This window comes from Vibrio sp. 1978 (assembly GCF_033344345.1).
The window spans coordinates 1-57,671 of sequence record NZ_JAWPOP010000009.1; the positions used below are offsets into that span (position 1 = coordinate 1).

The 57,671-nt window shown below is 45.0% G+C and carries 52 protein-coding genes (1 of these 52 running past the window's edge); 20 read left to right on the forward strand and 32 right to left on the reverse strand.

Annotated features, from left to right (window positions below):
- Positions 1-174 precede the first annotated feature (174 nt).
- Both R8N49_RS10745 and R8N49_RS10750 read left to right on the forward strand, forming a co-directional pair.
- Positions 175-459, forward strand: a complete 285-nt coding sequence (locus R8N49_RS10745) for a hypothetical protein (protein WP_318189976.1) — start codon at positions 175-177, stop codon at positions 457-459.
- 75 nt (positions 460-534) lie between these two features.
- The gene (locus R8N49_RS10750) at positions 535-1,218 is read left to right on the forward strand and encodes a topoisomerase I (RefSeq protein ID WP_086046922.1); all 684 of its coding nucleotides are present in this window, start codon (positions 535-537) and stop codon (positions 1,216-1,218) included.
- Between the two features lie 66 nt (positions 1,219-1,284).
- On the opposite strand, the gene R8N49_RS10755 is transcribed toward R8N49_RS10750, so the two are convergent.
- The 14 genes from R8N49_RS10755 to R8N49_RS10820 all read right to left on the reverse strand — a co-directional run bounded on the left by R8N49_RS10755 (position 1,285) and on the right by R8N49_RS10820 (position 15,365).
- Positions 1,285-1,986, reverse strand: coding sequence for an ABC transporter ATP-binding protein (locus R8N49_RS10755; RefSeq protein WP_186584825.1), 702 nt, complete (start codon positions 1,984-1,986; stop codon positions 1,285-1,287).
- Positions 1,987-2,008: 22 nt separating this feature from the next.
- Positions 2,009-3,292, reverse strand: a complete 1,284-nt coding sequence (locus R8N49_RS10760; RefSeq protein WP_186584823.1) for an ABC transporter permease — start codon at positions 3,290-3,292, stop codon at positions 2,009-2,011.
- Between the two features lie 2 nt (positions 3,293-3,294).
- A complete protein-coding gene (locus R8N49_RS10765) occupies positions 3,295-4,509 on the reverse strand; it encodes an ABC transporter permease (RefSeq protein ID WP_186584821.1) in 1,215 nt (404 codons plus the stop codon).
- Positions 4,506-5,777, reverse strand: coding sequence for a TolC family protein (locus R8N49_RS10770; RefSeq protein WP_104979532.1), 1,272 nt, complete (start codon positions 5,775-5,777; stop codon positions 4,506-4,508). Before R8N49_RS10770 ends, R8N49_RS10765 begins: the two co-directional genes overlap by 4 nt.
- Positions 5,770-6,903 (reverse strand): efflux RND transporter periplasmic adaptor subunit, encoded by a 1,134-nt coding sequence (locus R8N49_RS10775; RefSeq protein WP_186584819.1) that lies wholly within the window; start codon positions 6,901-6,903, stop codon positions 5,770-5,772. The genes R8N49_RS10770 and R8N49_RS10775 overlap by 8 nt, the downstream gene beginning before the upstream one ends.
- Before the next feature lie 186 nt (positions 6,904-7,089).
- Positions 7,090-7,692, reverse strand: a complete 603-nt coding sequence (locus tag R8N49_RS10780) for a GNAT family protein (protein WP_309304208.1) — start codon at positions 7,690-7,692, stop codon at positions 7,090-7,092.
- A gap of 3 nt (positions 7,693-7,695) precedes the next feature.
- Positions 7,696-8,121: a GNAT family N-acetyltransferase gene (locus R8N49_RS10785; RefSeq protein ID WP_053349639.1), complete on the reverse strand. Its 426-nt coding sequence runs from the start codon at positions 8,119-8,121 to the stop codon at positions 7,696-7,698.
- A gap of 19 nt (positions 8,122-8,140) precedes the next feature.
- Positions 8,141-8,896, reverse strand: a complete 756-nt coding sequence (locus R8N49_RS10790; protein ID WP_186584818.1) for a class I SAM-dependent methyltransferase — start codon at positions 8,894-8,896, stop codon at positions 8,141-8,143.
- 25 nt (positions 8,897-8,921) lie between these two features.
- The gene (locus tag R8N49_RS10795; protein WP_186584817.1) at positions 8,922-9,554 is read right to left on the reverse strand and encodes a class I SAM-dependent DNA methyltransferase; all 633 of its coding nucleotides are present in this window, start codon (positions 9,552-9,554) and stop codon (positions 8,922-8,924) included.
- 161 nt (positions 9,555-9,715) lie between these two features.
- Positions 9,716-10,231 (reverse strand): protein disulfide oxidoreductase, encoded by a 516-nt coding sequence (locus tag R8N49_RS10800; protein WP_258489691.1) that lies wholly within the window; start codon positions 10,229-10,231, stop codon positions 9,716-9,718.
- On the reverse strand, positions 10,228-12,339 hold the full coding sequence (locus R8N49_RS10805; protein ID WP_258489689.1) for a protein-disulfide reductase DsbD family protein: 2,112 nt from the start codon (positions 12,337-12,339) through the stop codon (positions 10,228-10,230). Before R8N49_RS10805 ends, R8N49_RS10800 begins: the two co-directional genes overlap by 4 nt.
- A gap of 64 nt (positions 12,340-12,403) precedes the next feature.
- Positions 12,404-12,802 carry a hypothetical protein gene (locus R8N49_RS10810; RefSeq protein WP_025767242.1) on the reverse strand — a complete coding sequence of 133 codons (399 nt, stop codon included), beginning with the start codon at positions 12,800-12,802 and terminating at the stop codon, positions 12,404-12,406.
- Between the two features lie 102 nt (positions 12,803-12,904).
- The gene (locus tag R8N49_RS10815; RefSeq protein ID WP_025767241.1) at positions 12,905-13,507 is read right to left on the reverse strand and encodes a response regulator transcription factor; all 603 of its coding nucleotides are present in this window, start codon (positions 13,505-13,507) and stop codon (positions 12,905-12,907) included.
- A 25-nt stretch (positions 13,508-13,532) separates the two neighbouring features.
- Positions 13,533-15,365: a sensor histidine kinase gene (locus tag R8N49_RS10820; RefSeq protein WP_158174055.1), complete on the reverse strand. Its 1,833-nt coding sequence runs from the start codon at positions 15,363-15,365 to the stop codon at positions 13,533-13,535.
- A 178-nt stretch (positions 15,366-15,543) separates the two neighbouring features.
- Between R8N49_RS10820 and dsrO the strand changes: the two genes are divergently transcribed.
- The 10 genes from dsrO (at position 15,544) to R8N49_RS10870 (ending at position 27,625) form a co-directional block, all read left to right on the forward strand.
- Complete coding sequence (gene dsrO, locus R8N49_RS10825) at positions 15,544-16,311, forward strand: sulfate reduction electron transfer complex DsrMKJOP subunit DsrO (RefSeq protein WP_318189977.1); 768 nt, start codon at positions 15,544-15,546, stop codon at positions 16,309-16,311.
- Complete coding sequence (gene nrfD / locus R8N49_RS10830; RefSeq protein WP_258489686.1) at positions 16,308-17,438, forward strand: NrfD/PsrC family molybdoenzyme membrane anchor subunit; 1,131 nt, start codon at positions 16,308-16,310, stop codon at positions 17,436-17,438. The genes dsrO and nrfD overlap by 4 nt, the downstream gene beginning before the upstream one ends.
- A 17-nt stretch (positions 17,439-17,455) precedes the next feature.
- Positions 17,456-20,548, forward strand: coding sequence for a tetrathionate reductase subunit A (locus R8N49_RS10835; protein WP_258489684.1), 3,093 nt, complete (start codon positions 17,456-17,458; stop codon positions 20,546-20,548).
- Positions 20,549-20,825: 277 nt separating this feature from the next.
- A complete protein-coding gene (locus R8N49_RS10840) occupies positions 20,826-21,389 on the forward strand; it encodes a c-type cytochrome (RefSeq protein WP_373921227.1) in 564 nt (187 codons plus the stop codon).
- A gap of 8 nt (positions 21,390-21,397) precedes the next feature.
- On the forward strand, positions 21,398-22,450 hold the full coding sequence (locus tag R8N49_RS10845; RefSeq protein WP_258489683.1) for a c-type cytochrome: 1,053 nt from the start codon (positions 21,398-21,400) through the stop codon (positions 22,448-22,450).
- A gap of 304 nt (positions 22,451-22,754) precedes the next feature.
- Positions 22,755-24,086: a paraquat-inducible protein A gene (locus R8N49_RS10850; protein ID WP_005385807.1), complete on the forward strand. Its 1,332-nt coding sequence runs from the start codon at positions 22,755-22,757 to the stop codon at positions 24,084-24,086.
- Positions 24,079-25,725, forward strand: coding sequence for an intermembrane transport protein PqiB (gene pqiB, locus R8N49_RS10855; protein WP_213876378.1), 1,647 nt, complete (start codon positions 24,079-24,081; stop codon positions 25,723-25,725). Before R8N49_RS10850 ends, pqiB begins: the two co-directional genes overlap by 8 nt.
- Positions 25,725-26,303, forward strand: a complete 579-nt coding sequence (locus R8N49_RS10860; RefSeq protein WP_054574786.1) for a membrane integrity-associated transporter subunit PqiC — start codon at positions 25,725-25,727, stop codon at positions 26,301-26,303. Before pqiB ends, R8N49_RS10860 begins: the two co-directional genes overlap by 1 nt.
- Positions 26,304-26,405: 102 nt before the next feature.
- Complete coding sequence (locus R8N49_RS10865; RefSeq protein WP_031778929.1) at positions 26,406-27,179, forward strand: hypothetical protein; 774 nt, start codon at positions 26,406-26,408, stop codon at positions 27,177-27,179.
- Between the two features lie 206 nt (positions 27,180-27,385).
- Positions 27,386-27,625, forward strand: coding sequence for a hypothetical protein (locus R8N49_RS10870; protein ID WP_213876376.1), 240 nt, complete (start codon positions 27,386-27,388; stop codon positions 27,623-27,625).
- Positions 27,626-27,685: 60 nt separating this feature from the next.
- Here the strand turns inward: R8N49_RS10870 and R8N49_RS10875 are convergent, their stop codons facing one another.
- The 8 genes from R8N49_RS10875 to sohB form a co-directional block, all read right to left on the reverse strand.
- Entirely contained in the window at positions 27,686-29,524 is a 1,839-nt protein-coding gene (locus R8N49_RS10875; protein ID WP_017633867.1) for an extracellular solute-binding protein, read from the reverse strand.
- A 499-nt stretch (positions 29,525-30,023) separates the two neighbouring features.
- Positions 30,024-30,725, reverse strand: a complete 702-nt coding sequence (gene pyrF, locus R8N49_RS10880; protein WP_017821659.1) for an orotidine-5'-phosphate decarboxylase — start codon at positions 30,723-30,725, stop codon at positions 30,024-30,026.
- An 84-nt stretch (positions 30,726-30,809) separates the two neighbouring features.
- On the reverse strand, positions 30,810-31,985 hold the full coding sequence (lapB, locus tag R8N49_RS10885; RefSeq protein WP_186584803.1) for a lipopolysaccharide assembly protein LapB: 1,176 nt from the start codon (positions 31,983-31,985) through the stop codon (positions 30,810-30,812).
- Between the two features lie 18 nt (positions 31,986-32,003).
- Positions 32,004-32,300 (reverse strand): LapA family protein, encoded by a 297-nt coding sequence (locus R8N49_RS10890; protein WP_005376663.1) that lies wholly within the window; start codon positions 32,298-32,300, stop codon positions 32,004-32,006.
- Positions 32,301-32,581: 281 nt separating this feature from the next.
- On the reverse strand, positions 32,582-32,863 hold the full coding sequence (ihfB, locus tag R8N49_RS10895) for an integration host factor subunit beta (protein WP_005385816.1): 282 nt from the start codon (positions 32,861-32,863) through the stop codon (positions 32,582-32,584).
- A 213-nt stretch (positions 32,864-33,076) separates the two neighbouring features.
- On the reverse strand, positions 33,077-34,747 hold the full coding sequence (gene rpsA, locus R8N49_RS10900) for a 30S ribosomal protein S1 (RefSeq protein ID WP_005385817.1): 1,671 nt from the start codon (positions 34,745-34,747) through the stop codon (positions 33,077-33,079).
- 110 nt (positions 34,748-34,857) lie between these two features.
- On the reverse strand, positions 34,858-35,538 hold the full coding sequence (cmk, locus tag R8N49_RS10905; protein WP_021033981.1) for a (d)CMP kinase: 681 nt from the start codon (positions 35,536-35,538) through the stop codon (positions 34,858-34,860).
- A gap of 208 nt (positions 35,539-35,746) precedes the next feature.
- Positions 35,747-36,808, reverse strand: coding sequence for a protease SohB (sohB, locus tag R8N49_RS10910; protein ID WP_186584801.1), 1,062 nt, complete (start codon positions 36,806-36,808; stop codon positions 35,747-35,749).
- 254 nt (positions 36,809-37,062) lie between these two features.
- Here sohB and R8N49_RS10915 point away from each other — a divergent pair, with 254 nt between their 5' ends.
- The 4 genes from R8N49_RS10915 (at position 37,063) to R8N49_RS10930 (ending at position 43,141) form a co-directional block, all read left to right on the forward strand.
- The gene (locus tag R8N49_RS10915) at positions 37,063-37,809 is read left to right on the forward strand and encodes a YciK family oxidoreductase (RefSeq protein ID WP_005372980.1); all 747 of its coding nucleotides are present in this window, start codon (positions 37,063-37,065) and stop codon (positions 37,807-37,809) included.
- A 129-nt stretch (positions 37,810-37,938) separates the two neighbouring features.
- Complete coding sequence (gene imuA / locus R8N49_RS10920; protein ID WP_054577653.1) at positions 37,939-38,631, forward strand: translesion DNA synthesis-associated protein ImuA; 693 nt, start codon at positions 37,939-37,941, stop codon at positions 38,629-38,631.
- A gap of 4 nt (positions 38,632-38,635) precedes the next feature.
- Positions 38,636-40,039 (forward strand): DNA polymerase Y family protein, encoded by a 1,404-nt coding sequence (locus R8N49_RS10925; protein ID WP_318189978.1) that lies wholly within the window; start codon positions 38,636-38,638, stop codon positions 40,037-40,039.
- A 27-nt stretch (positions 40,040-40,066) separates the two neighbouring features.
- Positions 40,067-43,141: an error-prone DNA polymerase gene (locus tag R8N49_RS10930; protein WP_258489677.1), complete on the forward strand. Its 3,075-nt coding sequence runs from the start codon at positions 40,067-40,069 to the stop codon at positions 43,139-43,141.
- A gap of 74 nt (positions 43,142-43,215) precedes the next feature.
- Here R8N49_RS10930 and R8N49_RS10935 read toward each other — a convergent pair whose 3' ends face one another.
- On the reverse strand, positions 43,216-44,169 hold the full coding sequence (locus tag R8N49_RS10935) for a chemotaxis protein CheV (protein ID WP_005372976.1): 954 nt from the start codon (positions 44,167-44,169) through the stop codon (positions 43,216-43,218).
- A 363-nt stretch (positions 44,170-44,532) separates the two neighbouring features.
- Positions 44,533-45,750, reverse strand: a complete 1,218-nt coding sequence (locus R8N49_RS10940; protein ID WP_005385828.1) for an ROK family protein — start codon at positions 45,748-45,750, stop codon at positions 44,533-44,535.
- 407 nt (positions 45,751-46,157) lie between these two features.
- On the opposite strand from R8N49_RS10940, the gene pyk reads away from it, so the two are divergent.
- Positions 46,158-47,600 carry a pyruvate kinase gene (gene pyk, locus R8N49_RS10945; RefSeq protein WP_005372972.1) on the forward strand — a complete coding sequence of 481 codons (1,443 nt, stop codon included), beginning with the start codon at positions 46,158-46,160 and terminating at the stop codon, positions 47,598-47,600.
- 108 nt (positions 47,601-47,708) lie between these two features.
- Here pyk and R8N49_RS10950 read toward each other — a convergent pair whose 3' ends face one another.
- Both R8N49_RS10950 and R8N49_RS10955 read right to left on the reverse strand, forming a co-directional pair.
- The gene (locus tag R8N49_RS10950; RefSeq protein ID WP_005372971.1) at positions 47,709-48,860 is read right to left on the reverse strand and encodes a patatin family protein; all 1,152 of its coding nucleotides are present in this window, start codon (positions 48,858-48,860) and stop codon (positions 47,709-47,711) included.
- Between the two features lie 44 nt (positions 48,861-48,904).
- The gene (locus R8N49_RS10955; protein ID WP_005372970.1) at positions 48,905-48,997 is read right to left on the reverse strand and encodes a YnhF family membrane protein; all 93 of its coding nucleotides are present in this window, start codon (positions 48,995-48,997) and stop codon (positions 48,905-48,907) included.
- A 127-nt stretch (positions 48,998-49,124) separates the two neighbouring features.
- On the opposite strand from R8N49_RS10955, the gene R8N49_RS10960 reads away from it, so the two are divergent.
- From R8N49_RS10960 to R8N49_RS10970, 3 genes are all read left to right on the forward strand, one after another.
- Positions 49,125-49,715: an outer membrane protein gene (locus R8N49_RS10960; RefSeq protein ID WP_047103413.1), complete on the forward strand. Its 591-nt coding sequence runs from the start codon at positions 49,125-49,127 to the stop codon at positions 49,713-49,715.
- A gap of 569 nt (positions 49,716-50,284) precedes the next feature.
- Complete coding sequence (locus tag R8N49_RS10965) at positions 50,285-51,751, forward strand: sodium-dependent transporter (RefSeq protein ID WP_005372966.1); 1,467 nt, start codon at positions 50,285-50,287, stop codon at positions 51,749-51,751.
- On the forward strand, positions 51,748-51,843 hold the full coding sequence (locus R8N49_RS10970) for a MetS family NSS transporter small subunit (protein WP_318189979.1): 96 nt from the start codon (positions 51,748-51,750) through the stop codon (positions 51,841-51,843). The genes R8N49_RS10965 and R8N49_RS10970 overlap by 4 nt, the downstream gene beginning before the upstream one ends.
- Positions 51,844-51,911: 68 nt before the next feature.
- Here the strand turns inward: R8N49_RS10970 and R8N49_RS10975 are convergent, their stop codons facing one another.
- From R8N49_RS10975 to mltG, 6 genes are all read right to left on the reverse strand, one after another.
- Complete coding sequence (locus R8N49_RS10975) at positions 51,912-52,313, reverse strand: hypothetical protein (RefSeq protein ID WP_005372960.1); 402 nt, start codon at positions 52,311-52,313, stop codon at positions 51,912-51,914.
- Positions 52,314-52,525: 212 nt separating this feature from the next.
- A complete protein-coding gene (gene ptsG / locus R8N49_RS10980; RefSeq protein ID WP_005372959.1) occupies positions 52,526-53,956 on the reverse strand; it encodes a PTS glucose transporter subunit IIBC in 1,431 nt (476 codons plus the stop codon).
- 444 nt (positions 53,957-54,400) lie between these two features.
- On the reverse strand, positions 54,401-55,168 hold the full coding sequence (locus tag R8N49_RS10985; RefSeq protein WP_005372957.1) for a TatD family hydrolase: 768 nt from the start codon (positions 55,166-55,168) through the stop codon (positions 54,401-54,403).
- Complete coding sequence (locus R8N49_RS10990; protein ID WP_033905742.1) at positions 55,159-56,121, reverse strand: DNA polymerase III subunit delta'; 963 nt, start codon at positions 56,119-56,121, stop codon at positions 55,159-55,161. Before R8N49_RS10990 ends, R8N49_RS10985 begins: the two co-directional genes overlap by 10 nt.
- Before the next feature lie 24 nt (positions 56,122-56,145).
- A complete protein-coding gene (gene tmk / locus R8N49_RS10995; RefSeq protein WP_005387350.1) occupies positions 56,146-56,778 on the reverse strand; it encodes a dTMP kinase in 633 nt (210 codons plus the stop codon).
- Positions 56,775-57,671, reverse strand: the 3' portion of a protein-coding gene (mltG, locus tag R8N49_RS11000) for an endolytic transglycosylase MltG (protein ID WP_005372950.1). 120 nt of this gene lie beyond the right edge of the window; only the last 897 of its 1,017 coding nucleotides appear in the window; the start codon falls outside the window, past its right edge; the stop codon is at positions 56,775-56,777. The genes tmk and mltG overlap by 4 nt, the downstream gene beginning before the upstream one ends.

Sequence of the window (57,671 nt, forward strand, 5' to 3'; positions counted from 1 at the left end):
TCACTCAAGTTGGATGTGGGATCAAGTTAACTCAGTCACATAACTTTGCTGTCAAGACCTTGCGGGTGAATAGTTACAGCTAACGAAAGCATTAATTGGTTAATTGAAAACAAGACTATCCGCCATAATACGCCAGCTAAAGACTGGTTATTGTATCGTTGGACCAGTTGTGACATGGGTAATTTGATTGATTACAATGAGTTACCTGTCGTTATGCGTTCAGATTTTAAACCACAAGTCGGCGTCGTATATAGAAAAAATGACATTCAAGATGGCCTAGATACATCAGAGGTCAAGCTGGTTGCTGGTTGGCGAAAAACCAATTACTACTTTGGTCGCGACTGGTGTAGCTGGTATACCACACCAGAAAATACCTGGAAGAAAAATCGTGATAGCAGTCAATGGACAGAGACTAGCCGAGCCGTAACTATCTCTTGGAATGACGATCTCTACCACTAACTTATTAGCCTGCGGCCACGGAATAAATAAGTGGCCGCCGTATTTACTAATGAAATAAACGGTAAGACATGACACATGACAAGTAACAAAAAACTCTTGACTGGATCGGCGCTAGCACTTGGTGCAGTACTCGCCATATTTCTGATTAATTCAAATAACAAGAATGCCCAGACCGAACCTGTTGCAAGCCTTGACGAGCAAATCAAGACAGAAGACGCTGCGACAATAAGTGTAACGCCTCCTGAGAGCAATGCTGCTCAAAAGGTGGTTACCACTCCAACACCACAAAGTGGCAATGATGATACTTCCGACGTCATTCCAGCTACACCTTGGATATCTGCCCCATTAAATGAACTGAGCAATGAACTGTACGATTTTATTGAAGCTGAACAGGTAAGTTACATCAGTACGACCGACTATCCATTCGACGAGCAAAAGCAAAAACAATTGCGAACATTAGCTAAGCAAGGGGTTCCTATCTTGTTTGACAATACGGAGTCATCCTATTTGGATAGCTACGGTGTCAGCGAAACCAAAGTCGTATCAGAGTATTTTGGTACGGCGTCTGAAGGTGATGTCATCATCGCTACCGGAGTACAGAATGCAGATGGCAGCATTCATTATCTAGTTTTGCCTTTGAAGAGCAACGATCTCAACGATAACAGTAAATTGATTGAGGACACTAAGCTCGCAATCACTCTACTTAAAGAAAAAAAGCATGACTTGATAAAAGAGAGACAAAACGAACATCGCCAATAAAAAGTAAAGGGAGATAGCCTCTGTATCGCTATTTCCCTTAAAACTCAGTTCTCAATTAAGAAAAGCTCATTTCTCCCTACTTACCGGCACCCTATCCGAAATTACCTTGCCGTCTTTGATGGTGATGATGCGTTTAGTGCGCTCTGCCAGAGCGTTATCGTGCGTCACGATGATTAAGGTTCTACCTTCGGCGTGGAGTTGGTTGAACAGAGCTTCGATCTCAGCACCAGATTTTGAATCGAGCGCGCCGGTTGGCTCGTCAGCTAGGATGATTTGAGGGTCGTTCACTAACGCTCTGGCGATAGCGACTCTCTGCTTTTGACCACCAGAAAGCTGGTTTGGTTTATGGTCTAAACGATCCCCTAGCCCGACTTGCTCTAGCAATTTAGATGCGCGCTGGCGACGTTCTTTGGCTTTGATACCAGAGTAAACCAACGGCAGCGTCACGTTATCAAGCGCCGTCGCATATTCCAATAAGTTAAAGCTTTGGAAGACAAATCCAATCTTTTGGTTACGAATGCCAGCCAGCTCATTCGCACTTAAACTTGCGACGTTTTGGCCGCCAAGTTGGTACTCGCCATCGGTGGGCTTATCTAAACAGCCGAGCATGTTCATCAACGTTGACTTACCCGAACCGGACGGGCCAAGAATCGAAAGAAACTCGCCTTGATTAATGGTTAAGTCAACGCCGTCTAGCGCGCGAACTTCCGCCTCCCCGCTTGAGTAGTATTTACAGATGTTGGTCAGCTCAACAAGCGGCTTCGACATGTTCTCTCCAGAGTTATTGTTGTTATTCACTTTGTAGCGCCTCCAACGGGCTGACTTTTGCGGCTCGGTTTGCAGGTAACCATGCCGAGGCCACACCAATGATCATTAAGGTGAGGATGACAATCGCGACAACGACCCACGACAACTCAGGGACAGGTTTACCCAGTTGTTCATAAAAGGCATTACCCTCTAAAGGAATGGAACTGATGGCAGACACCAGCGCGTACGTCACGCCTAAGCCAAGCGCGCCCCCCATCATCATTGTCAATAAAGACTGCACTAAATAGTGCATGCGAATGGCCGTTGGGGTTGCACCGACTGCCATGCGCACGCCGATATCACGCGTAGATCGCTTTACGGTGGCATACATCACATTGGCAATGCCGACGCCAGCAACAGCTAACGTCACGAAGCCGATAATGCCAAGAAAACTCTGCAAACCTATCAGAAACTGCTGCATACTCTTTTGTTTAAGGAACATATCATCGACTTGGATGACCTGTTCATCACTGACACTTGCCCCGTGCTTACGGGCAATCACTTGCCTGATCGTCTTTGCTAAGGCTTCTCGGTCTACATCGGCTTGTGGTTGCACATTGATGCCACCAATTTCACCGTTGACATGAAATCGCTTCCACGTCGCTAACGGCACAAAGCTGGAATAGTTGATAAGATCCCCCTGTTCTATTTGGGCGCTGTTTTTCTCCAATACGCCCACAACGATGAACTCCTCATTGCCGATTTTTACCTTTTGCCCCACAGGGTTGACTTGCAATGTGACTGTCGCAAACCAACTAAAGTCCTCATTCGGGTTGAATAAGTCGGCTGCCAGTTCATAACCCAGTACAACGACTTTGCGCGTCTCTTTTTGATCGAGTGGGTTTAACCATCGCCCCCCCGCCATCGGCACCAAATTGGTCATGGATTGAAACTCGCTCGTGACCGCTAACGGCTCTTGCCACGAGCTTCTGTCACCAACGGTGATGCGCTCTTTCCACTTCGCCGTTGGCGCAACGCTTTTTACATCGGGTAACGCTCGAACAACCTCTGAATCGTCCATTTTTAGTGTCAGAAACTTACCTTGGTGAAAAGCACCGTGGTCGACGGTGGCCATCCCTCCGGTCAAATAAATCAAGTTGCCATTACCATTTTGTGCGGTTTTCAATACGCCTTGACGAATACCCTCACCTACCGCCAACATAGCAGAGATACAAAGGGTCGCCCACGCTACTGCCAGAATGGTCAAACCCAATCTCAGCTTTTCTGCGGCCATTTCTTGGAAAATTTGTCTCATCGGTAACAACATGACTAAGCCCTCGCACTCAAAGCAATGACTGGCGTGAGACGCGATGCTCGCCTTGCTGGGAAATACGACGCCATCAATGCCAAGATAAGCGTCACAAGTAAAGACCAAGCAATGGAATCTGGCGTGATCACAGGTAAACCAATCCATTCCGGTAATGCCATGCTGCTTAGGACAGACACCACGGCATACGAAAACATCAGACCTAATGCCGTGCCCACAGCTACCAAAATAAGCCCTTCAAGAATAAACTGACTGAGTATGGATTTTTGAGTCGCCCCGATCGCCAAACGCACACCGATTTCACGCGTGCGCTCCGTGACAGATAAAAACATGATGTTGGCAACGCCAAGCGCACCGACCGCCATGGTCATCGCGCCGCTCGCTCCGAGAAAAATCTGAATGCCACGCAAAATTCCACTGATGACCGCCGCACCTTCACTAAAATCGGGTAATTCGACCGCATCTTTATCACTTGGGTCAAAATGAAGCTGCTTGGCGAAAAAGTTCACGATATTTGGTCGAAACGACGGTGCATCCATCCCATCTCTCGGCTTCATCAATACCATCCAAGGTTTCGCATCCCACAAATCGCGGTACGTTGTTTGAGGAATGAAAACCGTGCGGCTATCGCCGAATGAAATGCCAGTGTCCTCACCAACGGTTATCCCAATCACCAAAAACGGAATGCCGTTGACTTTGAGCCTATCCCCGATTTGGATTCCGCCCATTTGCGCAATTTGATCGCCTAACACCGCCACGCGAGTATGGTTGTTCATATCACTTGGTGACAGATTTCTCGAACCAGATTGCAGCTTGCGTTGCATTAAAGGAAAGTAAGACGTGTCAATACCGCTGACCGTACTCGATAAGTTCTGTCCTTTGAGATTGGTGATATTCGCATCCCATTTGGCGTAAACGCTCGACGCCTGTTGCACGAAGCCCGACTGTTTGATCGTGTCGACTTTTTCTTGTGGAATATCAATTTGTCGTCTTGAAGGTAACCCTTGCCACGGTTTACTGGTACTCGACGGAAACACCACTTGCACATTGTTGATCATAAAGGAAAACGACTGGGTCTGATGGCGATAAAAGCCTTCGCCAAGTGCGATTAACACCACCACAGAGATCACGCCCCAAGCAATCGCGATAATGGCCAGCACGCTCTTCATGCGGTGCGCCATCAACGTTTGCCAAGTTTGTTGCAATAGACTGCTCATGAATGAAAAGCTCGAGAGATCAACGCCATGGTATCGTCATCGAGTTTCCCTGCGGTTTGCAGTAAGCCGATTCTCTTACGCCAATAGCTGTACAAGTTGGTTTGCAGACTGTTTTTCGCCTCAAACAAGCTGTTGTGTGCACTGATAACTTCCGACACTTCAAGCAGACCAGCGTCGTAAAGTTTCTCTTTGCTTTGCAACACTCTGGCGCGCGACTCAACCAGCTCGTTCGCTATCAAAACTTGATTCCAGTTGATATCGACCTGAGTAAACTGCTGAATAACTCGTTTCTGAATATCAATTTCCACTCTACGCATATCTTGCTTGGCGCTTAAAATGTTCAACGATGCTTCGTCCACTTTCGCTCGCACTGCACCATTGAGGTCAATCGGCAAACTCAAACTAATCCCAGCGTTAAACTCGCCGTTTGAACGATTGTCACCATCGCTGTAGCCCACACTGCCTTTGACGGTTGGGTAGTATCCACCTTTAGCTGAATCTTTCGCGAACTCGCTCGCTTTCACCATCTGCGCCGCCACCAACAGCTCTGGACTGCTGTCTTTAGCCAGCTTTAGCCATTGCTCCTGAGAGTCCACCAGCATCGGCGGCTGAATCAAAGAATCCGTTCGAATTTGGTCGACACTCTCCGGCATTTGATTGATTAACGCCGCAAGCTCTGCTTTTTTCACTTCGAGATCGGCTTTTGCATTGAGGATACTTGCTTGCTCAGAGACTTGATTCGCTCTCATCTCTTCGACATCAACCGACTTCACTTTGCCTGCTCGATAGCGTTTCTCAATGATGTTGAGAAGTTCTTTCCCCTCCTCCAGCTTGGACTGCGCCAATTTGAGGTCGCCCTGTGCGCTTGCCACATCTAGGTAAGCGGTGAGCAACTTTTGCGCAAGCTCGTTATGCGCTTGAGATAACTCTAACTGTACTTTGAGATAATTGGCATTCGCTTGATCCAGTTCCGACCACAAACTACTATCCCAAATAGTTTGAGTTAAGGTAGCGCCGTAACTGTTCGAATGGCTTGAGGACTCATTCCAATCCGCTGACGCACTGGCACTTAAACCCGGCAATAACGCACTGCGGCTGCTCTGTACGCCAACCTCGCCAAGCTGGACGCCGATTTTCGCTTTTTCGTAATTTGGATCGTTCTGCTTTGCTTGTTGCCAAGCTTGTTCAATAGAAATTGCATAGGTAGGCAAACTGAGCGTGGTAGCCAACAATACAAAGGCGATTGTTGGTCGTTGCAGCTTAACCATGCGCCGCTCCCATCATACTGTTGTCGATAACCTCTTCATCAAGCTCCACGCCGTCAAGCACTTCGACATTGATGCCATCTGACAGACCGAGTTTCACAGGTTGTTTATGAAACCCTTGTTCTGAGCTATCGGGGATCAGAACATTCGGTGCGTCACCATCAAATTGCAGAGCGCGCTCCGGTAGAGTGAGCACGTTTTCAGACTTCTTCAGAATGATTTGAGCCGTCGATGAAAAACCAGAACGAAGCAACACATCTTGTGGGATCTTGAGTTCTCCCACTTCAACCTCAAAACCGTTATCAAAACTTTTTGCCGAAGCATTGCCCTCTGGTGAGTTAAGGTTCTCAGATTGAATCGCCACTTTGGTTAGCACACCAGAAATCGCCACATCAGGATAAGGCGCAACCGTCAACATAACGGGCATTCCCGGAGACAACTGCGCAGCATCATGCTCACTGACGCTACCTTTAAAAATCAGACTGTTCATGTCGGCCAATGAAATCATTTCAGTCGCGGCTTGGCTTGATTGAGTCGAGATGATCGGCTCTCCGACCTCTACTTTCTGGTTGAGTACTGTGCCATCAATTGGCGCGTAGATCGTCGACGTTAAACGCGCATCGCCGATAGACGCCTCACCACTGCGGATGAGTTCGAGATTCTGGCGCTTTTGCAATACGTCCGCTTGCGCAGATTTGACTGCCGAGCGCGCACTTACGTATTCGTCGTAGTTACTTGGAATAATGTCTTGCTTGACCAAGCTTTCTAAGTTGGACAGTTTTTGTTTGGCGGATTCCAGATCGGCTTCGCTACGCATGAGTTCTGCCGATGCATCCGTTAATGCTTGGGGTGTTGGGTTTGGACGCACTTTGATCAGCGGCTGGCCTTGCTTCACCTTTTCACCAACTTTCGCGTAAATTTCACCGACGATACCGTCGATTTGTGACTTGATAGACACAGAGTGTGCAGGGACAATTTTACCAACAGCCACCGCTTGTTTTTCAATCGTGCCTTTTTCCACAATCAATGTAGGCAGCAATTCTGGTTGAGCAGCAGATTGGAGATAGAAATACGTACCACCGCCGAGCAGCGCGATGCTCACAGCGGAGACAAGCCAACGTTTCGTCATTATTTATTCCAACAATTATTGGGTAGTCTAATGACTACTCCTAAAACACAAAGTTGAAGGAATAATATCCTGCTTTAATAGCGGTTTGGTTGTCACAGTTGGTATGGTTTTGTCAGTCGCCTCTGACAATCAAAGACTAAAAAATCTCGACGAATCATTCAGCAAAGACGCTGTCTACGATGGCAACTAACATGCTCTGTAACCGCTCATTTCAACCGCTATCAATTTCATTCTGAACAATGTGCAAAATGGCGCAGTTCCGATATCCTCCAATTGCATATCCATACAGTCTTGCGCCTCACGTCCTAGAGCAGGAAAAACTGCATGCGCTTTTAAAATGCCTTGGCTGATAAAGCCGCATTTCTCCAACACACGGATACTCGCGTGGTTGCCAATATGCGGGGCGGTGCGAATGCGCGTTATACCCAAGCTTTGCAGGTAGACAACGCCAAGTTTGCAGGCTTGGGTTGCATAGCCTTTTCCCCGATAGCGAGCAGAAATACCAAAATGGATTTCACTGCTGTCTTGCTCAGGTATCAGCACCAGACAACCAATAGGAGTTTGAGAAGTGAGTTCTTCAATAGCGAAGACTAATAGATTGGGAGACTTTTGATCATATTGAGCACACCATCTTTCGATGGCTTCAAGGGTTTGATTAACATTTTGGTGGGCTTGGCGATTGAGGAAGCGGCATGCTTGCTCATCGCCTAAATAGTTTTCAAACAGAGGAGCAGCGTCTGTTGTTTTGAGGTATCTGATTGCCACTTGTTGAGATTCAACTCTCATCATGATTTAGCTCTGATAAACATTCGGTTTCCAGATTTGCATGAAGTTTTCTACTGGAGCAATAGGAGTGAACCCAAACTGTTCGTACAACCCATGAGCATCGCGGGTTGCAAGCATCATACGGCGTAAGCCTTGTAGTTCTGGATGAGCAACAATTTCTGATATCAACAACTTACTGATGCCTTTACCACGGTGTACCTCCACAACAAACACATCGGCAAGGTACGCAAACGTGGTACGATCGGTAATTAACCGAGCAAAAGCAACGAGTTGATTTTCATCATCCAAAACCGCGAAACAGAACGAATGGCGCAATGACTTCTCAAAGCGTTCTCTTGGAATACCCTTTCCCCAATAACTGTTTGAAATGAACTGGTAGATAACGTCTAAATCCATGTCATCTAACGACATAGTAATTCGAAATCCTTGCATTGTATCCCTCAACATTGATTTATATTTTCTCAGCCACACAGACAAGCGAGTTGGCATTCGCCTCAAATACTTGCGCTGACCAAGATTGGTACTTCTCTATGATTCTGAATTCCGCTTGTTCAAGGAAACCCTCTATGTCTTCTAGCGGACGATATTTTAAATCAATGCTGGAATGCTCAATCGTTCCACTTTCAAAATGGCGCTCTTTGTTCAAATACATGATGGACGTTTGCAAGTCATACTCGGCCTTCATACCGAAATAATTCACTTCACCATAGGTTGGAGAAACATAGGTTTGCCACAGTGCCATCTCATTATCCAGTTCTAGATTCTCTGGCGTTGGTAACCGCGTATCGAAGACAAATCGCCCACCTTTTTCGAGGTGTCTTGATATTGAGCTCAGTGCACCTGCTAGCATCTCATCACTTAAAAAGGCTTGGAATGCATTCCCTGTCATTATGGCTAGGTCAAACTTCTTACCTAACGAAAACTGGGTTGCGTCGAGATGAAGAAAACGCAAGTTACTCCTGCTTTTGGCTTTGTCCTTTGCATGTTTGAGCATCCCTTCAGAAATATCAATGCCAATGGCTTCGTTGAGTTGCTCAGAGACTGGAATCGTGACAATGCCGGAACCACAACAGACATCCAGTACACTTCGAGCATTGGTTTCTTCGATTAACCTTGTGATAAAAGCAATGTCGTGATGGTAAAGCTGGTCGTATTGAGCATCGTATTCAATGCCAGACCCGAACTCGGTTAAATCTTGTGTTTTCAAAAACAATCCTTGTTTGTTACTTATTTCAGCGGTGTGACTTTTTCAGCTCTAGCATCAAGTATCGACACACATAACCAACACCAGATACGTAACCAATCACATTTTCTAGGGAAACCACTTCCAACCCCGCTTGCTGACAGAGTTGCTCAACTTCACTTTCGGTATATGCCGTATGCACGACCGATCCACTATAAGTATTTCGAGGCAAATCTTGTCCATCCGGATCGTGGTATTGAAAGCTGACAAAACATCGTCCATTCGCAGTTAGCTTATGCGAAATGCACTCCAGAAGTTGTTGAGGCTCTGCTAGAAACTCAGTAAAACCAAGTGCGGTGATAAGGTCGAAGGTTTGTTCAAACAAAGGGGAAAATGGCTCATCGAGATTATGAACCGCGACGCTTTGATAGAGGTTAGTTTGGCGCGCTTTATCAACCATTTTGGACGAGATGTCTAAGCCATGGATGGCGAGTTCTGGATAGTGACTTTTTACGATATGGCCGATACTGCCAGTCGCACAGGCTAGGTCGAGAACCGAGCCTTGCTCGATGGGAAAGGTTTTTAACTTCTCAGAAATCCAACGTGGACCGACGTAGTGACTGTCATCCACCAACTTTTGATAGCGATCCGACACATCATCATACATTTTTGCTACGTTCATCGTTTCCTCCTTGATAACCAGAACGATGCTCGAATGTAGCACGCAATAAGCATCTAGACACTTATTGGTTAACTAGTTCTTTATGGTATGTGACCGACTGGTTGTTTAGGACAACAAAAAAATCCGATACTCAATATTTTGAATATCGGATTTTTATAGCGTTATCGAGCTAACCAAATTCTCGCTAGTATTCCTATCGGAGTGGTAACGCCAGTTGTGACAGAGGAAATTTCACCATTTCTTAAAACATAAATGGTTGGGGTCACGCTAATTTTCCATTCGCGCATAATATCGCTTGAAGGATCGTTTATGTTTTCGAAACGATATTCTTTTGCCCTCATAAACTGCGCCACACGCTCATTTGGCCCTGATGAGCCAGAAACGCCAACTACGGCATAGTCATCACTCAGCCAACTCACGCTTGGGCTTACAAATTTACAAGCGGGACACCACGTCGCCCAAAAATAAACAACGACAGGTTGTTCATGACTTTGCGCGATTGCATCGAAGTATTCATCATCGCTCAATACGGAGCTCAATGGTGGTGACTCCTGTTTAGGAATATCTTTAGTGCGATACCAATCCATCGCGATGGAAATGACGGTGACAATAAGCACCATCTGTACGATTTGAACGAGCCAATATCGGAATGTTCTACGCCGCTTTGTCGAACTCATTGAATAGCTCCCCCACTCGCTTGCTTCACCGCACTTAAAACAACATCATCAGTCAGAATCACAGGTAACGGGATACCTTGTGGCGCTGCCGGGCCATAGACGATGTTAAACGGCACACCGTAACGCCCATGAGCTCGTAAAAAGTCAGTTACCGAGCCGTCCGGATGTGTCCAATCCCCTTTTAACGTCGCTACATTAGGGCTTTGCAGCAATGAGTAGACAGGATCTTGCCAGATCACGCCGATCTTGTTCGCTTTACACGTGACACACCAATCCGCAGTGACATCCACAAACACCACTCGCCCATTATTGACGTAATCTTCAATCGCCGAGTTAGAAAGCTTCTGCCACGCTAAGTCCTCAGGAAGCGGTGTCGCCCATTGGTCGGCAGTGACACTACCAAGTAACAGGCCACCAGCTATCAACACTAATGACGCAGTTCCGGATACAGCAAGCGCTTTCTCACCATACACTTTCTTAACTCTTGCCATCATTACAACAAAAGCAGCCACAGCGATAAGTGCAATCCATAACATCGGTACATGATTTGCCATTAATGAAAGTAGCCAAACGCTGGTTGCCAACATCATTATGCCAAACGCTATTTTAACGACATTCATCCACGAGCCAGGCTTTGGTAGTTTCAGCGCGATATTTGGAAACACAGCGACTAAGAGCCAAGGCAGTGCCATACCCAATGCTAATGCTGTAAAAGTTGCAAATAACGTTAATACGTCGGCACCCAAGGCAAATGCCACGGCCGTTCCTAGAAAAGGCGCGGAGCAAGGCGTCGCAAGCAATGTGGCAAACATACCTTGAACATAGTGACCAACTAGAGAGTTATCACCTTTCGAGGCCAGCCATGTATTGGTACCCGATGATAGACGGATTTCAAACAGCCCCAGCATATTGGCCCCAAACAAAGTGGTGACCAACACCATCAAACCTAAGAACCAAGGGCTTTGAAATTGCACGCCCCAGCCAATGGCATTACCTGTTAGCTTAAGCACCAAAATAAAACCAGCGAGAATCCAGAACGACGTTAATATACCAAGTGACGAGGCAACAAACTGAGCGCGAATTTGACGACGCTCGATACCTTGAGCGGCAACAATACTACTTAGCTTCATCCCCAAAACCGGAAGAACGCAAGGCATGATGTTAAGAATTAAACCGCCGAGCAACGCGAATAGAAAAACACTCGTTAGAGACGTGCTCGGCAACGGTTCAACTATTGCCTCAGCAGTTGCTTGAGTGGTTTCTTCTGCTAGTAAATTGGTGTCTTTGATGGTCACAAACAGCGACTGACCATCTAACTCCACATCGCCCAGCCAAGTATCAACGATATAGCTCGCGGTGACGATGTTTCCTTCTTGATGCATTCCTTCAAGCTTGAAGCTATAGTCTCGCGTTGCTTCATCGACACCATCCACCAGCACTTGTGGTTGTTGCCAACCCTGACTGTTCTTTAGCTTGATTTGTAGTTTCGATTGGTTCGCATCCCAACTCACCTGAGTAACATCAATAAACGGCGATGGCTGCGGCACGTTACTCACTGCTTGAGCGTAACTGAACATCACGCCTTCATCGACTGTTAGATCAGAAGGCAAGAACGTCAATTGAATTTGATAGTCGGTCAGCACACAAATCGTCGTACAAGAAGAAAGTGTCAGTACCGCATCAATCGTGACAGGTCTGGACATGTCTTCGACGTGCAGCGTCATGGGGAACAAAGTATCGCCTTTATACCCAAGAGTCTCGATACCTAACAGTTCGAATTTTTGTGGGTGCGGCCATTGCCAATCCACTTTGGATAAATTTTGTGAATTTTGCCAATCAATAGATGGTGCTACGCCGCCCTCACCAGGTGAACGCCAGTAAGTTTTCCAGTCTCCGGTTAACTTGACATCCAAATAACCTGTAAGTGTTTTGGCTTGCGGATCTTGTTGACCAGTAAGCACAAAGCGCGTTTGCACTGGAGGATGTTGTGGGTTGGTTAGCCAACCTGTATCAGTAGTTTGAGCTGAAATACTCAGAGAGAGCAAACTCAAAGCAAGCGTCATAAAAAACATGAACGCAAACTGAGTCAGTTTAGTAATTTGATTCATAGTGATTCCTAGTTAAAAGACAAAGGTGCTAAATAACTGACGCTAGTGGTCAGAAAGCACGCTTTTATTCTCGGAACACACAGAAAGTCAGATGGACTCGATACTTACGGCCTATCGGTTCCGTCCAATGTTGCGCACCAATATAGGCACTGCACAACCAAATTGCCGAAGCAAAAAGACCGACAAACAGAACAACAATAAATACATCGAGTTGATGTTGAGAAAACTGAATTAACTTTTCAGACAATTCGCACTTGCTAGTTTCTTTAGTATCAATCGACTTGACGCTCGAACGCTCATCAGCAAGTGAAACCGCGGGCGATTCCGCCTCATATTTCATAGAGCATGACGATGCAAAGCCTGAATTTTGCATCAGACACACAACGACCACCCAGCCAATAATCGCCAGTAGCCATTTTGCCCGCTTATGTGGCGTGTGATGTCGTTTAGTCAACAAACTCATAAGAATTCAGATAAAGTAAGAACGAAGAAGATAATACGCGAGTCGTCATAAAGCTCAAGTTGTATCCTCTAAATAGCCTTAAGAGGCTTCACTCGGTAAGCTTTAATCTAGCTTGCCATAAATATATGCCAACTCTGCGACGGTTTTTGCCGAGAACTTCTTCAATAGATTAGCTCGGTGTACTTCAACCGTTCGCATTGCTATGCAAAGTTCGTCAGCAATACGAATGTTGCGCTTTCCTTCAATAATCAAACGTAAAATGTCTTTTTCTCTAGGTGTGAGCGATTCATAAGCCGATTTAGCTGCTGCCATATCGAGGTTTGTGGCAGACTGCGCCTGTCCCTGCAAAATGGCTCGTGCCAGTTCATCGCCTTTGACTGGTTTTTGGAAGAAATTGACCGCCCCAGCTTGCAATGCATCGACCGCCATCGGAACATCACCATGCCCTGTCAGATAAATAACGGCTAGCGGGCTGTTGGCTTGATTTAAAATTTGGTGCACTTGCTGGCCACGAAGGTTGGGCATTCGGCTATCAAGGATCACGCATCCGGCCTGATGAATGTTCACTTTATCGAGAAAAGATTGCCCATCAGCAAAAGTCGTCACGTTGAAGTCATGCTCTTCCAACATAAAAGCGAGCGAGTCACGCACCGATTCATCATCATCGACTACAAAAACAGGTAGCTGCTTTTCACCGCTGCTCATTGAGTGCTCCTATGCCTAGTTCAGATTAGTTTTGATATGGAAACACAAGCTCAACCAAACAACCATGTGGTGCTATCGAGCTGATGACAAACTCGCCACCATGCATTTCCATCACATCGCGACAAATGGCTAACCCCAGCCCAAGCCCTTCTTCTTTGCTACTCACAAACGCTTGAGTCGGATTCTCTTGCTGCAACCCTGTACCATTGTCTAACACTCGAATAGAGAGTTGACTGATTTGGTAATCGCAATGCAGGGCAATTTTACCTTGATAACCTGATGAGTGATATTTCTCTTGGAACAAAGTACACGCATCAATCGCGTTGCTGATCACATTAACTAAAACCTGTTGTACGCCAACTGCATCGACAAGTAATGGACGAATGTTCCCTTCTGTACTGGCCACAATAGAAATGTTTTGCTTCTGCATTCGAAAATGGAGTAACTCAATCGTGTCATCAATGAGTACTTGAAGATCGCACGACGTTTTGTCGACACTGCGCTTACGAATCAACGTTCTTAATCGCTGAATAATTGCATCGGCTCTTTCAACTTGGCCCTGTATTTTCTCAAGTACAGGGACAATATCTTCATGAGGGCGCTTTTTGGCCAAGCGAAGTAAACCGCCTTCACTATAGTTGCGAATGGCTGCCAGTGGCTGATTGAGTTCATGAGCAAGACTAGTGCCGATTTCTCCGACAATCGCGACCCTTTGTGAATGTTCTAACTGTTCACTTTTCTCTTTTAATCGTAACGATGTCTGCTCCAACGCTTGCTTACTCTTGCTAAATCGATACTCAAGCCAAAAGTGGTACGCGTTCAACACAATCACAAACATGAACAGCGCCCATGCCCATTCTTGATGACTACGCAGCCAGCGTAGAGCCTCACTCCACCAAGGTTGTTGCAACGGATGGAGATCCAACGCCTGATAAAGTTTGTCGATGCTCAGCAAGCTGACGGGGGACGTCCAACCTGACGCGCCTGCCGCAATAACCGCAGGGTGTTCAGGTGGCATCGCTAACAATACTTGCGCAATCTGTTTGGCAATCTGAGCTGAGCCGCGCTCTGTTTTGGCAAATGACCAGTTAGGATAAAGCGGTGTGGAAACAGCGCATAACGAGCGCTCGTTCGGCTGTTGATTTAAAACTCGGTAATTACCCGGTTGTAAAAGCCCTTCACTTAACATCTGTTCCAATAAACAAGCGGGGACGACGGCCGCTTCCACATTACCATCACGTAATTGATACAGGTTGGCATCAATAGGAAAACCAAGATAGCGGACATCAGAAAAGAAATCGTTTGGATTAAGCCCCATTTTGACTATTTGATAGCGCATCGTTAGATAACCACCAAACGCTTTTTCTGATACCGCCGCAACGGGACGTCCTGAGACATCTTGCACCGTTTGATAACTTGAATTGGCTCGAACCACCAGCGCCGAACCAATGCCGTAATTCGAGTTTTGTGGTGCTCTGCTGGTTAGCGTTGCCATCCACGACAGCGCGTATTGCCTGCCCAATCGCACTGCCTGACCTGGGTTGGTTAAGATGAAATCTATCTTCTGAAACTTCACCGCTTCGCCCATTTCATCCAAGTTAAGGGGATGAAGGACAAAATGCACATCGGAAATTTGCTGATTGAGCCAATCAATGGTCGGTTGCCATCTCTGCTCAGCATAAAGATGGCCGCGTATCGCTAACACGCCCACTTCGACTTTTTGCTTGACCTGTGGCTGCTCTGCTTTTTGCTCTTGCATTCCTTGCAGATATTCTTGTTCAGAAACAGCGCCCTGAGCCAAAGATGCAAAGGCAACTAAGCAAAGAATCCAAAGCTGAAGCCACAGTGCTTTTTTCATGATGAGTCGAATCGTTCCGTCAAGAGAGTGCGACAAGAATAACAGCTACCTTCCCTAAACCACATTTGTTTTAGATCAAGTTTGATCTGGGTATGTGGAAATCCACAATATAAGCCTCGCAGTGCATTTCTCACAATGGAATCAGTCAATTCAAATACAACAAAAAAGCAGGTGAGTTATGGATTCCACCAAACGTCGCTTTCTCAGCGCGGTCACAGCCGGAGCCGCGTTAATTCCAGTCGCAGGCATTGGCACGGCAACTGCGGGAAACATTATTCGAAATAACCAGTCCGCTGACCGAAAAGGACAAGTCGGGAAGCGTTATGCCATGGTGATAGATTTGCGTAAATGTGTCGGATGCCAGGCTTGCACTGTGGGTTGCAGCATCGAGAACCAAGTGCCTATCGGTCAATTCCGAACCACCGTAAAGCAATACGAAGTTACGTTAGATGATGGCTCTACAGCCACGCGAGAAGCAAAAGCCTTTATGCTACCGCGCCTTTGTAACCACTGCGACAACCCACCTTGCGTGGCAGTGTGTCCGGTTCAAGCAACCTTTCAGCGCGAAGATGGCATTGTCATGGTGGATAACAGTCGCTGCGTAGCGTGTGCGTATTGTGTACAAGCTTGCCCTTACGATGCTCGCTTTATCAATGAAGACACCCTCACCGCAGATAAATGTACCTTCTGTGCTCACCGTCTAGAACAAGGTCTATTGCCTGCCTGCGTGGAAACCTGTGTTGGCGGAGCACGTGTAATTGGTGATTTGAATGATCCATCAAGTGAAGTTCGCCGCTTAATTGCGAAGCACCAAGACGATATCAAAGTGCTAAAGCCCAATGAAGAGACCAAGCCGCATGTGTTTTACATCGGCATGGATGAACTCTTCACCAGCCACATCGACGGGCAGCCAGCTATTTACGACCCACAAGGAGAGCGCGCATGAACATCACCGAAGTGTTAGTCCAACCTCAAGCAATGGCTTGGCTCCCGTGGGCGGTGCAGTACTTCTTTTACATCGGTTCTGCTTACGCTGCCGCTATTTTGTTCCTAATCGCACTGTTATTTGAGCAACACACCAGTCATCGGTTACGCGCCGCGCTGGTGCTAACGATGGCCATCGGCGCTATCGTAGGCCCGTTGGCGTTAACTGGCGACCTTCACCAGCCGGGACGAGCTTGGCATTTTTACGCGCACATCACGCCGTGGTCATGGATGTCTTTAGGGTCGCTTTTCTTGCCTGTTTTCTCAGGCTTAGCGGTAGTGACCGCATGGCTGTATCTCCGCCAGGATCTGATCAACTTACGTAATCAGCCAGGGAAAGTACTGCCTCTAATTTCAAAGCTGTCACTGGGTGACTGGGCGCTCTCTCGTAGAGCCATGCTTATGGTGTCCGCCATCACGGTGCTATCAGGCCTCACCATTGCAGTCTACACAGGCGCTGAAATTGCGGTCGTTAAATCGCACTCGTTATGGCACCAACCAGCGTCACCGATTCTTTGGTTTGTTACTGCTTTTATGGGCGCGGTCGGCTTCGCTCTGCTGATTTGGCTTTTGCTGCCTAGTCAGTCGAAGATACTGACATCTGGCGATACCCATTTACTAAAAAAATCGGTCGTCATCAGCGGTGTATTGACGCTAATACTGCTGCCAGTTTGGGCATCCAACAATTCCGCATTTTCACTCTACTCCAGAGAGCAATGGATACAAAACATCGCTCTGCTCACTTTGGTTATTTTAGGCAGCATCATCTTCGCGTTTATGACAATGAGAGACGCCAAATCATCAACAACGTCTCGCATACATCGTGTCATGGGCTCGTTGTGCCTGTCGTTGATCACGTTGGCAAGTGCATGGCTGATTCGCTGGTTTACCATCATGGAAGTGCAAACCATCGCCAAGTTCGATGCAGGGCTGTATCCATACCAGCTCACTATGGATGGAAATGGCTGGATAGGCATTATCGGCATGCTCGGATTATGGCTTGCACTGGCACTGCTCGGTTCAGAGCTGGTTCAACCAAAACAAAATATCGAAGCAAAAGCCTCATCACTCACCTTAACTGAACGCTAATCAAAGAGGATTTCATCATGGATAACAAACGCCGTCAGTTTTTGAAATCAGGCATTGCAGTGGGTGGGCTTGGCGCATTCGCGGCGGGTTACGCCACCACAACCAAACACATGGTCGAGGGTGCGCTCGAAGGCACTGCGGGAGAAAAAACGCGTGATATTCACCACGGTAACTCGCTTGAACCAGAGTACACGGTCAACAGCAAAGGCAACCTAATCCCTAATCCAAATCAGCGCGTTGCGCCATCGATGTGCTTTGGTTGTTGGTCACTGTGCGGATTGCGTGTACGCATTGATAACCGCAACGACGAGATTTTGCGTATTACTGGCAACCCATATCACCCACTCTCTCATCAGCAACACATTCCGTTCGAAACGCCAGTCAAAGATGCTTATTTAACTTTGGCAGGAGAAGCGGGCCTTGACGGGCGCTCAACAGCATGCGCACGTGGCAATGGGATGCTAGAAATTCGCAACAGCCCGTACCGCATTACTCAGCCACTGAAACGAGTTGGAAAACGCGGCGAAGGAAAATGGATTCCGATCAGCTACGAGCAATTGATAGAAGAAATCGTAGAAGGTGGTGATTTATTTGGTGAAGGCCATGTTGATGGCTTACGCAACATTCGCGATTTAACAACGCCCGTAGATCCTGAAAACCCAGAATATGGACCGAAAGCCAACCAATTGTTAATGACCAACGCCGGTAACGAAGGCCGAGACGACATATTCAAACGCTTCGCGTTCAACAGCTATGGTACACGTAACTTTGGGCATCACGGCTCTTACTGCGGCTACGCATTTCGTGCTGGCAGCGGCGCATTTATGAACGACTTAGATAAGAACGCACACTTAAAGCCAGATTTTGATAATGCGGAATACATCATCTTCATCGGTATGTCGCCTGCGCAAGCGGGTAACCCTTTTAAGCGTCAGGCGCGCCAACTCGCCAATGCGCGAACAGAAGGTAGCTTGGAATACACCATCATCACACCAAGTTTGCCTGCTGGTTCATCGAGCTTGGCTGCCGGTGACAACAACCGCTGGGTACCAATCAAACCAGGCACCGACTCTGCCCTCGTGCTTGGCATGATCCAGTGGATCATCGAAAACCAACGCTACAACAAAACCTTCTTGGCGCAGCCGGGGGCAAACGCGATGAAACGAGCCGGCACCGCGCACTGGTGTAATGCTACGCATCTCGTGATAAGCGATAATCAGCACCCGAGAAACGGCACGTTTTTACGCGCGTCCGACTTGAATCTGCCATTCGAGGGCGAAGCGTTGTCTGACTCCGACCCGTACGTCATCGTGGATGAGCAAAGCGGCGAATTTGGTGTTCATACCCAAGCTGAGGAAGCAGCACTGTTTGTCGATAAAACGGTTTCGCTTGCATCGGGCGAAGTGCGCGTAAAATCGTCTCTACAAAGACTCAAAGAAGAGGCGTTCAAATACAGTCTTGAGTTCTACAGCCAACAATGTGAAATCCCTGTCGAACAAGTTGTTGAACTAGCAAAGCGCTTCACCAGTCACGGAACAAAAGCGGTGGTCGATACCCACGGTGGCAACATGCACACCAATGGGTTCTATAACTCGTTTACCATCATGATGCTCAATGCGTTGATTGGTAACATAAATATGAAAGGCGGCGCGATGACCAAAGCGGGTGGCTACCCAACTTCCGCTGCGGGTCCTCGTTACGACTTCACCAAATTTGCTGGCAAAGTCGGCCCGAAAGGCGTCTTTTTGTCGCGCAGTAAATTCCCCTACCACAAAACCAGCGAATACAAACGTCGCGTTGAGGCAGGTGAATCACCTTACCCAACTCGCGCCCCTTGGTATCCGTTTGCCGCGCCACTGCTGACAGAGCACCTATCTGCGGCTATTGATGGGTATCCATACCGCGTTAAAGCGTGGATCAATCACATGGCGAACCCAATGTATGGTGTACCCGGCTTGAAAGCGCTGCTGGAAGACAAGCTTAAAGATCCAAAGCAGCTCGGTTTGATTGTGTCTGTTGATGCGTTCATTAACGAAACCACCGCATTGTCGGATTATATTGTGCCGGACACGGTCACCTACGAAAGCTGGGGTATGGCAACGCCTTGGCACGACGTTCCGGTGAAAACCATCACCGCTCGCTGGCCGATTGTGGAAGCGCGAACAGAGAAAACCGCCGATGGTCGTTCAATTTGCTTAGAAAACTTTTTGATTGATGTCGCCAAGAAAATGCAACTAGGCGGCTTTGGTGACAACGCGATTCAAGATGCGCAAGGGAATTGGCACGCTCTCCACAGCGCTGAAGATTTCTACTTACGTTCCGCGGCAAACTTGGCTTATGTGAAAGGCGGGGTGCCTGAAGTTTCGGCAGAAGACATTGCGTGGTCCGGCCTAGAGCGTTTAATGCCAGCCATGCAGAAGACGCTGACAGCGGATGAGATGAAACGTGTGGCGTTTATTTTTGCTCGCGGTGGACGTTTTGAAAATGCAACCGAAGCGTATCAAGGTGAGCAAATGAAGCACAAATGGACACGACCTGTCGCGATATGGAATGAACGTGTCGGCAGCGCAAGAAACACCATGACCGGTGATTTCTACACGGGTTGCCCAACATGGCATCCACAAAAACTGGCCGATGGCACACCAATGGAAGACCAGTTCCCAAGCTCAGAATGGCCTTTCAGCCTGACGAACTTTAAATCCAACATTCACAGTGCGGTATCCAATCTATCGCCAAGGTTGAACTCGATTAAAGGCGTAAACCCAGTGTACATCCATCCAATCGATGCCGAGCGCGCAGGCATTAAAACGGGTGATGAGTTTGTTATCGAGACGCCATCTGCAAGCACCAAAGCACTTGCGATGATAGTCAGCGGGATTCGCCCTAGCACACTCGGATTTGAACATGGGTTTGGTCATACCGAGCTAGGACAACGCTCGCACTGGATCGGCGATAAACAACAACCCGTAAAAACGCGCAGCCAAGATGGCGTCAACATTAACGACATTGGCTTAATTGATCCTACCCGAGAAGGTAAAGGTGTATTGTTGGATTGGGTAGTGGGCGCGGCGGCACGTCAGTCCCTGCCGGCCAAAATCCGCAAAGCGTAACGCCGCACGTTAAGACGTCTCTACCACTTAGAGCTGCCGATTTGTGCAGCTCTTCACCACTTTGTTTTTATCGCTTATAGAACAACCAATAAAAACAAATACGGCCATTTACACTTATTAAATATGTGGAAATCCACAATACCTTTCATTATTGACAAGGCCGACAATATCGTCCAAGTGACTACCAAGTAGCACTTAGACATATTAATAAAAATTAAAGTGAGTCAGCATGTCAAAAATTCTTCCAGTGGTGGTGGCCTGTTTGTTAGCAACCACTATGGGCGCAAGCGCCTCGTCTATTCCGGAAAAAGCCAGCGTATGTAGCGGTTGTCACGGCCAAGATGGCATGGGACAGCCAAATATCGCGCCGATGATCGCTGGTTTAAACGCGAATTATCTCAACACTCAAATCGAACTATTCCTTAGTGGCGAACGCCAAAATGTGGTCATGCAAGGCATGGCGAAGGAACTCAGCGATCCCGCAGACCGTAAGGAAGTTATGGAGTACTTTGCTAACCTCCCGAGCTATGGGTTCACGAATCCAGAACAACGCGGCGACCAAGCTGATATTCGTAACCCGTATCGTAAGTTAATTTTCCAAGGCGATTGGGATAGAAACATTCCAGCTTGCGCAACTTGTCATGGAGCCAGCGGTATGGGCGTCGACAAGTTCCCTCGCCTCGCAAGCCAACATGCTGATTACTTAAAAACGCAATTGATGGCATGGAAAAACGGCACTCGCAGTGGCGACCCGCTCAATATGATGGGGACCATCGCAAAAAATCTCACTGACAAAGAGATCGAAAATCTTGCTTACTACTTTGCCTCATTACGTTACTAGGAGCAGTCATGAAACGTTTCTATTCTTTGTTCGCACTGCCTTTCATTTCTACGCTCGTACTAGCTAACGATCCATTACCGGACCGCCAGAAAGAGCTACCTGCGATAGAAAAAGAAAAGCACGGTGAATACTTAAAATCGCGTGATCTCAGCACAATCCCAAACACCGCATTTGGTGAGCAAGTAAAACGCGGTTACTCGCTCTTTGTTAACTCACAACAAATGCGCGGAAAATACGTTGGCAACGAACAAAACTGTGTGAACTGCCATATGGAGGCAGGACGAAAAGCAAACGCTGCGCCACTGTGGGCAGCTTACATGGCATACCCTGCATATCGTAAGAAAAACGATCGCGTAAACAGCTATGCTGACCGTATCCAAGGTTGTTTCGAGTATTCCATGAACGGTAAAGCGCCCGCTTACGATTCGACAGAAATTGTTGCCCTTAGTGCTTACGCCTACTGGTTAGCGATGGGCGGCTTGCTTGACAAACATGGTATGGCGGATGAACCCATTCCAGAACTAGACGCAAAAACGTTGCAAATTGGTGGAAAAGCAAAAGACTTCCCGTTGCCCGAAGCCATCGCACAAGCATTACCAATTGAAAAGCGGGGTAATCTCTCTGGGCGTGGCTACCCAAAAATCGCCGCACCTGAGCAAGAACCATCAATAGAGCGAGGCGCATTGGTCTACGAAAAGAACTGTGAAACTTGCCATCGCGCCGACGGTTCTGGCATCAAAGACACCAACGACCATTCATACATTCCACCACTTTGGGGCGAATATGCGTATAACTGGGGCGCAGGCATGCACCGGATTAACACTGCAGCCTATTTTATTTACGAAAACATGCCGCTTGGGAAAAGTGTGCAGCTGACAGAGCAAGAAGCTTGGGATGTCGCAGCATACGTCAACAGCCATGAGCGTCCACAAGATCCTCGATTCAAAGGCAATGTCACCGCAAACGCGGAGAAATATCACCAGCACCAAAGCTATTACGGCAAAACGCTCAACGGTACGCAAGTCGGCTCCAATGCCTTTAAGAGCGGAACGGTCAAGTAAAGTACAACTAAGCACCTTAAATAAAATGCTCTTTTTCCCTGCTCAGATTATCTGGGCAGGGTTACTTACCCTTAAAAACAAGTAGTTACCCCCTCCAATAAACCAAGCAACATCATATTACTTTCGGCTTCCAACATACTCATCTTCGCCGTAAAATCTTGTACCAAACGCGACTTCGTTTATGTCTTAGATCTCCCATATGCTCTAATGCCAAAAGTAAGAAACTCGTAAACTCCTGAATCAAAACAAGCGTGCCCAGTGAAAAAAGAGTATTCTTAAAGCAAATGAATCTAAAACCTACCCGATGAGTATTCAACCTAATTCCCGTCAGTTAATTTCATGCGAAGAGTGCGGCCTTGTTGTTCGCATTCCCGATATCGAACAGGGGCAAAAAGCACAATGTCCTCGATGTTCGCATTCGCTGACTAAAGTGAATGCCAAGCCTTACCAAAGCGTGATCGCCATATCATCGGCATGTTTGATCATGTTAGTGCTAAGCATTTCTTTCCCTTTTATGTCGTTCAGCGTGCAAGGGTTGTCGCAAGAAATCACCTTGTTGCACGCTGCCAAAATGCTGGCTGAGTTTCAAAATGTGCTTTTGGGTGTGCTGCTACTCGCAACAGTTATCGTTTTGCCTGCAATCTATGTTGGTCTCATTCTCTTTCTTCACCTTGAAGCATTAAAAGCACGTAAACATACCCCCTCTAGAAAGCAGCAACGAATGGCAAAAGTTTTATGCCGTCTTCTGTTTCGAGTCGAACCCTGGTTAATGGTGGATGTCTTTTTGATTGGCGTGTTGGTCAGCTTAATTAAAATCGCTTCCCTCGCAGACATAGGAATGGGCACTTCATTCTGGGCGTTTTGTGTATATACCGTTCTGGTAGTCAAATGCATATCAATGGTCGACAAAAGCTGGCTCTGGGGGCACTTTATTCCAGCTATCGAGCTATCTGATGTAAAAGAGGGTGATACGCACCATAACCACAACCATATTGGTTGTCATACGTGTCACCAGCTCAACCCTATTGAAGCTAAAAAACACCAACACTGCATTCGTTGTAAAAGCCCTATTCACAAATACAACCCCGCAGACAATTTACAAAAAGCTTGGGCGCTTTTGTTTGCTTCAGTCATTTTCTATATCCCTGCGAACCTCTACCCTATGATGTACACCGTAAGCCTTGGACATGCAGAAGGTTCAACTATCATGGAGGGGGTAATATTGCTTTGGCATTTAGGTTCTTACCCTATTGCGATGGTAATTTTCTTTGCTAGCGTATTTATTCCAATGGCGAAAATGCTGGCACTCGCGTGGCTGTATTACAATGCGCAAAAAGCGCGATATCTTCCGCACGAAGAGAGTATTTCACGCTTAAAGATCTACCGCATAACTGAGTTTATTGGTCGTTGGTCCATGATCGATATCTTCGTCGTCGCGATCTTAGTTGCACTGGTTCAGCTGCAAAACTTAATGGCGATTTATCCAGGTCCTGCTGCGCTCTCTTTCGCGGCAGTGGTCATTTTTACTATGCTTTCTGCAATGATATTTGACTCACGTTTGTTGTGGCAATTGCCACAAAACGAAGTGCAGGAGCCGATTTCTGACAACTTAAACGAGAAAGCCAAATATGAGTGATGAGAACAACGTAACCGCTCAAATAAAACCGCAAAAGCAGATTTCTGCGATATGGATTGTCCCGATCCTTGCGCTAGCCATGGGAGCGTGGATGCTGTTCCAATATATCAACAGTACAGGCCCACAAATTACTCTCCAACTGCCAACCGCAGATGGGATTGAGGTTGGCAAAACCGAAATCCGAGCATTGAATGTAAAAGTCGGACTGATTACTGAAGTCACTCTCAGTGAAAATTACGATCACATCATCGCTAAGGCACAAATGAACAAGGATGCAGAACGCATGCTGCGAGATGACACCATGTTTTGGGTGGTGAAGCCTCGTATTGGCCGTGATGGCGTTTCAGGTTTAGAGACCTTGCTCTCTGGCGCTTATATCCAACTTCAGCCGGGTAAATCTAAAATAGAGAAAGAGCGCTTTACGGTCTTAGATGTTCCCCCAGTGGCCTCTCCTGATGCAGAGGGGTTACGCCTTGTGTTAACACACCGCGAGGCTGGTAAGCTAGGCGTTGGTGACCCCGTCATTTATAAAGGCTTTACGGTTGGTCGTGTAGAGAAAACTAGCTTTGATGTTGACACTCGCAAAGCGTTATACCAACTCTTTATTTTCAAGCCTTATGACAGCTTAGTGCGCACTCGTACCAAGTTCTGGCTGAATTCTGGCGTAGATTTACAGCTCAATGCTGAAGGGTTCGAAGTCAAGTTTGGCTCATTAGAGAGCATGCTAACGGGTGGTGTTACCTTCGATACCGTTCCAGGTCTTGAATCCGGTGAACAGCTCACTGAAAATATGGTCAACTTCCGCTTGTACGATGATATTAAACAACTTCGAGAAGGCATGTACGATGATTATATTGAATTCGTTATGCTTTTTGATGAATCGGTACGAGGACTTAAACGTAAGGCACCTGTCGAATATCGAGGCTTGAGAATTGGTACTGTGATGCGTGTACCAATGCGACTTCCAACCCCAGAAGAGAACTTTTCTGCGAAAAAAATCCCTGTATTGGTACGTATCGAGCTCGGCCGTGTTTATGGCGATTTCCAATCCCAATCTTTACCAATGTTAAAAGATAAATTGAAGAGTGAGTTTGCTAAAGGCCTACGTGGTACTTTAAAAACAGGTAACTTATTAACAGGCGCACTGTATGTTGACGCCGACTTCTATCCAAACGACGAGCCTTACGTACCGAGTAAGTTTGCTGATTTAGATGTTTTCCCAACTATGCGTGGTGGTTTTGCGCAGGTTCAGCGCCAAGTGAACGACTTCCTAAATAAGATTAATAACTTACCAATGGAAGAAACACTAGACTCTCTCAATTCAACGTTAAAAACGTCCGAAAAAACGTTAGCTTCAGCAGAACGCGTGGCGGACAGTATTGATAAACTTTTGAATCAAAAAGAGACGCAAGAGATCCCAACAGATATTCGCCAAAGCTTACAGCAATTACAAAAAACACTCGATGGTTATGGGCCCAACTCAACCATGTACAGCGAAATGGAAGCCACGCTAAAAGAATTAGAAAGCGTGATGACAGAGTTTAAACCCGTACTTAAACAGCTAAACGAAAAGCCAAACTCTCTCGTGTTTGGAGAAGATGAAACCAGTGACCCAATACCAGTTAAAGGCAAAAACTAATGAAACGAGTATTCTTTCTGTCTATCGCGCTATTTGTCGGTCTAACGGGTTGCAGTAGCGCTCCGCAAACTAAAGGAGCTATGTACCTTCTACCTAAGGCGGAACCAGTGACTCTGAGCTCTTCTGATATCGCTCAGCGCCCAACTTTAGTTGTTCGTCCAGTGACATTGGCGAGTTATTTGAATGATAATGGCATTGTTTATCGAACCTCTGAGACCCAAGTTATTCAGGCGAAACACAATCAATGGGCGCACAGTATTTCTGAGCAAATCACTCAGAGAGTCGTCGCGGAGCTGCGTCACAAGCAAAGTCATTACTGGCCGGCTGAAATGAATAATCTGTTGGATCAAAGCGGTGAAGCCAAACTCCAGCTTACGTTAAATAAATTTAATGGCAGCTACAAAGGTAATATCGAAATTGAGGGGGAATGGTTACTCATTAATGCCGAAGGTAAGGTAGAAAACAGCGCGCCAATACAAATCTCACAGCCGCTTCAAGATGAGGGCTATGAAGCGCTCGTCAACGCTTTATCCATAGGCTTAGAAAGCCTAACCTCAGACATTGCCAAACAACTCTAAGTCAATGTTAATTACAGGGAAGCAAGTTGCTTCCCTTTTTTATGCAGAGTGTAGCGACTTCTACTAAGCTGAAAGCTGACGAAAAGCCGAAAAGGAAATTGGATGAAACCATGTAACCTGCTATCACTCTCCTCACTCATTCTTGTATTACCTACATCAGTAGCGCTCTCAGCCGAGACACAAGAATCTCGTTGGCGAAATAGCATAGAAGTGTACATGCTAGGACTGAATATCCACGGGGATACCAGTATTGGTCGCTTTTCATCAGAGGTGGATGTCGATCCTAAGTTCATCGTAGACCACCTCGATATTGGGGCGATGTTGCGATTCGAGAGTATTTACCAAAGTAAGTGGGGCTACTACATAGATTATAGTTTCATGAACTTAAGTGGTGATGTTAATAATATCAAGGGCGCTCTGCCTAACGCTCGTTATCGTGCGGACATCGAAATACGGCAAGGTGTTCTAGAAGCAAAGGCATTCCAACGCGAACAATATTCATTCGGTAAACTGGATTATATGTTTGGATTACGTTGGTGGGACAATGACATCACCGGCAAGCTGTATCGTAATGACAACCGGGTACTAGAAGATAGACTGTCATTACAAGAAGATTGGGTCGATTTTTTAGTTGGCTTGCGACTCATTGATGAATTGAGCGAAAACTGGCGATTTCATGCCAGCATCGACGCCGGACTTGGCAACGATACTCACTTCACTTATGCCATTCAAACTGGTGTTCGTTATAGCTTTAATGAATGGTCTGATCTCAACTTAGCTTACAAGTCGACCTGGGTCGATTACAAAAATGAAGAGGTATTTGAATATGATACGGCTTCTCAAGGGCTTTTAGTCGGACTTGGCTTTTACTTTTGATTAGGTTGAACCCTAGCCTATATTCAAGCGTTGTAACTTGTACCAACTCTAGGTACACGTCTAGTGCCACGTTACAGATGCTTAAATAAGGCAAATTGATCTTCATCAGACTATAAATTGCTCTTCGGTGCTACTCTCTGTCACAAAATATAAAACCCCACTCTATGACCTCATATAGGTCTTGTTGATAAGGTTCCCGAGTAGCAATGTCGATTAACATTTCCGATTTAACCACCGCCCTAAATAAGGTGGAGCATATTCATAAAGTGCAGCTTGAAAACGTACATCAGTTCTTCAAAGCAAACGAAGCTTTCTCGTTGCAAACATTCAGCCAGCTGATATCAAGCAACTCGCTTGATGATCGATTTAAAACCATCGATAAAGCGTTCTCTTTGCTTGGTGATGCAAAAACCTACCTTTTAGAAGCGTCTTACCTTATTAAGTAAAAAAGAAAGCCCCGATAAAATTCATTACCGGGGCTATCATTTTCTATCTAAACTACTGATTTACAATTTGTAACGATCATCAATTACCGTTAATTCTGGGAAGGTTTTACCCTCGTCCATCGCTTCTTCTGTCTCTTCTTTTACTTGGTTATCAATCCAGAAATTACCGATATCCATTGGATGAAGCACCCATTCTGTCGCTTTTGTCATGCCGTTTTTAGGAATTTTAACCCAGCGCCAATGAGCAACTCGAGAATAAGGCACCATGTAGCCAGGAACGATGATGTTCGCTTTGCTGACATAGTTTTGGATTTGATGCGACAAGTCGTAACGCTTCTCCTGATCAAACTCAGAGTCATACGCTTCAATTAACTTGTCTAGCTCAGGGCTGCTGTAGTTGGTGTGAGCATTCGTTTGTGGTCGATTTGCATTATCCGAGTGTAGGTATTCCCAATACGCAGGGATCTCACCAGAGCCCATATTCAAAAACGCTAGCTGATGCTTTTTCTCAAGAATGTATTTAAACGCAGATGAGCCATCCACCAAGTTTAACGTGAACTCAAGACCAGCAAGTTTCGCTTGCTCTTTCAGGTATGCAATACGCGGTGTCCAAGAGTTGTATCCGTAGGTGATAGCAAAGCTCAAGCGTTGGCCCTTGTCGTTAACACGAATACCATCTGCGCCCACTTTGTCAAAGCCCGCTTTTTCGAAGTGTTTAACCGCCGCATCAGCATCAAACTTTGGCGGTGTATTGTTAGGATCATCGTATTCGCCATGACCAAAGCCGAGTCCATGCGGTTTACGTGAATAATCTCCACGCATGATGTTTTCAATCATGCCGTCATAGTCAGTGGCTGCCATAACACCTTTACGCACTTCTAGGTTATCCAACATCGGCATCGCTGTGTTCATCCAAAGACCACCTGCTCCTTGCGGTGCTTCGTTAAAGCCCCAGTACTTTTGGATATAGCCTTTTTTGTACACATCACTATTGGTTTTGTCATGCCAAAAGCTTGGTAGCACCATCTCAAAGTAGTCTAAGTTGCCTTTCTCAAAGTGCTTCATGGCAATATCAGGATCGCGAATCACCTTAATGCGAACCTTTTCAACGTTATAACGGTTTTTATAGTAGCGGTTGTTGTATCCCCACCAATCTTCACCGACATGTTTGAATGTCACGCTCTTACCTTTCTTCACTTGATCAATGTAGTAAGGCGCTGCGGTTGGCTCAGATTTAAAGTTAAACTTTCTGACGAAGTTATCAGGCATGCCATCGTTATTTGCGTCCTTTTCTCCTTCAAAGAAGTGTTCAGGACGAGGCTGAAAACCATTACTTGGCATGTTAATCATAACCATAAGTGAGTCATGACTTTGAGCTACAGCAAGATTGACTTTGATCGTGTAGTCATCAATTTTTTCAACACTCACAATACTGTTTGTGAAGAAGTCGTTATACCACGGGTCGATAATGTCTTTTGACGTGTAGTACTTCATCATAAAGACGTAATCATCTGCTGTAATTTTTTCACCATCTGACCACTCGGCCGTTTCGTCGAGTTTAAAGAATACGGTTTTGTTGTCCTCTCCAAATGCCCATGACTTAGCAAGTTGAGGGATCCATTTGCCAGTATTTGGATGACGCTGAGCCAGTTTTGGTGAACCATCCATTAAGTATTGGCGCAAACCTGAGTTCGCATCTGGACCAACACTTCGTAATGTTTGCGGAAAGCTCTGAATGTAAGTGCGATAGGTGCCACCTCGTACCGCTTCTTCAGAGGCAAATAGAGGTTCGTTGTTGTTTGAAATCCATTCGATATCAGCTGGCAATTCTGCCGCACTCAGTTGAAAACTGGCAGCGGTCAGTGTTGCTAGTACTGAAAATGGCAGTTTTTTAGTCATGTTTCTTCCTTGTTGTGTTTGCGCACTAAGGTCGTAACAAGGAAGACAGCGTGTGAAAGCTCACAGAAAGCTGCGATTTAAAATACGCAGATAGGAAATAATAGGAACGTAATATGAAGTGACGTCCTGCCAGCTTCTATATTAATTTCAAAGAGTTTCACTAGGTCATCCTAGACCTTACAACGCAGTGAATGCATCTTCGCCATAGTATTCTTTAGATATTTGTAACGCAAGCCATCAATAACACATGATTGCATTTTCGAGGCATCACAGTGAGTTATGTTACAAAAGTGTGATCAGCATAGTACCAAGCCCTACTTTACTCAGAATAAACCGCAGAACCTTTATCTCAATTGGCCCCGATATACCAGTTACAGCGAGTAAATGATCAGACATAGCTGGTTAAAAGGAATGGTTGTTTACCGCGATCAGTATTTTCATTCGATATAAAAAGTGAGGCATCTTAGCCTCACTTTTCTCCATACAATCGAGACAGTGCTTACATTTTAGATAAGCTCTCATTGATCGACTTCAGCACTTCTGCAGGATTTGACGCTTGAGTGATAGGGCGACCAATCACAAGATAATCTGAACCTGATTGGATAGCGTCTACTGGCGTCATGATACGGCGTTGGTCACCTTGTTCTGAACCAGCAGGTCGAATACCAGGGGTCACTAATTTAAATTCTTGGCCTAGTTCGCTCTTCAGTAGTGAGGACTCTTGCGCTGAACATACGACACCATCTAAGCCCGCGTTTTTGGTCAAGGTTGCTAGACGAATCACTTGCTCCTGAGGCGCAACATTCAAACCAATACCAGCTAAATCACTTTGTTCCATACTGGTTAGTACCGTTACACCGATAAGAAGTGGACGATCTTTACCATATGGCTCAAGAATTTCACGTGATGCCGTCATCATACGCTCACCACCGCTCGCGTGTACGTTCACCATCCATACACCCATTTCAGCCGCAGCGCGAACTGCTTTCGAACAGGTGTTTGGAATATCGTGAAATTTTAAATCTAGGAATACCGAGAAACCACGTTTATGGAGTTCACGTACAAAATCAGGACCAAATAGCGTAAACATCTCCTTGCCAACTTTTAGTCGGCATGACGCAGGATCAATTCTATCTACAAACGCAAGTGCATCTGCTTGGTTATCATAATCCAGTGCGACAATAACTTTTTGGTCGATCATTTCATCTCCTAACTGTTTTGGTTCTTATTAAATAAAAAGTTAAAAAAATGCAGCGGACAGAAACTCTGCCAGCTGCATTAAGAATTATTCACCATCCAATCCGCGGATTGGCTTGATCGTCCCCCATCCTTTACAGGACGGACAATGCCAATAAAGGGAATGGGTAGAAAATCCACACTTCCGGCATCGGTAATGCGGTTTCACTTTTAACTGTTCACCCACCATCGCTTGTAGTGTTGATAGGCTGTCTTTCGCTCGACCATCTTCTGCTTCTGCAATGTGGTAGTCAATTAAACGGTAGAAGCCCTTCATGGTTGGGTTTTTCAGCAATTGTTTCGTCAGTAACTCTTGAGCAGCCCCAACGTTCTCGTGATGAGCAACTAATTGAGCCAACATCAACTCGGCTGATACGCCTGCTTTCTTATCAATACAAGCTCTCAGAAACTCGACAAGTTCATCTTCCTGACCCAGATGATGATAGCATTCTGCAATAGTTGGCAAGACATCACTGATAAAGTCTTTATCTTGCTCAAGTACCCCCGTCAGATATTTGATGGTGTACTTATAGTCTTCAGACTCTAGGTAAATTCGTCCCAAAGCAATACTTGCTCGAACACACTTCGGGTCTTCCGCTAACGCTTTTTTAAAATGCTGTATTGCCTTATTAGTATTCCCATCAGCTTGGTCGAGCATGGCTATTTCACACCAAAAATGGGCAATATTTGCACGCATCCTTGAGCGTTTATTACCTAGCTTAGCCAATTGGTTCGCGTAATAAATCGCCTTTTCCCATTCTCGTGTTTGCTGATAAATGGTCACTAATTGTTGAAGAGCCGCCTCTTTGTAATCTGGCTCTTCGACTAACTGTTCGAAGATTTTCTCTGCACGATCAAGAAAACCAGAGACCATGTAGTCTTTCGCTAACTGTTGAAGGGCGAGGTTCTTTTGGTCCAGTGTTAAGCCTGAACGAGAAATAAGATTTTGGTGAATTCTGATTGCGCGGTCGACTTCACCACGAGACCGGAACAGGTTACCCAACGCAAGGTGAGTATCGATGGTCTCGTTATCAACTTGGAGCAATTCAATAAAGTGATCGACAGCCTTATCTGATTGGTCAGAGAGCAGCAGATTAAGACCCGTCATATACTGACGAGAGATTTGATGAGATTGCTTCTGCTTGTCTTGCTGAGCGCTGCGATGCCCCATATACCAGCCATACGCAGCAGCTATAGGCAACAACAAGAAGAGTAGTTCAAGCATTAAAGTTAAGCCTTATCCTTATGCCTGTTTTTCAATGGCTGGCTTATCAGCAGCGTTGTTTGATTCAGTTGGTTCGTACTTTTTCAGTTTTTTCTTTAAACGACGGACCTGTAGCTGAGTTTTCAGTTGGATGCTACCAAATATAACCCACGCTAAAGCAAAGCCAACCACAAATACTACACCTAATAGCGTAGATAAGTGGAACTCTCCTTTTGCTAGAAGATAGTTAAAAGTCACGAGCTCTTGGTTTTGGGAACCTAACGCCAATGCAATTAAAAAGAGAGCTAAAACAGCAACGATTTTTATAATTTTCATGTTACATCACCCTTCTAGGAGTAAGTCGGTAAGATTATGCAGGAAAATGCTTCTTCAGACTACGTATATTAGCAATAATCTATACCCAAGTAACCTCAAGATGCTTAGTTTGTAGACATGCTTAGAAGTTAAAGTTATTTGGGTATAGAAAGCAGCAAAGAAAACAGCTGAATCCACAATTAGATTAGTAAACGATCTTGGATGTATGACTAACTTGGATACATTACAAAAAAGCGGCATACACAAACGTATGCCGCTTTTTTCAAACTAATAAGAGTGCATTAACCAATATTTACACGCTCACGAAGTTCTTTACCAGGTTTGAAATGTGGAACGTATTTACCTTCCAATTCCACTTTATCGCCCGTTTTAGGGTTACGACCTACGCGAGGCTCGCGGTAATGAAGAGAAAAACTACCAAAGCCACGGATCTCGATACGGTCACCGCTCTCTAGTGTAGAGGCCATGTGCTCTAAAATATCTTTTACAGCATCCTCTACCTCTTTCGCTGATAAGTGTGTTTGCTCAGCGCAGAGTCTTTCAATCAGTTCAGACTTAGTCATAGTTGCCCTCTTTGAGTATCTTTATCACTTATTATAGTAAGTAATACTAATTCCAACAAACACTTGCTGACAATTCTAGACAAATTTTATGCAAAATGCGCAATGAAGAAATGCCTTTTATTAAGATAGTTTACTGTCATTAGTATTACTACTTAAATATGACCAAATATAAAAAAGGAGCCTTGCGGCTCCTTTTTTGCTTAAGCGAGTATATTATTCGCCTTTAGCAGCTTTGAAAGCGTCAGCCATTGCGTTACCGAATGCATTGTCATCTTGCTTGTTGATAGATGCCATTGCTTCTTGCTCGTCAGCTTCGTCTTTAGCTTTGATAGATAGGTTGATTACGCGGTTCTTACGGTCTACACCTGTGAACTTCGCTTCAACAACATCACCAGCGCTTAGGATTAGAGAAGCATCTTCTACGCGATCGCGTGATACTTCAGAAGCACGGATGTAACCTTCAACGCCTTCTGCGATTTCAACAGTAGCGCCTTTAGCGTCAACAGCAGTTACAGTAGCGTTAACTAGAACACCTTTCTTGTTGTCAGCAACGTAAGCATTGAATGGGTCATTTTCCATTTGCTTGATGCCTAGAGAGATGCGCTCACGCTCAGCGTCTACTGCTAGAACAACTGCAGAGATCTCGTCGCCTTTCTTGTACTCACGTACAGCTTCTTCGCCAGCAACATTCCAAGAAATGTCAGATAGGTGAACTAGACCGTCGATGCCGCCTTCTAGACCGATGAAGATACCGAAGTCAGTGATAGACTTGATCTTACCAGTAACTTTGTCGCCTTTAGCTTGTGCTTCAGCGAATGACTGCCATGGGTTAGCTTTACACTGTTTCAGACCTAGAGAGATACGACGACGTTCTTCGTCGATTTCAAGAACCATAACCTCAACTTCGTCGCCAACATTAACAACTTTAGAAGGGTGGATGTTCTTGTTAGTCCAATCCATTTCTGAAACGTGAACTAGACCTTCAACGCCTTCTTCGATTTCAACGAAGCAGCCGTAGTCAGTTAGGTTAGTTACGCGACCAGTTAGTTTGTGACCTTCTGGGTAACGCTTAGCGATTGCTACCCATGGATCTTCGCCTAGTTGCTTAAGACCTAGTGATACGCGAGTACGCTCACGGTCGAACTTAAGAACTTTAACTTGGATCTCGTCACCAACGTTAACGATTTCAGATGGGTGCTTAACGCGCTTCCAAGCCATATCAGTGATATGTAGAAGACCGTCAACGCCACCTAGGTCAACGAACGCACCGTAGTCAGTAAGGTTCTTAACGATACCTTTAACTTCAGAACCTTCTTGTAGAGTTTCTAGAAGCTCGTCACGCTCAACGCTGTTCTCTGATTCGATAACTGCACGACGTGAAACAACTACGTTGTTACGTTTTTGGTCAAGTTTGATAACTTTGAACTCTAGCTCTTTGTTTTCTAGGTGAGCAGTGTCGCGGATTGGACGTACGTCTACTAGAGAGCCAGGAAGGAAGGCACGGATACCGTTTAGTTCAACAGTGAAACCGCCTTTAACTTTACCGTTGATGATACCAACAACAGTTTCAGCTTCTTCGTAAGCTTTCTCAAGTACAATCCAAGCTTCGTGACGCTTAGCTTTCTCACGAGAAAGTTGAGTTTCACCGAAACCATCTTCAACAGCGTCTAGAGCTACGTCTACTTCAGCGCCAACTTCAACTTCAAGTTCGCCAGCAGCGTTCTTGAACTGTTCAGCAGGGATAGCAGATTCAGACTTAAGACCAGCGTCAACAAGAACGAAACCGTTCTCGATAGCTACTACAGTACCTTTAACGATGCTGCCTTGTTGGAATTCTGTTTCGTTTAGAAACTCTTCAAAGAGTTGAGCAAAAGATTCAGTCATTTAATTAATCTTCAATAAATTAAACTTCCACGGGTATCCTACCGCATGGGGTTATTAAATTCGCCAGTCATCATCCTTGCGACCAACGCTCTTAGCCTAGTCGAGTATTATTACTCAGCTAGCTTCGATTCGATATATTGTAGTGCCTTTTCTACTACTTCGTCGATAGTCATCGACGTAGAATCTAGCACAAGCGCATCCTCAGCAGGGCGTAATGGCGCCACTGGGCGGTTACGATCTCGGTCGTCACGCTCTTGGATCTCGCTTAAAAGGTCAGCAAATCTAACATCTAACCCTTTCTCTTGCAACTGTTTAAGGCGTCGATTTGCACGCTCTTCAGCACTCGCATCAAGGAAGATTTTTGCTTGCGCACTCGGGAATACAATTGTGCCCATATCACGACCATCAGCAACCAGACCCGGAGCGGTCTCAAATGCACGCTGACGACGTAGTAATGCTTCACGAACACGTGGCAAAGCCGCAACTTTAGATGCTGCCATACCCGTTTCTTCTTTACGAAGCTCCCCTGACACGTCTTCGCCTTCTAGAATGACCTTAACTAAGTCACCTTCCGCGATAAATTGAACGTCTAGGTGTGTTGCTAGTGGGACAAGAGCATCTTCTGACTCGGTGTCGACACCGTGGTGAATCGCAGCGAGTGCAAGTACACGATAAATTGCGCCAGAATCTAAGAGTTGGAAACCCAATTTTTTCGCCAGCAACATACATAAAGTGCCTTTACCTGCACCACTAGGTCCATCTACGGTTACAACCGGAGTTTGAGAGGACATGTTCTTCTCCACCAATAGTTTCTTTTCAGCAATTTGCTCGGTTTTCGAGGCGCACATTATACGGGTAATCAGTCTTTGGAGCGAGGAAAAATGTCGTGTAAAGCATTACACCTAATGCGTAATTGGATTCATCAATAAACATAAAGTTCAACAAAAACGGCGAGAGCTTCCGCCCTCGCCGTTTTAAATGTCATGAACTTAAGCTCGATTAAACAATCGGATTTTGACCACGCTCAGCTAACTTTAAAATCACACTATCAGCGACTTTACCCGCCACACCTGCTAGCTTGTCGGCCAGTTTTTTCTTTTGTACATAATGCACAGAAAGTACAGTTTTATCTTTGCATGCCGCAACAACGATATCATCAGATGTACTAATGTCATCCACCAAACCAAGCTCTTTCGCTTGTGTACCGAACCAGTGCTCACCAGTGGCTACTTTGTCTAGGTCCAAACTAGGACGACGCTCACGAATGAAGTCTTTAAACAAGACATGTGTTTCTTCAAGTTCTTGCTTAAACTTATCGCGCGCTTTATCGGTATTCTCACCGAACATCGTTAGCGTGCGTTTATATTCACCCGCTGTTAGTTGTTCGTACTCAATGTCATGTTTCTTCAACAGTTTGTTGAAGTTAGGAATTTGTGCGATAACGCCAATAGAACCCACAATTGCAAATGGTGCAGAAACAATTTTATCTGCTACACATGCCATCATGTAACCGCCACTTGCCGCAACTTTGTCAACAGAGATGGTCAGAGGAAGACCCGCAGCTTTGATTCGGTCCAGTTGAGAAGAGGCAAGGCCGTAACCATGAACCATACCACCGCCAGACTCTAAGCGAAGTAACACTTCATCACCTTCACGTGCGACAGCCAAAATAGCGGTGATTTCTTCACGTAGAGACGCGACTTCTTTTGCGTCTATGCTACCGTTGAAATCAAGAACAAATAGGTGTGGTTCACGCTTGCTATCTAATGAACCGTCTTTGCTCGCTTGTTTGATTTCTTTCTCGCGAGATTTGTTCTTCTCTTTTTCTTCTTTCTTGACGGCTTTATCTCGAGCCTTGATGAAAGCATCGTCATGCAAATGATGCTCTAACTGCTCAACAGATTGTTTGTGTTGCTCTGAAAGGTTGGTAATCTCTAACTCCCCTTTCGCCGCACCCGATTTGCCACCAGCCGATTTTGCAATAATGAGCAGAACAATTATCGCAGCAACCACCGTGATAATTTTGGCCAGAAACAGACCATAATCTAATAAAAATTCCAACGAGAGCTCCTTTATCTCATTTCAGATGATGTTAGTATGTTACGCAGAAACATCAGCGAGAAGGCAGCGCGGTTTGTAACCACTTGTTCTGATTGATAGCATACCTAACGAAAGTTCTGGAATTGGTATAACACATGAATTGGTGTATTGTAACCATCTTGTCACGATTACCAAGATTTTCCATTGAGAAACAGGCGTTTTTTAGCGTCAATTAACTATCATGGACCCTCTTACAATAATAAGGATTTATCGCCGTGAACTACTCCGTTTCAGCTGATGCTCTAAAAGGTAAAGTCATTCTTGTTACTGGCGCTGGTAATGGCATCGGCCGTCAAGCCGCGCTTTCTTATGCCGAGCACGGTGCAACTGTTATTCTCTTGGGTAGAAATGTGCAAAACCTTGAATCTATCTATGATGAGATTGAAGCTGCTGGCTATCCACAAGCAGCTATCATTCCATTGGATCTCAAGGGCGCAACTCAGCAGAATTACATTGATATGGCAGAGACAATCGAAGGACAGTTTGGTCGCTTGGATGGTCTATTACACAACGCAGGTGTCTTGAGTTCGCTGTGTCCATTTGATCAAATCAAAGAGGAAGACTTCGACGATATCATGCAGATCAACGTGAAAGCCGAAGTGCTAATGACTCAAGCACTACTGCCTGTGATGCGTAAATCAGAAGCTGGGCGTATTATCTTTACCTCTTCAACCGTCGGCCACTCTGGCCGCGCATTCTGGGGGCCATACGCTATCTCTAAATTTGCCGTAGAAGGCATGATGCAAGTTTTGGCTGACGAGCTGAGTGATACACCGATCCGCGTTAACGCAATTAACCCTGGTGCCACTCGTACTCGCATGCGTGAAAAAGCATATCCGGGTGAAGATGCGAATACTCTCAAAACGCCACTGGATATCATGCCGCTATATTTGCACTTAATGGATCCTGCGGTTACCGATGTGAACGGTCAATGCATCGACGCTCAACCGAAGCGTAAATAACTCATTCAGGTTACCTCACATAATCGATTGAAAAGGCAGCAAACGCTGCCTTTTTTCATTTCTCTCTTCATAAAAATCTTGCGACTTTCTCCCACAGAAATATACTGTACATATATACAGGTGTTTATTATGCAAGATATTATTCAGAACTTAAAAAGCCAACACCTTGTTTGGCAAGCAAATTTAACGAAAGCAGATCCTCAGCAGTTGCAGACTAGTTCCGGTTTTTCTGAATTAGATGATTTGCTCGGCGGAGGCTTTCCACCTCATGGCGTAGTGGAGATGGAATCTATTGGTAGTATTGGTGAATTGCGTTTGCTCGCTCCCTATTTAAAAGCCACTCAGACCAATGGTATAACCGCATTTATTCAACCACCTGCGCTAGTGAATTCTCTGTTTTTACACTACATCGGGTTGGATATAAACCAAGTGTGGGTTGTTAATCCAGCTCATCCCAAAGATGCTCTTTGGGCTGCAGAGCAATGTCTGAAAAGTGGGGTATGCAGTAATGTTTTGTTATGGCAAGAAGAGCTTGAAATACATCAAGTGAAACGCTTACAGGTAGCAAGTGAACAAGGGAGTTGCCCGCTCTTTATGCTTAAAACAGATACTATCAACCGCTTGTCTTTGCCTGTGTCACTCAGTTTAAAACTGAAAGGCGACGAGCAAGGGATTAATGTTGAAGTGCTGAAAAGGAAAGGAGGCTGGAATAGAGGTAGCGTTAGTATCGGCTTCCAACACCATTACCCGCAACTGGTGAAACCATCATCTGAAACTGTGCACTCGACTGTGGTCAATTTCCCACTGGCGAACCAAGGTTAGTGATATGGCTCTGTGGATTTACTTGCACTTCCCTCGCCTACAGCTAGACGCACTCTTTGGTGATAACCAAGAACGACCCGTGGTGATTGTCGAAAGCCAACGTTGCCAGATTATTCAATACAACGAGATTGCCGAACAACAAGGCATTAAGCCAGGTATGGGCCTAGGCAGTGCTGCGTCCTTGTGTCGAGATTTACAAGTGCATCCTTATCATCCACAAACCGAATTAAATAAATTACAAGAGGTAGCTCAGTGGTTGTATTTGATCACATCTGACGTTGTGTTGATGCCAAACCAAGGTATTTTACTGCGTGCTACTCCAATGCTCGCTCTGTATGAAGGGCTTGAAAACTATTGGAATAAAGTCAGAGCTCACTTATCGGAGCTGAAACTGAGTTTTCAATTCGGATGTGGTTTTTCTCCTTTTGCTGCCAAATTGATGGCAATATCAGGAGCGAACGTCATCAGTGAAGACAAATCTGCCATACAAAAAGCTTTATCACCACTACCGTTAAAACTGACAGATTTATCAAACGCTACCGTAGAGAAGTTACAACGTGTAGGTGTCACCACATTGCAAAACCTGCTTGAACTGCCATTGCAAGACATCGCACGACGCTTTGATATCGATTTGGTGAACTACGTTGGTCGACTGACTGGGCAGTTTAAACACCCTGTCGACTTTTATCACCCTACCGAATCCTTCCAAGTTTATTTAGAGCTGTTGTTTGAGATCGAAAACGTTCAGTGGATTGAAAAGCCGTTGGCCAAATTACTTCGTCAACTCGAAATCTTTCTTAAATTAAGAGATAAGGTCGCTTTTGAACTGTGTTTAACACTCCACCAGCGTGAGAAACAAGAGCAACACCTTCAGCTCACTTCTGCGCAAGGTGATTACCTATGTCAGCGTTGGCAACAGTTAGCGAGTTTGAGCTTAGAGTCACTCTCGCTTAATGGCCCAGTCACAGGGCTAACGTTAAAAGTCATCCGTCAAGGTGAGCCTCTTAGTGCATCACGCGATCTCTTTGCTGGGCAGAAAGGAAACATGAATGCTTTAGAGCTGCTCTCTTTACTGCAAGCTAAATTGGGAAAAAATGCCGTTTTAAAACCCAATATTGCTTGCGATCCTAGACCAGAAAAGGCCAGTCAGTATCGCCCTGCTGATGCTCCGGATGAAAAGGGGCACGCCATACCATCCATACTACGCCCCGCAATGCAATTACCGACTCCCATTGTATTGCAAGAGCAAGTTTCTTTGGTCCACGGACCTGAGCGAATAGTTTCTGGGTGGTGGGATGGTGATGAGATCATGCGTGATTACTACATTGCACACACCAAGCAAGGCCGCTGGTTATGGATATTTCGTGATCAGCACAAGCACTGGTTTCTTCATGGCTATTTTTGTTAAATCGACAGTTATTTTTGTTGGGTCATTATGAGTTACGCGGAACTATTTTGTCAGTCTAACTTCTCTTTTTTGACTGGGGCTTCTCATGCAGAAGAGCTGGTACTCCAAGCTGCTTTCTATCGCTATCAAGCTCTAGCCATAACGGATGAATGTTCGGTCGCGGGCATTGTCAAAGCCCATGCGACCATCGAACAACATAAACTCGATATCAAACAAATCGTTGGAAGTATGTTTTGGTTAAATGATGAATGCCAAATCGTACTGCTTTGCCCTTGTCGCAAGGCTTATGCCGAGTTGTGTCGTATCATCACAAACGCAAGGAGACGCAGTGAAAAAGGCAACTATCAACTGTTCGAATGGGATTTGATGTCGGTTCGACATTGTTTGGTATTGTGGCTGCCCACACATCAAGAGAGTGATCACTATTGGGGGCGCTGGCTCAATCAACACCACGCTAATCGTTTGTGGGTAGCGATTCAGCGCCATTTGAGTAACAACGATACTGAATACATTGCGCACTGCGAGCAGTTAGCACATGAATTTCAATTACCTATAACTGCCTGCGGAGGCGTTCTCATGCATGATGTTGAACGCTTGCCATTACAGCATGTACTTACTGCTATAAAGCATGGGTGTAGCGTCGATAAACTCGGTTTTGATCGTATTTCGAATACAGAGCGAGCGCTTCGTCCTTTTAAAAAGTTGATTCGGATTTACAAACCAGAATGGCTGGAAGAAAGTACTTACATCGCCGATTTATGCGAGTTTAAGCTCTCCGATTTAAAATACGAATATCCTACCGAGCTGATCCCAGATGGTTACACACCCGACTCTTACTTACGTATGTTGGTCGAACGTGGTAAAAAGCTGCGTTTTCCTGAAGGTGTGCCAGCAGAAGTCAATCAAACCATCGAGAATGAACTGGCGCTTATTCAAGAGCTGAAATACCACTACTACTTCCTTACTATTCACGACATTGTAATGTTCGCGAAACAGCAAGGCATTCTTTACCAAGGGCGAGGTTCCGCTGCAAACTCTGTGGTGTGTTATTGCCTGGAAATTACCGCCGTCGATCCTCTACAAATCGCTGTCTTATTCGAACGATTTATCAGTAAAGAACGTAAGGAACCGCCGGATATTGATGTGGACTTTGAACACGAGCGCCGTGAAGAAGTTATCCAGTATATTTACAAAAAATATGGCCGTGAGCGTGCAGCACTTGCTGCAACAGTGATCAGCTATCGCTTTAAAAGTGCCGTGCGTGAAGTCGGTAAAGCACTAGGGATTGAAGAGACCCAATTGGATTTTTTCATTAAGAACGTTAATCGCCGAGATCGCAGCCAAGGCTGGCAAGCTCAAATTATTGAACTGGGCTTACAACCAGAATCTCTCAAAGGGCAGCAGTTCATCCAATTGGTCAACGAGATCATTGGCTTCCCACGCCATTTATCTCAGCACGTAGGTGGATTTGTAATTTCATCTGGCCCTTTATATGAGTTAGTACCTGTTGAAAATGCCTCGATGGAAGATCGCACTATCATTCAATGGGATAAAGACGATTTAGAAAGCTTGAAGCTACTAAAAGTCGATGTACTCGCACTCGGCATGTTAAACGCCATCAAAAAGTGCTTTCAACTGGTCGAGAAACATCACCAGCGATCCCTCTCGATTTCCGAGATCACTCGCCGACAAGATGATCCACACGTGTACCGCATGATCCAAAAAGCCGACACGATAGGCGTATTCCAAATTGAATCTCGTGCACAAATGAGCATGCTTCCTCGCCTAAAGCCTGCTTGTTATTACGACTTAGTGATTCAAATTGCAATTGTTCGTCCAGGCCCTATTCAGGGTGATATGGTGCATCCTTTTTTAAAACGGCGTGATCACAAAGAGCCTGTCAGTTATCCATCGGAAGAAGTAAAAAGCGTTCTTGAGCGGACTATGGGCGTCCCTATTTTCCAAGAGCAAGTCATCAAGCTAGCCATGGTAGCCGCAGGGTTTAGCGGCGGCGAGGCCGATCAACTCCGTCGAGCGATGGCATCATGGAAAAAGAATGGCGATCTCGCTAAATTCAGACCAAAACTGATCAATGGTATGCAAGAGAGAGGCTATGACTTAGCGTTTGCTGAGCGAATTTTCGATCAGATTTGCGGCTTTGGTGAGTACGGCTTCCCTGAAAGTCATTCAGCGTCTTTCGCAGTGCTGGCATATTGTTCTGCATGGTTAAAATATTATTACCCAGCCGAATTTTACACTGCATTATTGAACAGCCAACCAATGGGATTTTATAGCCCATCGCAATTAGTACAAGATGCTCGCCGGCATGGCGTTGAAGTATTGCCGGTGTGCGTCAATCATTCAAAATATCAGCATCATCTCGTCTCACGTCCGAATGGCAGGCTCGGCGTGCAACTTGGTTTTCGCTTGGTGAAAGGCTTTAACGCAGAAAGCGCACAAAGGCTTATTGAGCGCAAACCACTTAATGGTTACCGAACGATTCAAGAAGTAAAGCAGATATTAAGAAGCCGAAGTGACATTGAATTATTGGCTTCAGCCAATGCATTTCAGGCCTTGTCGGGAAATCGTTATAACGCTCGCTGGGCAGCAATGGATTCCTTATCTGACCTACCATTGTTTCACAAGGTCGAAGAACCCAATGTTAGCTACCAGACTCAACCCTCTGAATATGAAAATTTAATTGAGGATTACGCAAGCACGGGACTATCTCTTAGCCGCCATCCAATTAAATTATTAGAAGAAACGGGCAAACTCCCTCACTTTACCCGCATGAGGCAACTGACAGAGAAACCGCATAAGTCACTGGTCACAGTGGTAGGTGTGGTAACAGGAAGACAATCTCCAGGCACCGCCGCTGGCGTGACATTTTTTACGTTAGAAGATGACACGGGCAACATTAATGTGGTCGTTTGGCAAGCTACAGCACGAGCCCAAAAGCAAGCGTATTTAGGCGCTAAAGTATTAATGGTGAAAGGCATTCTTGAAAGAGAGGGAGAAGTCACGCACGTCATTGCTGGTAAGTTGATTGATTGCACGCACTACTTGAACAATCTACAAAGTAAATCTCGGGATTTCCACTAGTACAGAGGAATTAAGGAGAGAGGTGTTAAAAATCAGAGAGAGAGGTGCGCTCCCTCTGATTTCACTAGATCTAATCATGCACTTTTAGAAAGCATCTGGCGTAATCGGTCTTGAGCAACTTCAACCAGCAGATCCGGTTGGAATTTAGATATAAAGCGATCACAGCCTACTTTTTGTACCATGGCTTCATTAAAACTACCGCTCAGAGAAGTGTTCAATGTGATAAACAACTTAGACATACGTGGATCTTGGCGCACTTCATGGGTCAGTTTATAACCGTCCATTTCAGGCATTTCAGCATCCGTAATCATCATCAACAGCTCTTTTTCTACATCTTTACCTTCATCACACCAACGTTTTAAAACCGTTAACGCTTCTAGCCCGTCACGACACTCGATGATATTCATACCCAATTGAGAAAGCGTATCGCGAACTTGATTACGAGCTGTAGAGGAATCATCCACAATCAGAACATTACGCCCGACCATTGCTTGGGCCAGTTCTTGATCGAGAATGTCCTCCGAAATAGTCACGTCGTAATGCACGATCTCTGCTAAAACTTTTTCAACGTCAATAATTTCGACAATTTGAGAGGCATCCCCCTCTTTGATTTGCGTGATAGCCGTGAGGTAATTCGAGCGACCAGACGTGGAAGGAGGCGGCTGAATTTCAGTCCATGCCGTATTAATAATGTTTTTAACCGGACCGACTAAGAAGCCCTGCACCGTGCGGTTGTACTCTGTCACGATCAAATTTTCTTCTTCCGCTTCACCACGTAAAGCAGGAAAACCAATTGCGCCTCGTAAATCAATCACTGGTACCGCTTCACCTCGTAGAGAAGCAACCCCACGAATATTGTAGTGCGATCCTGGGAGCTTGGTTAACGGCGGAAGCTTGATGACCTCTTTCACTTTGAACACATTAATCGCAAATAATTGGCGACTATTTAAAGTGAACAGCAGAAGCTCTAGTCGATTTTCACCAACCAAGTTTGTACGCTGGTCAACCGTATTTAACACTCCGGACATACTACTACCTAAATTATGGATAATTCTTATTTTACTCGAAATCAGTACAGACACAGCAAGGTTATATAACCAAATAACCTTAAAATATTTGGCTTTTCGAGCACAGCTTTAAAGTACAACAGTTTTAGCGTATTACTTCTCTTTGCATCAGACGCAAAGTCACGCAGCACATTGAAAGCCATTTTGTTTATTTACTTGAGCTTTTTAGGAAATTACATGAATGGCACAGATATAGCAATGCAACATAACTCAAATTCCCTTTCTAGTAATAGGCGATCAAAAAGGGTGAGCCGTTAAGTCTCACCCTAAATCACCTACAAATGCAGTCTCAACAGCCAGGCACATCATCATGTTAAAAAGTACTTAACCTTCCACAACCTTCATCAATAGTTGACCATCGTACAACGCTTGCTTAATCAACGCGGCACCAGGCATTGTGGCTTGCTTATAGAAACGAGACTCCACCAGCTCAAGATCTTGGTGATAAACAGGTAAACTCTGTTCTTCGATACAGCGACGAACCGCAGGATAAAGCACATCTTTTGCTTGGTTAATCACACCACCGATCAAGATTTTCTCAGGGTTAAATAAGTTGATCACAATAGCAATTGCAGAGCCTAAGTAGCGTCCAAGTTTTTCAATCACATCGACGGCCAAAGGATCACCGTTTGCAGCGGCTTCACAAATGCTCTCAATACTCATTTCCTCTTGTTTAGCAAGAATAGAGTCTTCGCCATCAGCGATTCGTCTTACGACTTCTTCACGAATTGCCTGAGAACTGGCAACGGTTTCCAAACAGCCTATATTGCCGCAATGACAACGTTTTCCATTTGGGTCAATTTGAATATGCCCGAGTTCACCAATGTTACCGTGACGGCCTTGCAAAACGCGCCCATCCAGAATGATGCCCGCACCTAAACCGTGGTGGATAGAGATAAGAACGGAGTTGTCATTATCTTGAGAATGACCAAAAAGCTTTTCTGCTAATGCCCAAGCTCGCGTGTCATTGGCAATGAAAACTGGCAAGCCTGTTGCTTTGTATATCTCTGGTCCAAGAGCAAGATTTTCGACATTGTAATGAGGCATCTGCAAAACGACACCTTGCTCTGAGTTCACGAGACCAGGCAGCGTAAGGGCAATACTGGTAACACGATCAAGTTGATCCGCGTAAGTCTGAAAGAATTCATCAATTTCGTAAAGCAGGCGCTCAAGCACATCGTCTTGATCAAGCTCGTGTATCTCGATTTTAGTATCGATTAGTACATCACCGCCTAACTCATGCAAAGCAATGGTTAAATAACCCCGCCCCAAACGCATTGACAAAAATTGCCAGCCTTCATTATTGACCTGCAAACCGACAGCAGGTCGACCACGACTCGTCGCTTCTTGTACTGTCGTTTCATGAATCAAGTGCGCTTCAATTAATTCTCGAGTGATTTTGGTGATACTAGCAGGAGCAAGCTCACTCTGCTTGGACAAATCAATTCGAGAAATAGGACCTTTTAGGTCAATTAGTTTATATACACGACCAGCATTGACCTGTTTGATATGATCAATATGGCCCGGTTGAGCCATGTACATCTTGCACTCCGAAATTCTATAACGGGACAATTTTTTTACTTTGCGAACTAATTGTGAAGTGAATTAATAAATCCCCGTGACAAGCATCACGTATAAACCTGTTTGTTTGTGTATTCAATCAAATAACGAAGAATCTACTCCTGTTAAATTGTTTGAAAAATAACTTATTTTTATTCACTAAATTATGAAGTAATGCCTTTAAAGCAGCGTATTTTTATCAATAAGGCCATTGCCTGTCGAATATCTGTCTGTTTTACCGGGGTTACTCTTAATGTAAACATTCTGTGCATATACTTATATTCAAGTAGCTTTAAGGTGTGGGCTAAGCGAGGCTAACCTTGAGAGCGATTGCGTAAAGTAAGGATAGAGTTCAAGTTACCTGTACACACACATTCATCGGAGAATCTATGACTTCCAAATTAAGACGAACAAAAATTGTCACTACGCTGGGTCCTTCAACGGATAAGGACAATATACTTGAGGAGATCATCAAAGCCGGTGCAAACGTTGTCCGTATGAATTTTTCACATGGAACCAGTGAAGACCACATTCAACGTGCGAACAAAGTCCGTACCATTGCAGCAAGACTTGGGCGTCAGGTTGCAATTCTTGGTGATTTACAAGGCCCTAAAATCCGTGTATCAACGTTTAAAGACGGCCAAGTCATTTTGAATGTGGGCGATAAATTCACATTAGATAGTGATTTACCAAAAGGTGAAGGCAATCAAGAATCTGTAGGGTTAGATTATAAAGAACTACCGCAAGATGTTTCACCAAATGACATTTTATTACTCGATGATGGACGCGTTCAGCTGCAAGTTACCAAAGTAGAGGGTAATAAAGTTCATACCCGTGTGATTGTCGGTGGTCCACTGTCCAACAATAAAGGGATCAACAAAAAAGGCGGCGGATTGTCAGCCGATGCGCTCACAGAGAAAGATAAAGCCGACATTCTTACCGCCGCAGCAATTCAAGTAGACTACCTTGCTATTTCATTCCCGCGTAACGGCGAAGACATGCATTACGCTCGACGCTTAGCCAGAGATGCAGGCCTTGAAGCCATGTTAGTGGCTAAAGTCGAACGAGCAGAAACCGTCGCGACCAATGAGTCTATTGACGACATTATTCTCGCATCCGATGTGGTGATGGTTGCACGTGGTGACCTTGGTGTAGAAATCGGTGACCCTGAGCTCATTGGTGTCCAGAAAAAACTGATTCGCCGCGCACGCAGTTTAAACCGTATCGTGATTACTGCGACACAAATGATGGAATCCATGATTACTAGCCCAATGCCAACGCGTGCTGAAGTGATGGATGTGGCCAATGCGGTTCTAGACGGCACTGACGCGGTGATGCTTTCTGGAGAGACCGCTGCAGGTAAATATCCTGTAGAAACGGTCAAATCCATGGCCGAAGTATGTGTGGGGGCAGAAAAAATGTCGGAGGCAAGTCTATCAACCTATCGCTTAGATAGAACCTTCGAAACCGCTGAAGAAACCATCGCAATGGCAACCATGTACTCTGCGAATCACATGGAAGGAATTAAAGCGATGATCTCGTTAACTGAGTCCGGCAGGACTGCGTTGATGATGTCTCGCTTAAGCTCTGGCTTGCCAATATTTGCCTTATCACGGAATGAATCGACACTAAATCGAGCAGCATTATACCGAGGCGTGACACCTGTATATTTCGAGTCAAAAAGTGATGCGGGTTTACCAACGGCTCAAGCAGCTATTACTAGCCTTAAAGAGCAAGGGTTCTTGCACAAAGGTGATTTAGTCATTATTACTCAAGGCGATGTAATGGATGTTGTTGGCTCAACCAACTGCATGCGCATTCTACAAGCGTAGTAGTTATACCTAACCGGAGTTAACCACAAGAACCCGCAAATAAGGCTCCGAAAATGGAGCCTTATTTATATGCTTTGTATATTGCGCACATCGTGAACGTAAGAAGGTTTATGCACTCTCTCTACCATCAATTTCAACATCCAGCTGGTCATAGAGTTGAACTAGGTTAAACCCAGCTTGAAGCCCAAGTTGATAGTCATGCTCTAGTGACTCTTGGTCACTTAACAAAGAAGAAGAACGAAGTCCCTCTTTAGGCGCAACTTGTAAAATAAAAGTGTCGTCAGGTGGAGCAGATATAAAGGCCTGAGTGAGCTCAAATGTTTGATAATGAATCATCAGCATGTCGGCTAAACCTGAATCAAAATTCTCACCAATCAGATGACTTAAACGATACAAGTTATCGGCACCGAACAACCAACGACCTCCATTTAACAGCATTTTCCCTGCAAGCTTCGATTGATGTGCTGCATTAATTTTTTGTTGGAAGAACGACGCCCAATCCAGCTTCCACTGATTCACTTTTTGCTGCCATGATTGCTGTACTGAGTTGATAGACTCTCGATACCATTCGACAGGCACATCCCCCACTTCACTTTGGGCTCTCGCTTCAATCTCTGAAAACGGCTCTGTGCGAATGACAATAATGTTGCGAGCATTCTGACGCCACGCTTCTTGAACAGGGATAGAGGCAGACACGCCGCCATCAACAAACTTATTGCCATTTACGTCGACAGGTCCGTGGTACAACTTGGGAATCGCACATGTCGCTAGCATAGTGTTAAACCACGAGTCATCCAAGATTGGTAGATATTGATCTGATAGCGTCTCTATATTCGTTACCGCAGCAAACGCTCCTCGTTTTCCCAATGCACTGCGACCTAAATCAAGGTCAAGCTTGTATGGGAAATCTTGAATCCGTTCTAATGCCCACTCTAAACCTAAGTACTGCTGCTTTCGGATATAGCGAAACAGATTAAAAAATTCAGGAGACGTTGTCAGCTCGGTAATAAAAGCTTTGCCCATGCCATGTTGACGACACAAGTAAGAACATAAGTTGAGAGCTCCGGCAGAGGTGCCATAGAATTCATCGAAAGGATCGAAGTTGGAAAGTAAAAAGGCGTCTAAAACGCCAGCGGTAAAAATCCCTCTCTGCCCTCCACCTTGCGTGACTAAAGCAGTTTTACCATGCCTAAAGTGCTCATAAACTTTTACATCAAGCTCTGCATGGCTTTCTGTGATTATACCGCTGTTACGTATCATAGGCTCACGCCATTTTGTTAAAACGTTTGGTAAAAGTGGTTATCTTAAGCTGTTGTAATAGCAATGATGCCAAATGACAAAAGCACTGCAAAAACAGTCACCACAATGATTAATGCGGATTTTAGATCGTGTTCCATAAACACCTCCTTAATATGTAACAAATTAATAACACCGGTGTGAAATATGTTCAAGATTTGCTTAATTTAGTCGCGCAATTTTGACTAACCCATCACAATTAGCTTAGTCATAATAAGGAGATAGGGCATGAACCAAAAACTCAGCTGGCTAGTAGGAATCATGATGATGAGTACTGCTATCAATGCACAAGCGAATATCATCGTTACACCATACATAGGCTATACAGGAGGCGGCCAAGTAGAGGATGAAAGTGGTAATACATACGATCTCGACCCCGCAGTGAACTACGCTCTTTCAGTCGAGACTCCCTTAGAAAAAGGAAGGATCGGATTGTTTTACTCCAATCAATCGACGGAACTTGAAAAGCTGTCCAACTCAGCAGATATCCATTATCTGCACTTCCAAAGCAGCATGTACTATCCTGTCGCAGAAAATTGGCAAACCTATATCGGTGTAGGTTTGGGCGCTTCTTATGCCGATGTGGATTGGGTAGACAAAAAATACGGATTTTCGGCTAGCGCTTTTGCAGGGCTGGAATATGAATTTTCAAAGAACTTTGCATTAACAGCCCAACTGAGATGGTTAGGAACGGTCGTTGATAACGATACATCTGGCGCCTGTAATCTACCTAATGACGGCTCAAACTGTATCATTAAGTTCGATACTGATTGGATGAACCAATTCCAATCAAATGTCGGTTTTAGTTTCCGCTTCTAACTTTTATGCATGTTCCTTTGCAGGACTCGTCACAAAGAACGCTGAACGAGTCCTGCACAGAGCCGATAAAGGATATCGTCTAAACACCATTGTTTGGCAAAGTAACGAAGCATCATCTAGATAGGTGCACAAAAGATAGCCGTACGCCCTAATTAATCAAAATAGTCTTAAACACCAAAGCAATTATTGGATCCCAGTCATTTATTCCAGACAAACAACCACCCACCCACACAAAACCACAATCAAACTCAAATTTAACAAGATTAAAACCAGACAACTCATCTGAATTAACATTTAGATTCTATTGCGCTAAGTATTATTAGAAGTTAGTCTGATCAGTGAAAACAGATAAATATTTCAGTTTTATCAAACACACATCAAAATTTTAAGATTAATAATCTACTTTCTCTTACAGTAGCCAGAATATAGCTCTATAAAATTATAAGAAGTTAGAATTAAGGATAGAAAAGCTGATGGATAACAGCGGTCCTTTCTTCCAACTGTTTGCGCAATTATTACTGTGTTACGTAGAGAGCTTCATTCCTCAGGGAGTCTTATAGGAGTCAAATATGAAGCGAGAACAATGGGGATCCCGGGCGGGATTCATCTTAGCAGCAGTTGGGTCTGCTATCGGTTTGGGAAACATTTGGCGTTTCCCATACATGGCCTATGAAAACGGTGGCGGCGCATTTTTTATTCCTTACATTTTTGCCATGATCACTGCCGGTATTCCATTTATGATCCTAGAGTTCAGTATGGGACAAAAATACCGAGGCTCGGCACCAAAAACACTAGCGAAAATTCATTCTAAATTTGAATGGCTTGGCTGGTTCCAAGTTGGTGTGGCTGCAGTTATTGCCGTTTACTATGTGGCTGTTATCGGTTGGTCGATTTCTTACTTTGGGTTGTCGTTCACTCAAGGTTGGGGAACCGATACCAACGCATTTTTCTTTAGTGAATACCTAAAGCTAGGTGACAACTCACCAACAGACTTAGGCAGTATTCAATGGAAGATTGCTTTATCCATGGTGATTGCTTGGGCAATTACTTACACCGCTATTGCCAAAGGCGTGAAATCAGGAATTGAACGAGCATCTAAAATTATGATGCCAATCCTATTCTTGATGGTGATTTTCTTAATCGGACGTATGATTTTCTTGCCAGGAGCTCTAGATGGCGTGAACTACATGTTCGAACCCGATTTCAGCAAAATTTGGGATGTGAAAGTATGGGCAGCGGCATATGGTCAGATCTTCTTTACGCTAAGTATCGGCTTCGCCATCATGCTAGCTTACTCTAGCTACCTACCAGAAAAGTCAGACATAACGAATAACGCGTTTATGACCGTGTTGATCAACTGTGGCTTCTCGATCCTAGCCGGCATCATGATCTTCTCAGTATTGGGTTACATGGCTCAAGAGCAAGGTAAGCCGTTAACAGAGGTGGTATCTGCAGGCGTTGGCTTGGCTTTTGTTACTTTACCTGCGGCAATTAACCTACTACCTGCCCCATATATTCTTGGTCCACTGTTCTTCTTTGCACTGGTGGTTGCTGGTCTAAGTTCGCATATTTCAATTATGGAAGCCGTAACTTCAGCCATTATCGACAAGCTGAAGTGGAGCCGTAAAAAAGCTGCAAATGTTGTGATTGGTATTGGCTTCGTTGTCTCTATGGCGTTTGCTACCAATGGCGGTCTGCTGCTACTCGATCTAGTAGACCACTTTGCAAACAACGTTGGCATCATGGTTGGTGGTCTGGTTGAGATTGTCTTGATGGCGTGGCTATTGAAGCGCGTGCCAGAAGTACGTAATTACGTTAACGAGCGCTCTGATTTCTCTGTTGGTCAATGGTTCGAGATCTGCTTACGCTTCGTTACACCAATCATGCTCGCCATTATCTTAGCGACCAAGCTATACGCCCTAATTACTGAAGGCTACGGTGGCTATGATCTAACTTTAGGCTGGGCACTTATCGCCGCACTCTTTATCTTTGGTCTAGTGATCAACGCAGTGAACCGCAAGGAGACAGCAAAATGACAATCAGCGCAATTATTATGATGGTTATTGGTTTAAGTATCACTTGGGGCGGCGCTGCCGTTTGCATCAAGCGAGCCATGGATAAACAATAGAACGTTAAGTTCCACATAAAAAACGCCGGTAGTTACCGGCGTTTTTTTATACATACATTAGTTCAATTCTAGAAACTGTACTTGATGCCAACGGCGCCGCCAAGTTGCAAGTCAGCACCTTTGTAAAGATCTAGCTCTGGGTGTATTTGACCATAAAGGTCCCAGCCGCGTGATAAATCCCAGTTCACACCAAGTGGTACTCTCACACCAAACTCGTCATCCCATTCATACCAGCCACCAACGCCGACATACCAAGTCACAGGCATGTTTTGATCGAATGTTCCACGCTTAGCGATGTAATCAAACGCCATACCATCGTTTCCGATAATGCCACGATATTTGTTATCTAACTCTACAACAACACTTAATTGTTGATCGACAGCCATACCAACTGATAGATCCGTTGGCTCGCTTGCCGCCATTGCCGTACTAGAAACTAGTCCCAAAACTAAAATGAATTTGTTCTTCATACACGTTATCAATTATTCAAAAAAACATTATTCGCTATTCAAACATAATGGCATATCAATATGTCAACGATGGGTAAGCTCGATGTATGAAAAAGCTGACAAAAGTAAAGATGAGTTTAGGATCACACTAAAAAGGAACTGTCAGTTAATAAAATAGGAACTAAAAAAGGAGGCCGAAGCCTCCTTTTATGCATTACTATGAATGACTGCGATTAACCGTGGTTACGAATCCACTCATCCATTTCAGTTTTTAGGTTATCAGACTTAGTACCGAAGATAGCCTGTACACCACCAGCTACAACTACAACACCAGCAGCGCCTAGTTGTTTTAGCTTGTCTTGGTCAACAGCTGCTGTATCTGCAACTGCTACACGTAGACGTGTGATACATGCATCTAGACCAGTAATGTTAGCTTTACCGCCAAACGCTGCAACCAGTTCACCGCCCATATCAGAGCCAGAAGTTACAGCTGCACTTTCCGTTTCATCTTCACGGCCAGGTGTTTTTAGGTCAAGCGCTGTGATTACACCACGGAACACTACGTAGTAAATTACTGCGTAAACTAGACCAACGGCAATCATTAGCACCATCTTCTGAGCGTTACCAGATAGAACTAGGAAGTCGATCAGACCGTGAGAGAAAGAAGTACCGTGTACAAAGCCTAGAGTGTTCGAAACGATGTATGCAGAACCAGCTAGTAGAGCGTGGATACCGTATAGTAGTGGAGCAACGAATAGGAATGAGAATTCGATTGGCTCAGTAATACCAGTTAGGAATGAAGTCAGTGCAGCTGACGCCATGATACCCATTACTTTTGCACGGTTTTCTGGTTTAGCACAATGAGCAATTGCGATTGCTGCAGCTGGTAGACCGAACATCTTGAACATGTAACCACCCGCTAGCTGACCGAAGCCATTACCAGCAGCACGAGATGCTTCATCAGCAACTAGGTAACAAGTTAGTACACCATTTTGAGCTTCACCGGCAGCGTTAACACAAGAACCTGCTTCGAAGAAGAACGGTACGTTCCATACGTGGTGTAGACCGAATGGGATTAGAGAACGCTCAACAACACCGTAGATACCGAATGCTAGCTGTGGGTTTTGGTGTGCAGCCCAATCAGAGAATGCAGAAATTGCACCGCCAATTGGTGGCCAGATAACAGAAAGGATAACACCTAGGATGATCGCAGCAAAACCAGTGATGATTGGCACTGCGCGCTTACCAGCGAAGAAGCCAAGGTACTCTGGAAGTTGGATTTTGAAGAAACGGTTGAATGCCCAAGCAGCCACACCACCGACAAGGATACCACCTAGTACACCTGTATCGATTTTCTCAACACCCATAACGCCCGCCATTACACCTAGCGTTGCCGTCATGATGCCGTAACCAACGATAGCTGCAAGACCTGCAACACCGTCGTTGTTAGTGAAGCCTAGAGCTACACCTACTGCAAATAGAAGTGCCATTTGGCCGAATACTGAACCACCAGCTTGTTCCATAAGATTAGAAACGATCTCTGGAATAAAGCTTAGATGGGCAGCACCCACACCTAATAAAATACCTGCAACTGGTAAAACTGATACTGGAAGCATCAGAGCCTTACCAACTTTTTGCAGGTTAGCAAAAAGGTTCTTAAACATGTTTATGCTCCTGATAAATTTATAAGTATTATTTGGGCACTAACGGCACACCCCCGTAGCCTAAAGGTTAGCACCCAATGAAAATGTAACCACAACTGCATTATATTTTCCGGCTCTAAATATATATTGATGACCCTCAAACTTTCCACACAGTTACGAAATTTAGTTTCAAAACAAGTCTTGGATCACACCCAAAAACAGCCGATGAAAAGGTTTGCATTGCACTTATATTACTGTTTTATAAAGAATTAATTATTTATATAATTAATTTTAAGGCGTAAATAAAATACGCCTCAATGTTATTTTTAGTAACAAAATTACATTTGTGATTTTTGAATGTTATTAAATCAACATTTTTAGTAAACATTAAACTCGTGAGCGTATCTGTTGTTTTTATCAACAAAAAAGGAGCCTAAGCTCCTTTTTTATGCTCTTATTATTTTTTCATCGCAAAAAAAGATTTCGGAAGTTTTCGGTGGTTTTTTGTGCCACTTCAGAAAGAGAGCACGATTTGAGTTGCGCAATATAAGAAGCGACTTCGACAACGTAAGCGGGTTGATTCTCTTTGCCACGATGAGGGACAGGAGCCAAGTAAGGAGAATCTGTCTCAATAAGAAGCTTCTCTAAAGGTAGAGTCTTCACCACTTCTTTTAACTCTGTAGCTTGACGGAAAGTAACAATCCCCGAGATAGAAATATAAAACCCCAGCTCCAGTGCAGCTTCAGCAAATGGAAGATCTTCTGTAAAACAATGGATAACACCACCACATTTCTCTGCCCCACCCTTACGCAAAATATCTAGAGTATCCGCACGTGCGTTTCTGGTATGGATAATTAAAGGTTTGTTGAGCTCCACTGCAAGATCAACGTGTTGCTCAAAGCGCTCTTTCTGTAACGCGGCCGTTTCGGGCTTGTAATGATAATCTAAACCCGTTTCGCCAATAGCGACGACTTTTGCATTCGACGCATGGTGGCGCAATACGTCCATCGAAAAGTCGCTTTCAACATCAAGTGGGTGCACACCGCACGAAGCATAAACATTGTCATAAGGCTCGATCATTTCCATCATTTTCGGGAAAGAATCCAGCGTTACTCCAACAGAAAGTAGCTCAGTTACGTTTGCTTGTTTAGCTTTGTTAATAACGTCTTCCACATTGATGTGGAGATCGTCGTAATTCAATTTGTCTAAATGACAATGAGAATCTACGAACATAATGCCTCTCGTGATTCAATTAACCAATTCATTGATAGTAGCTCAAGGTTCAGGCCAGGAAAGGCTTGCACCTGAGCTTTCAGGTTCATCAGCGCCTTCGCTGATGAGTACAAACCGTTATAGTTGTCCGGTTGAAACTTTGTCGCGCCCGGAAGCATTTGAGCTTCTGATACACCAAACTGCGCTTTCTGAGCATCTGTCAGTAAATACCATGCCCAGTCTAGTGATTGCTCTGAGTGTTTAGCGATTAAAGAAGCACACTCAGAAACGTCTGAAACAGGCGAAGACATTGCCTTAATAAAACTGCGTTCAAAAGCCAAGTAAGCTTCGAGCTCACCATTATTTAACGCATCCAATGTTTTTATTGGAGAGCCCATATTCAGTTTTAAGGCATAAGCAGGAACTTGCTTCGCCCCTTGTTCGTGCATCCATTGCATCGCTTGTTCCGCTGACGGAGGCGCAACAACCCAGTGTTGGCAACGGCTACGAATCGTTGGGAGCAGACGCTCCTGATTGTGGGTAACGAGCAAAAACAAGCACTTTGCCCCAGGCTCTTCTAGCGTCTTTAACAGCGCATTCGATGCCGACTCGTTCATAGAGTCCGCCGGTTCTATTACAAATAGGCGGTAACCATTAAGCTGAGATGATTCCTGAGCAAGACGGTTACAAGCGCGAATTTGGTCCACCGTTATCGCCTTTCCTTCTTTCTCTGGCTTGATCCAGTGTAAATCAGGGTGGTTTTGAGATTGATTTAGCTGGCAGCTATGACAAAAACCGCATGCTTCACTCGCGTAATTTTGGCAAAGAAGCGCTTGGCTAAAAAACTCGATAAGTTTTTCGATGCCTAAGCCCTGATCGCTTTGTAATAAAAGCGCACCTGGTATTCTGTCCGACTCTAACCCTACTTTGAGGTTATCCCATATTGGCTGTAGCCATGGATAATCATTTAACATGAGTCACCTAAATTTACATTTCACTTATTGACGAGCTAGCCACTCGTTTAGAGCGTCCCGAATATCACGCGACACGCCTTCAATCGTCTGTTCTGCGTTAATGATAACGATGGAAGGATCGGCATGAGCAATCTCCAAATAACGCTCACGTGTACGCTCGAAGAAACTAATATCCATCTTCTCTATACGATCTAACTCACCACGCCCACGCGCACGCTCAAGCCCAACACGAGGGTCAATGTCCATATAGAGAGTAAGAGCAGGTTTAAAATCACCAAGCGTTGTATCCCGGAGATTTTTCATTAACGATGCGTCAATCTGACGGCCACCACCTTGATAAGCTTGCGACGACATATCGTGTCGGTCACCAACCACCCACTGACCGTTTTCCAAAGCTGGTTTGATCACGTTCTCAACCAACTGAACACGTGCAGCGTACAGAAGAAGCAACTCCGTCATGTCCTTAAGTTCTTCGCCTTCGTGCTCTTCTTTCACCAGAGCGCGCATTTTTTCTGCTAGCGGTGTGCCTCCTGGCTCACGGGTATTTACGATATCCTCAATACCGGCCGCTTTTAGCGTATCTAAAACGGTTTTAATCGCAGTGCTTTTACCCGCGCCTTCTAGGCCTTCAACGACAATAAAGTTTGCTTTCATCATTTGTTCTTTCTTAGTTCTCTTAAATAGGCACGAACAGCACGGTTGTGCTCAGCAAGGGATTTCGAGAATACATGTCCGCCCTTTCCACTTGCTACAAAATATAAATAGTTGCTGCTTTCTGGATTCAAAGCCGCTTCAATGGAAGCTTCACCAGCCATCGCAATCGGTGTTGGTGGCAAACCATTGATGGTATAGGTGTTATATGGTGTCGGCGTACGCAAATCTTTCTTACGAATGTTGCCATCGTAGGCGTCACCCATACCATAAATAACTGTCGGATCAGTTTGTAACCGCATACGTTTGTTCAATCGGTTGATAAACACAGAAGCGACGCGCTCACGCTCAGAATCAATAGCCGTCTCTTTCTCGATGATAGACGCGAGAATCAAGGCTTCATATTTATCCTGTAATGGCAGCTTTTCTTGACGAGCTTCCCAGCTAGCGTCGAGTATTTTATTGAGTTTTCGATGCGCTCGTTTTAATAACTGGCTTTCACTCGCACCCGCTGTGTAATGGTAGGTTTCTGCTAAAAACAACCCTTCTAGCTTTTCTCTCTCAATTCCGAGCTTCGCAGCCATTTCTTTTTCTGAAAGATCGGTTAAATCATGCTTTAAATAAGGAGCACTTTTTAGTTGATCTACCCATTCAGAAAAGCGGCTGCCTTCAACAAAAGTGATCGCAAACTGGTATTCTTTTCCAGTATTCAGATGCTCCAATGTTTGCGAAAGTGACATACCAGGCTCAAGTTGGTAAGTACCCGCTCGCACTTGCAACAATTCTGGATATAAGTGAGGAATTAAACGGATGTACTCCGATGTTTCAATCACCTCATCTTCAACTAAGGCGCGCATGACATGATGAAAGCTTGTACCACTTTCTACAGTAAACAGCTG

Coding starts and splice junctions, on each gene's coding strand:
- R8N49_RS10770 (WP_104979532.1), bottom strand. CDS start 5,777: ATGGTTAAGCTGCAACGACCAACAATCGCCTTTGTATTGTTGGCTACC.
- imuA (WP_054577653.1), top strand. CDS start 37,939: ATGCAAGATATTATTCAGAACTTAAAAAGCCAACACCTTGTTTGGCAA.
- R8N49_RS10875 (WP_017633867.1), bottom strand. CDS start 29,524: ATGACTAAAAAACTGCCATTTTCAGTACTAGCAACACTGACCGCTGCC.
- rpsA (WP_005385817.1), bottom strand. CDS start 34,747: ATGACTGAATCTTTTGCTCAACTCTTTGAAGAGTTTCTAAACGAAACA.
- R8N49_RS10755 (WP_186584825.1), bottom strand. CDS start 1,986: ATGTCGAAGCCGCTTGTTGAGCTGACCAACATCTGTAAATACTACTCA.
- R8N49_RS10850 (WP_005385807.1), top strand. CDS start 22,755: ATGAGTATTCAACCTAATTCCCGTCAGTTAATTTCATGCGAAGAGTGC.
- R8N49_RS10785 (WP_053349639.1), bottom strand. CDS start 8,121: ATGCAAGGATTTCGAATTACTATGTCGTTAGATGACATGGATTTAGAC.
- R8N49_RS10760 (WP_186584823.1), bottom strand. CDS start 3,292: ATGTTGTTACCGATGAGACAAATTTTCCAAGAAATGGCCGCAGAAAAG.
- R8N49_RS10960 (WP_047103413.1), top strand. CDS start 49,125: ATGAACCAAAAACTCAGCTGGCTAGTAGGAATCATGATGATGAGTACT.
- R8N49_RS10805 (WP_258489689.1), bottom strand. CDS start 12,339: ATGAATCAAATTACTAAACTGACTCAGTTTGCGTTCATGTTTTTTATG.
- R8N49_RS10775 (WP_186584819.1), bottom strand. CDS start 6,903: ATGACGAAACGTTGGCTTGTCTCCGCTGTGAGCATCGCGCTGCTCGGC.
- pyk (WP_005372972.1), top strand. CDS start 46,158: ATGACTTCCAAATTAAGACGAACAAAAATTGTCACTACGCTGGGTCCT.
- R8N49_RS10985 (WP_005372957.1), bottom strand. CDS start 55,168: ATGTTCGTAGATTCTCATTGTCATTTAGACAAATTGAATTACGACGAT.
- tmk (WP_005387350.1), bottom strand. CDS start 56,778: ATGATGAAAGCAAACTTTATTGTCGTTGAAGGCCTAGAAGGCGCGGGT.
- R8N49_RS10810 (WP_025767242.1), bottom strand. CDS start 12,802: ATGAGTTTGTTGACTAAACGACATCACACGCCACATAAGCGGGCAAAA.
- R8N49_RS10840 (WP_373921227.1), top strand. CDS start 20,826: ATGGGCGCAAGCGCCTCGTCTATTCCGGAAAAAGCCAGCGTATGTAGC.
- dsrO (WP_318189977.1), top strand. CDS start 15,544: ATGGATTCCACCAAACGTCGCTTTCTCAGCGCGGTCACAGCCGGAGCC.
- R8N49_RS10935 (WP_005372976.1), bottom strand. CDS start 44,169: ATGTCCGGAGTGTTAAATACGGTTGACCAGCGTACAAACTTGGTTGGT.
- R8N49_RS10990 (WP_033905742.1), bottom strand. CDS start 56,121: ATGTTAAATGATTATCCATGGCTACAGCCAATATGGGATAACCTCAAA.
- R8N49_RS10975 (WP_005372960.1), bottom strand. CDS start 52,313: ATGAAGAACAAATTCATTTTAGTTTTGGGACTAGTTTCTAGTACGGCA.
- R8N49_RS10860 (WP_054574786.1), top strand. CDS start 25,725: ATGAAACGAGTATTCTTTCTGTCTATCGCGCTATTTGTCGGTCTAACG.
- R8N49_RS10815 (WP_025767241.1), bottom strand. CDS start 13,507: ATGAGCAGCGGTGAAAAGCAGCTACCTGTTTTTGTAGTCGATGATGAT.
- cmk (WP_021033981.1), bottom strand. CDS start 35,538: ATGTCCTCTCAAACTCCGGTTGTAACCGTAGATGGACCTAGTGGTGCA.
- R8N49_RS10750 (WP_086046922.1), top strand. CDS start 535: ATGACAAGTAACAAAAAACTCTTGACTGGATCGGCGCTAGCACTTGGT.
- R8N49_RS10765 (WP_186584821.1), bottom strand. CDS start 4,509: ATGAGCAGTCTATTGCAACAAACTTGGCAAACGTTGATGGCGCACCGC.
- ptsG (WP_005372959.1), bottom strand. CDS start 53,956: ATGTTTAAGAACCTTTTTGCTAACCTGCAAAAAGTTGGTAAGGCTCTG.
- ihfB (WP_005385816.1), bottom strand. CDS start 32,863: ATGACTAAGTCTGAACTGATTGAAAGACTCTGCGCTGAGCAAACACAC.
- R8N49_RS10930 (WP_258489677.1), top strand. CDS start 40,067: ATGAGTTACGCGGAACTATTTTGTCAGTCTAACTTCTCTTTTTTGACT.
- R8N49_RS10845 (WP_258489683.1), top strand. CDS start 21,398: ATGAAACGTTTCTATTCTTTGTTCGCACTGCCTTTCATTTCTACGCTC.
- R8N49_RS10940 (WP_005385828.1), bottom strand. CDS start 45,750: ATGTACATGGCTCAACCGGGCCATATTGATCATATCAAACAGGTCAAT.
- R8N49_RS10835 (WP_258489684.1), top strand. CDS start 17,456: ATGGATAACAAACGCCGTCAGTTTTTGAAATCAGGCATTGCAGTGGGT.
- pyrF (WP_017821659.1), bottom strand. CDS start 30,725: ATGATCGACCAAAAAGTTATTGTCGCACTGGATTATGATAACCAAGCA.
- R8N49_RS10795 (WP_186584817.1), bottom strand. CDS start 9,554: ATGAACGTAGCAAAAATGTATGATGATGTGTCGGATCGCTATCAAAAG.
- R8N49_RS10950 (WP_005372971.1), bottom strand. CDS start 48,860: ATGATACGTAACAGCGGTATAATCACAGAAAGCCATGCAGAGCTTGAT.
- lapB (WP_186584803.1), bottom strand. CDS start 31,985: ATGCTTGAACTACTCTTCTTGTTGTTGCCTATAGCTGCTGCGTATGGC.
- R8N49_RS10970 (WP_318189979.1), top strand. CDS start 51,748: ATGACAATCAGCGCAATTATTATGATGGTTATTGGTTTAAGTATCACT.
- R8N49_RS10890 (WP_005376663.1), bottom strand. CDS start 32,300: ATGAAAATTATAAAAATCGTTGCTGTTTTAGCTCTCTTTTTAATTGCA.
- R8N49_RS10820 (WP_158174055.1), bottom strand. CDS start 15,365: ATGAAAAAAGCACTGTGGCTTCAGCTTTGGATTCTTTGCTTAGTTGCC.
- R8N49_RS10780 (WP_309304208.1), bottom strand. CDS start 7,692: ATGATGAGAGTTGAATCTCAACAAGTGGCAATCAGATACCTCAAAACA.
- R8N49_RS10870 (WP_213876376.1), top strand. CDS start 27,386: ATGTCGATTAACATTTCCGATTTAACCACCGCCCTAAATAAGGTGGAG.
- R8N49_RS10965 (WP_005372966.1), top strand. CDS start 50,285: ATGAAGCGAGAACAATGGGGATCCCGGGCGGGATTCATCTTAGCAGCA.
- pqiB (WP_213876378.1), top strand. CDS start 24,079: ATGAGTGATGAGAACAACGTAACCGCTCAAATAAAACCGCAAAAGCAG.
- R8N49_RS10955 (WP_005372970.1), bottom strand. CDS start 48,997: ATGGAACACGATCTAAAATCCGCATTAATCATTGTGGTGACTGTTTTT.
- R8N49_RS10865 (WP_031778929.1), top strand. CDS start 26,406: ATGAAACCATGTAACCTGCTATCACTCTCCTCACTCATTCTTGTATTA.
- R8N49_RS10800 (WP_258489691.1), bottom strand. CDS start 10,231: ATGAGTTCGACAAAGCGGCGTAGAACATTCCGATATTGGCTCGTTCAA.
- R8N49_RS10745 (WP_318189976.1), top strand. CDS start 175: ATGGGTAATTTGATTGATTACAATGAGTTACCTGTCGTTATGCGTTCA.
- nrfD (WP_258489686.1), top strand. CDS start 16,308: ATGAACATCACCGAAGTGTTAGTCCAACCTCAAGCAATGGCTTGGCTC.
- R8N49_RS10925 (WP_318189978.1), top strand. CDS start 38,636: ATGGCTCTGTGGATTTACTTGCACTTCCCTCGCCTACAGCTAGACGCA.